Origin of the sequence: Endozoicomonas sp. ALB032 (assembly GCF_049310125.1) — a bacterium.
Taxonomy (GTDB): domain Bacteria; phylum Pseudomonadota; class Gammaproteobacteria; order Pseudomonadales; family Endozoicomonadaceae; genus Endozoicomonas_A.
In genome coordinates this window covers 2,481,373-2,539,043 of sequence record NZ_JBLYNW010000001.1, presented here as the reverse complement: position 1 = coordinate 2,539,043, position 57,671 = coordinate 2,481,373, and the positions used below count along the sequence as shown (strand labels likewise).

Annotated in this window: 47 protein-coding genes, 4 tRNA genes, 1 pseudogene and 2 riboswitches (2 of these 54 only partly in view); of the genes and pseudogenes, 18 read left to right on the top strand and 34 right to left on the bottom strand. The window is 48.0% G+C overall.

Annotated elements, in window-relative coordinates:
* From rpoC to birA, 15 genes are all read right to left on the bottom strand, one after another.
* On the bottom strand, nt 1-375 hold the 5' portion of the coding sequence (gene rpoC, locus ACO6VG_RS09170; RefSeq protein WP_422136666.1) for a DNA-directed RNA polymerase subunit beta'. The gene continues 3,837 nt to the left of window position 1, outside the view; the window shows 375 of its 4,212 coding nt (coding positions 1-375); it begins with the start codon at nt 373-375; the stop codon falls past the left edge of the window.
* A 64-nt stretch (nt 376-439) separates the two neighbouring features.
* Nucleotides 440-4,516, bottom strand: a complete 4,077-nt coding sequence (gene rpoB, locus ACO6VG_RS09165) for a DNA-directed RNA polymerase subunit beta (RefSeq protein WP_422136665.1) — start codon at nt 4,514-4,516, stop codon at nt 440-442.
* A gap of 477 nt (nt 4,517-4,993) precedes the next feature.
* On the bottom strand, nt 4,994-5,371 hold the full coding sequence (rplL, locus tag ACO6VG_RS09160) for a 50S ribosomal protein L7/L12 (RefSeq protein ID WP_422136664.1): 378 nt from the start codon (nt 5,369-5,371) through the stop codon (nt 4,994-4,996).
* Between the two features lie 132 nt (nt 5,372-5,503).
* Nucleotides 5,504-6,034, bottom strand: a complete 531-nt coding sequence (gene rplJ, locus ACO6VG_RS09155) for a 50S ribosomal protein L10 (protein WP_317143700.1) — start codon at nt 6,032-6,034, stop codon at nt 5,504-5,506.
* Between the two features lie 345 nt (nt 6,035-6,379).
* Complete coding sequence (rplA, locus tag ACO6VG_RS09150; RefSeq protein ID WP_422136663.1) at nt 6,380-7,075, bottom strand: 50S ribosomal protein L1; 696 nt, start codon at nt 7,073-7,075, stop codon at nt 6,380-6,382.
* Nucleotides 7,075-7,509, bottom strand: a complete 435-nt coding sequence (gene rplK, locus ACO6VG_RS09145) for a 50S ribosomal protein L11 (protein ID WP_252177357.1) — start codon at nt 7,507-7,509, stop codon at nt 7,075-7,077. The genes rplA and rplK overlap by 1 nt, the downstream gene beginning before the upstream one ends.
* Before the next feature lie 173 nt (nt 7,510-7,682).
* A complete protein-coding gene (gene nusG, locus ACO6VG_RS09140) occupies nt 7,683-8,216 on the bottom strand; it encodes a transcription termination/antitermination protein NusG (RefSeq protein WP_317143703.1) in 534 nt (177 codons plus the stop codon).
* A gap of 9 nt (nt 8,217-8,225) precedes the next feature.
* Nucleotides 8,226-8,597: a preprotein translocase subunit SecE gene (secE, locus tag ACO6VG_RS09135; RefSeq protein ID WP_422473615.1), complete on the bottom strand. Its 372-nt coding sequence runs from the start codon at nt 8,595-8,597 to the stop codon at nt 8,226-8,228.
* Nucleotides 8,598-8,657: 60 nt separating this feature from the next.
* Nucleotides 8,658-8,733 (bottom strand) — tRNA-Trp (locus tag ACO6VG_RS09130).
* 149 nt (nt 8,734-8,882) lie between these two features.
* Nucleotides 8,883-8,958, bottom strand: a tRNA-Thr gene (locus ACO6VG_RS09125).
* A 17-nt stretch (nt 8,959-8,975) separates the two neighbouring features.
* A tRNA-Gly gene (locus ACO6VG_RS09120) sits at nt 8,976-9,049 on the bottom strand.
* Between the two features lie 70 nt (nt 9,050-9,119).
* Nucleotides 9,120-9,203, bottom strand: a tRNA-Tyr gene (locus tag ACO6VG_RS09115).
* A gap of 105 nt (nt 9,204-9,308) precedes the next feature.
* On the bottom strand, nt 9,309-10,007 hold the full coding sequence (locus ACO6VG_RS09110) for an SPOR domain-containing protein (protein ID WP_422473613.1): 699 nt from the start codon (nt 10,005-10,007) through the stop codon (nt 9,309-9,311).
* A 107-nt stretch (nt 10,008-10,114) separates the two neighbouring features.
* Nucleotides 10,115-10,867 carry a type III pantothenate kinase gene (locus ACO6VG_RS09105; RefSeq protein WP_422473611.1) on the bottom strand — a complete coding sequence of 251 codons (753 nt, stop codon included), beginning with the start codon at nt 10,865-10,867 and terminating at the stop codon, nt 10,115-10,117.
* The gene (gene birA, locus ACO6VG_RS09100) at nt 10,864-11,826 is read right to left on the bottom strand and encodes a bifunctional biotin--[acetyl-CoA-carboxylase] ligase/biotin operon repressor BirA (protein WP_422473609.1); all 963 of its coding nucleotides are present in this window, start codon (nt 11,824-11,826) and stop codon (nt 10,864-10,866) included. Before birA ends, ACO6VG_RS09105 begins: the two co-directional genes overlap by 4 nt.
* Nucleotides 11,827-12,296: 470 nt before the next feature.
* On the opposite strand from birA, the gene ACO6VG_RS09095 reads away from it, so the two are divergent.
* Both ACO6VG_RS09095 and ACO6VG_RS09090 read left to right on the top strand, forming a co-directional pair.
* Entirely contained in the window at nt 12,297-13,649 is a 1,353-nt protein-coding gene (locus ACO6VG_RS09095; protein ID WP_422473607.1) for a WD40 repeat domain-containing protein, read from the top strand.
* A gap of 193 nt (nt 13,650-13,842) precedes the next feature.
* Nucleotides 13,843-14,895: a pyridoxal phosphate-dependent aminotransferase gene (locus tag ACO6VG_RS09090; protein ID WP_422473605.1), complete on the top strand. Its 1,053-nt coding sequence runs from the start codon at nt 13,843-13,845 to the stop codon at nt 14,893-14,895.
* On the opposite strand, the gene ACO6VG_RS09085 is transcribed toward ACO6VG_RS09090, so the two are convergent.
* The 5 genes from ACO6VG_RS09085 to ACO6VG_RS09065 form a co-directional block, all read right to left on the bottom strand.
* A complete protein-coding gene (locus ACO6VG_RS09085; protein WP_422473603.1) occupies nt 14,878-19,455 on the bottom strand; it encodes an HAD family hydrolase in 4,578 nt (1,525 codons plus the stop codon). The two genes, ACO6VG_RS09090 and ACO6VG_RS09085, sit on opposite strands and share 18 nt — an antisense overlap.
* A gap of 87 nt (nt 19,456-19,542) precedes the next feature.
* Entirely contained in the window at nt 19,543-21,270 is a 1,728-nt protein-coding gene (gene thiC / locus ACO6VG_RS09080; protein WP_422473601.1) for a phosphomethylpyrimidine synthase ThiC, read from the bottom strand.
* Between the two features lie 50 nt (nt 21,271-21,320).
* Nucleotides 21,321-21,425: riboswitch (TPP riboswitch) on the bottom strand.
* 65 nt (nt 21,426-21,490) lie between these two features.
* Entirely contained in the window at nt 21,491-22,159 is a 669-nt protein-coding gene (locus ACO6VG_RS09075; protein WP_422411806.1) for a phosphohydrolase, read from the bottom strand.
* Complete coding sequence (locus tag ACO6VG_RS09070) at nt 22,156-22,986, bottom strand: phosphodiesterase (protein ID WP_422136652.1); 831 nt, start codon at nt 22,984-22,986, stop codon at nt 22,156-22,158. The genes ACO6VG_RS09075 and ACO6VG_RS09070 overlap by 4 nt, the downstream gene beginning before the upstream one ends.
* A gap of 97 nt (nt 22,987-23,083) precedes the next feature.
* Complete coding sequence (locus ACO6VG_RS09065; protein WP_422136651.1) at nt 23,084-23,599, bottom strand: GNAT family N-acetyltransferase; 516 nt, start codon at nt 23,597-23,599, stop codon at nt 23,084-23,086.
* A gap of 250 nt (nt 23,600-23,849) precedes the next feature.
* Between ACO6VG_RS09065 and ACO6VG_RS09060 the strand changes: the two genes are divergently transcribed.
* A complete protein-coding gene (locus tag ACO6VG_RS09060) occupies nt 23,850-25,196 on the top strand; it encodes a PhoPQ-activated protein PqaA family protein (RefSeq protein WP_422473598.1) in 1,347 nt (448 codons plus the stop codon).
* Nucleotides 25,197-25,291: 95 nt separating this feature from the next.
* Here ACO6VG_RS09060 and ACO6VG_RS09055 read toward each other — a convergent pair whose 3' ends face one another.
* Nucleotides 25,292-25,717, bottom strand: a complete 426-nt coding sequence (locus ACO6VG_RS09055; protein WP_422136649.1) for a hypothetical protein — start codon at nt 25,715-25,717, stop codon at nt 25,292-25,294.
* An 84-nt stretch (nt 25,718-25,801) separates the two neighbouring features.
* On the opposite strand from ACO6VG_RS09055, the gene ACO6VG_RS09050 reads away from it, so the two are divergent.
* Complete coding sequence (locus tag ACO6VG_RS09050; RefSeq protein WP_422136648.1) at nt 25,802-26,221, top strand: hotdog fold thioesterase; 420 nt, start codon at nt 25,802-25,804, stop codon at nt 26,219-26,221.
* Between the two features lie 78 nt (nt 26,222-26,299).
* Here ACO6VG_RS09050 and tal read toward each other — a convergent pair whose 3' ends face one another.
* From tal to ACO6VG_RS09030, 4 genes are all read right to left on the bottom strand, one after another.
* The gene (gene tal / locus ACO6VG_RS09045) at nt 26,300-27,250 is read right to left on the bottom strand and encodes a transaldolase (protein ID WP_422136647.1); all 951 of its coding nucleotides are present in this window, start codon (nt 27,248-27,250) and stop codon (nt 26,300-26,302) included.
* 221 nt (nt 27,251-27,471) lie between these two features.
* Nucleotides 27,472-28,035 (bottom strand): hypothetical protein, encoded by a 564-nt coding sequence (locus tag ACO6VG_RS09040; protein ID WP_422139754.1) that lies wholly within the window; start codon nt 28,033-28,035, stop codon nt 27,472-27,474.
* Between the two features lie 122 nt (nt 28,036-28,157).
* Nucleotides 28,158-28,601: a YbaN family protein gene (locus tag ACO6VG_RS09035; RefSeq protein WP_422136645.1), complete on the bottom strand. Its 444-nt coding sequence runs from the start codon at nt 28,599-28,601 to the stop codon at nt 28,158-28,160.
* Nucleotides 28,594-28,974: a hypothetical protein gene (locus ACO6VG_RS09030; protein ID WP_422136644.1), complete on the bottom strand. Its 381-nt coding sequence runs from the start codon at nt 28,972-28,974 to the stop codon at nt 28,594-28,596. Before ACO6VG_RS09030 ends, ACO6VG_RS09035 begins: the two co-directional genes overlap by 8 nt.
* Nucleotides 28,975-29,146: 172 nt before the next feature.
* Between ACO6VG_RS09030 and ACO6VG_RS09025 the strand changes: the two genes are divergently transcribed.
* The 3 genes from ACO6VG_RS09025 to ACO6VG_RS09015 all read left to right on the top strand — a co-directional run bounded on the left by ACO6VG_RS09025 (nt 29,147) and on the right by ACO6VG_RS09015 (nt 33,086).
* Nucleotides 29,147-30,802 (top strand): hypothetical protein, encoded by a 1,656-nt coding sequence (locus tag ACO6VG_RS09025; RefSeq protein WP_422473596.1) that lies wholly within the window; start codon nt 29,147-29,149, stop codon nt 30,800-30,802.
* A 50-nt stretch (nt 30,803-30,852) separates the two neighbouring features.
* A complete protein-coding gene (locus ACO6VG_RS09020) occupies nt 30,853-31,374 on the top strand; it encodes a hypothetical protein (RefSeq protein ID WP_422411798.1) in 522 nt (173 codons plus the stop codon).
* A gap of 179 nt (nt 31,375-31,553) precedes the next feature.
* Complete coding sequence (locus ACO6VG_RS09015; protein WP_422136642.1) at nt 31,554-33,086, top strand: PhoPQ-activated pathogenicity-related family protein; 1,533 nt, start codon at nt 31,554-31,556, stop codon at nt 33,084-33,086.
* Here the strand turns inward: ACO6VG_RS09015 and ACO6VG_RS09010 are convergent.
* From ACO6VG_RS09010 to ACO6VG_RS08990, 5 genes are all read right to left on the bottom strand, one after another.
* Nucleotides 33,071-33,655 (bottom strand): disulfide bond formation protein B, encoded by a 585-nt coding sequence (locus ACO6VG_RS09010; protein ID WP_422411794.1) that lies wholly within the window; start codon nt 33,653-33,655, stop codon nt 33,071-33,073. The genes ACO6VG_RS09015 and ACO6VG_RS09010 overlap by 16 nt on opposite strands.
* Nucleotides 33,656-33,675: 20 nt before the next feature.
* Nucleotides 33,676-33,834, bottom strand: a complete 159-nt coding sequence (locus ACO6VG_RS09005; RefSeq protein WP_422136640.1) for a DUF5993 family protein — start codon at nt 33,832-33,834, stop codon at nt 33,676-33,678.
* Between the two features lie 211 nt (nt 33,835-34,045).
* Nucleotides 34,046-35,056, bottom strand: a complete 1,011-nt coding sequence (locus ACO6VG_RS09000; RefSeq protein ID WP_422136639.1) for a tryptophan--tRNA ligase — start codon at nt 35,054-35,056, stop codon at nt 34,046-34,048.
* A gap of 181 nt (nt 35,057-35,237) precedes the next feature.
* A complete protein-coding gene (locus ACO6VG_RS08995) occupies nt 35,238-36,047 on the bottom strand; it encodes a hypothetical protein (RefSeq protein WP_422473594.1) in 810 nt (269 codons plus the stop codon).
* 582 nt (nt 36,048-36,629) lie between these two features.
* On the bottom strand, nt 36,630-38,003 hold the full coding sequence (locus ACO6VG_RS08990) for an MATE family efflux transporter (RefSeq protein WP_422136637.1): 1,374 nt from the start codon (nt 38,001-38,003) through the stop codon (nt 36,630-36,632).
* Nucleotides 38,004-38,194: 191 nt separating this feature from the next.
* Here ACO6VG_RS08990 and mutM point away from each other — a divergent pair, with 191 nt between their 5' ends.
* The 5 genes from mutM to ACO6VG_RS08965 all read left to right on the top strand — a co-directional run bounded on the left by mutM (nt 38,195) and on the right by ACO6VG_RS08965 (nt 42,599).
* Entirely contained in the window at nt 38,195-39,010 is an 816-nt protein-coding gene (gene mutM, locus ACO6VG_RS08985; RefSeq protein WP_422136636.1) for a bifunctional DNA-formamidopyrimidine glycosylase/DNA-(apurinic or apyrimidinic site) lyase, read from the top strand.
* A gap of 64 nt (nt 39,011-39,074) precedes the next feature.
* A riboswitch (TPP riboswitch) is annotated at nt 39,075-39,177 on the top strand.
* 80 nt (nt 39,178-39,257) lie between these two features.
* On the top strand, nt 39,258-40,076 hold the full coding sequence (gene thiD / locus ACO6VG_RS08980) for a bifunctional hydroxymethylpyrimidine kinase/phosphomethylpyrimidine kinase (protein ID WP_422473592.1): 819 nt from the start codon (nt 39,258-39,260) through the stop codon (nt 40,074-40,076).
* A gap of 10 nt (nt 40,077-40,086) precedes the next feature.
* Nucleotides 40,087-40,872, top strand: coding sequence for an ABC transporter ATP-binding protein (locus tag ACO6VG_RS08975; RefSeq protein ID WP_422136634.1), 786 nt, complete (start codon nt 40,087-40,089; stop codon nt 40,870-40,872).
* Nucleotides 40,869-41,621 carry an ABC transporter permease gene (locus ACO6VG_RS08970; protein WP_422136633.1) on the top strand — a complete coding sequence of 251 codons (753 nt, stop codon included), beginning with the start codon at nt 40,869-40,871 and terminating at the stop codon, nt 41,619-41,621. Before ACO6VG_RS08975 ends, ACO6VG_RS08970 begins: the two co-directional genes overlap by 4 nt.
* Nucleotides 41,622-41,642: 21 nt before the next feature.
* Nucleotides 41,643-42,599, top strand: a complete 957-nt coding sequence (locus ACO6VG_RS08965) for an ABC transporter substrate-binding protein (RefSeq protein WP_422136632.1) — start codon at nt 41,643-41,645, stop codon at nt 42,597-42,599.
* A 62-nt stretch (nt 42,600-42,661) separates the two neighbouring features.
* Here ACO6VG_RS08965 and ACO6VG_RS08960 read toward each other — a convergent pair whose 3' ends face one another.
* From ACO6VG_RS08960 to xerC, 4 genes are all read right to left on the bottom strand, one after another.
* Nucleotides 42,662-43,258 (bottom strand): hypothetical protein, encoded by a 597-nt coding sequence (locus tag ACO6VG_RS08960; protein ID WP_422136631.1) that lies wholly within the window; start codon nt 43,256-43,258, stop codon nt 42,662-42,664.
* A gap of 102 nt (nt 43,259-43,360) precedes the next feature.
* A complete protein-coding gene (locus ACO6VG_RS08955; RefSeq protein ID WP_422136630.1) occupies nt 43,361-43,978 on the bottom strand; it encodes a hypothetical protein in 618 nt (205 codons plus the stop codon).
* Between the two features lie 155 nt (nt 43,979-44,133).
* On the bottom strand, nt 44,134-44,841 hold the full coding sequence (locus ACO6VG_RS08950; protein ID WP_422136629.1) for an HAD family hydrolase: 708 nt from the start codon (nt 44,839-44,841) through the stop codon (nt 44,134-44,136).
* The gene (gene xerC / locus ACO6VG_RS08945) at nt 44,841-45,854 is read right to left on the bottom strand and encodes a tyrosine recombinase XerC (RefSeq protein ID WP_422136628.1); all 1,014 of its coding nucleotides are present in this window, start codon (nt 45,852-45,854) and stop codon (nt 44,841-44,843) included. The genes ACO6VG_RS08950 and xerC overlap by 1 nt, the downstream gene beginning before the upstream one ends.
* Nucleotides 45,855-46,013: 159 nt before the next feature.
* On the opposite strand from xerC, the pseudogene ACO6VG_RS08940 reads away from it, so the two are divergent.
* From ACO6VG_RS08940 to ACO6VG_RS08915, 6 genes and pseudogenes are all read left to right on the top strand, one after another.
* Nucleotides 46,014-46,151: pseudogene (locus tag ACO6VG_RS08940) on the top strand (RING finger domain-containing protein); the annotation flags it as partial.
* Between the two features lie 3 nt (nt 46,152-46,154).
* Nucleotides 46,155-46,586 carry a hypothetical protein gene (locus tag ACO6VG_RS08935; RefSeq protein WP_422476330.1) on the top strand — a complete coding sequence of 144 codons (432 nt, stop codon included), beginning with the start codon at nt 46,155-46,157 and terminating at the stop codon, nt 46,584-46,586.
* Nucleotides 46,587-46,878: 292 nt separating this feature from the next.
* On the top strand, nt 46,879-48,840 hold the full coding sequence (locus ACO6VG_RS08930; protein WP_422473590.1) for an RING finger and CHY zinc finger domain-containing protein: 1,962 nt from the start codon (nt 46,879-46,881) through the stop codon (nt 48,838-48,840).
* A 239-nt stretch (nt 48,841-49,079) separates the two neighbouring features.
* Nucleotides 49,080-51,944: an RING finger domain-containing protein gene (locus ACO6VG_RS08925; protein ID WP_422473588.1), complete on the top strand. Its 2,865-nt coding sequence runs from the start codon at nt 49,080-49,082 to the stop codon at nt 51,942-51,944.
* A 171-nt stretch (nt 51,945-52,115) separates the two neighbouring features.
* Nucleotides 52,116-55,466, top strand: coding sequence for an RING finger domain-containing protein (locus ACO6VG_RS08920; protein WP_422473586.1), 3,351 nt, complete (start codon nt 52,116-52,118; stop codon nt 55,464-55,466).
* Between the two features lie 358 nt (nt 55,467-55,824).
* On the top strand, nt 55,825-57,671 hold the 5' portion of the coding sequence (locus tag ACO6VG_RS08915; RefSeq protein ID WP_422473584.1) for a hypothetical protein. The gene runs 1,444 nt beyond the window's last position; only the first 1,847 of its 3,291 coding nucleotides appear in the window; its start codon is at nt 55,825-55,827; the stop codon falls past the right edge of the window.

The following is a 57,671-nucleotide window of genomic DNA, read 5'->3' as shown; positions in this document are numbered from 1 at the left end:
ACCGATACGGGATGGCAGAGACTTCAGGAACCAGATGTGAGCAACAGGGCTGGCCAGTTCGATGTGACCCATACGGTCACGACGCACTTTCGCCAGCGCAACTTCTACACCACATTTTTCACAGATGACACCACGGTGCTTAAGACGCTTGTATTTACCGCACAAGCACTCGTAGTCCTTGACCGGACCAAAGATCTTGGCACAGAAAAGGCCGTCACGCTCAGGCTTGAACGTACGGTAGTTGATTGTTTCCGGCTTTTTAACTTCACCGTAAGACCAGGAACGTACCATTTCTGGGGAAGCCAGACCGATACGAATCGAGTCAAACTCTTCGGTCTGACCCTGGGTCTTGAGTAGATTCAGTAGGTCTTTCAAGATCGCATCTCCTCGATCCACCTGCTGGCCAGACTATGCCTGACCGGCGGATTTCACGTATTCGTTATTCGGTGTCCAGCTCAATGTCGATACCCAGAGAGCGAATCTCTTTCAACAGTACGTTGAAGGATTCGGGCATCCCGGCTTCCATTCGATGATCACCATCGACAATGTTTTTATACATCTTGGTACGCCCGGTCACATCATCAGACTTAACAGTCAGCATTTCCTGCAGGGTGTAGGCAGCACCGTAGGCTTCCAGTGCCCATACCTCCATCTCACCGAAACGCTGACCACCGAACTGGGCCTTACCACCCAGCGGTTGCTGGGTAACCAGAGAGTAGGAGCCTGTAGAACGTGCGTGCATTTTATCATCAACCAAGTGGTTGAGCTTCAGCATGTACATGTAGCCCACAGTGACAGGACGGTCAAAGGCATCGCCAGTACGGCCGTCGTGCAATTTTACCTGTCCCGTGTCGCTCAGGTCTGCCAGACGCAGCAGCTCCTTAACTTCAGACTCTTTGGCTCCATCAAATACTGAAGTAGCCATCGGTACACCGCCGCGCAGGTTGTTGGCCAGTTCCATGACTTCTTCGTCAGTGAACTTGTCCAACTCCTCAACACGTCCGCCACCCACTCCGTTATAGACCTGATCCAGGAATTCACGGATTTCAGCGACTTTCTTCTGAGACTCGATCATGCGGTTGATCTTGTGACCCAGACCACGAGCCGCAGCTCCCAAGTGAGTTTCCAGAACCTGCCCTACGTTCATCCGAGACGGTACACCCAGCGGGTTAAGTACGATATCAACCGGATTACCTTCTTCATCATAGGGCATGTCCTCGACAGGCATGATGATGGAGATAACCCCCTTGTTACCGTGACGACCCGCCATTTTGTCACCTGGCTGAATGCGACGCTTGATAGCCAGATAAACCTTGACAATTTTCAGGACGCCAGGCGCCATGTCATCACCGGTCTGCAGCTTTTTCTTCTTGTCTTCGAAGCGCTCGTCGAGCTGTGCACGACGTTCTTTCAGCTGTTCTTTAGCCAGATCCAGCTGTTCGTTCAGGGCCTCGTCAGACATGGACAGACGGAACCACTGTTCGTGTTCCAGATCATTCAGGAATTCGTCAGTGATGGTGTTGCCCTTGCTCAGGCCAGGACCACGGTCGACAGGCTGACCACGCAGAGCTTCACGCAGACGATCGAAGGTATCTTCTTCAACGATACGGAACTCTTCGTTCAAGTCCTTGCGGTATTCGTCCAGAGCCGCCTTTTCGATGCCCTGGGCACGACTGTCTTTTTCAACGCCGTCGCGGGTGAATACCTGTACGTCGATGACGGTACCCTTAACAGAAGTTGGCACACGCAAGGAAGTATCTTTAACGTCGGAAGCCTTCTCACCGAAGATCGCACGCAGCAGTTTTTCTTCCGGAGTCAGCTGGGTTTCGCCTTTAGGAGTTACCTTACCGACCAGAATGTCACCGGCACCCACTTCAGCACCAACATGAACAATACCAGCTTCATCCAGTTTGTTCAGTGCAGACTCACCGACATTAGGAATATCAGAAGTAATTTCTTCCGGTCCCAGCTTGGTGTCACGAGCCACACAGGTCAGTTCCTGAATATGGATCGTGGTGAAGCGGTCTTCCTGTACAACGCGCTCGGAAATAAGGATCGAGTCCTCAAAGTTGTAACCGTTCCATGGCATGAAGGCTACGCGCATGTTCTGACCCAGAGCCAGCTCACCCATGTCTACAGATGGGCCGTCAGCCAGAATATCACCACGAGCGATGGTTTCACCGGCACGAACCAGAGAACGCTGGTTAATACAGGTATTCTGGTTAGAACGGGTATACTTGGTCAGGTTGTAGATATCGACACCGGCCTCACCTGGTTGCAACTCGTCGTTGTTGACACGAACAACGATCTTGGCAGCGTCAACGGTATCAATCACACCGCCACGCTGGGCAACAACGCAAACACCGGAGTCAGAAGCCACGTTACGCTCCATGCCAGTACCTACCAGAGGCTTGTCGGCACGCAGGGTTGGAACGGCCTGACGTTGCATGTTTGATCCCATCAAAGCACGGTTAGCATCGTCGTGCTCGAGGAATGGAATAAGGGATGCCGCAACGGATACCACCTGCTTGGTCGAAACGTCCATGTACTGGACTTTTTCAGGACCCATCAGAGTAAATTCGTTACGGTGACGAACGTTAACCAGCTCTTCAGTCAGGTTATTACTGTCGTCCATTTTCGCAGAAGCCTGAGCGATAACATACTCACCTTCTTCGATGGCAGAGAGGTAATCAATATCATCAGTTACCTTGCCATCTACTACCTTGCGGTAAGGAGACTCCAGGAAACCATAATCGTTAGTACGGGCATAGGTCGCCAGAGAGTTGATCAGACCGATGTTCGGACCTTCAGGCGTTTCAATAGGGCATACACGACCGTAGTGAGTCGGGTGTACGTCCCGAACTTCAAAGCCGGCACGCTCACGGGTCAAACCACCCGGGCCGAGTGCTGATACACGACGCTTGTGAGTCACCTCGGACAGCGGGTTGTTCTGATCCATAAACTGGGACAGCTGGCTGGAGCCGAAGAATTCCTTGATAGCCGCTGCAACAGGCTTGGCGTTAATCAGATCCTGAGGCATCAGGCCTTCAGACTCTGCCAGACTCAGGCGTTCCTTAACGGCACGCTCAACACGAACCAGACCGACACGGAACTGGTTTTCAGCCATTTCACCCACAGAACGGACGCGACGGTTACCCAGATGGTCAATATCGTCACAGATACCCTGACCATTTCGGATGTCTACCAACGTCTTCAGAACATCAACAATATCGGTGTTGTCCAGAACACCGGAACCGATGTCTTCTTCACGACCCAGACGACGATTGAATTTCATACGACCTACAGCTGAGAGGTCATAACGCTCTGCAGAGAAGAACAGGTTACCAAACAGGGTTTCTGCTGCTTCTTGAGTGGGTGGCTCGCCAGGACGCATCATGCGGTAGATTTCTACCAGAGCTTCCAGACGGTTTGTAGTAGTGTCACTGCGCAGCGTATCGGAAATATATGAACCGCAATCCAGTTCATTGATGTACAGGGTTTCAACCTGCTTGATACCAGCTGCCAGCAGCTTTTCGTATACTTCCAGGGTAATTTCAGTGTTGCAATCAACAATGATCTCACCGGTCGCGGAATCTATAACGGTTTTGGCCAGGACTTTTCCGTAAATGTACTCAACGGGAGCTTCCAGCTGTTCAATATTGGCTTTTTTCAGCTGACGGATGTGACGTGCAGTAACACGACGCCCCTGTTCAACCAGAACATTGCCTTCACCGTCTTTAATATCAAAGCTTGCAGCTTCACCACGCAGACGCTCGGCGGCAAACTCGGTACTGACACTTTCAGCACCGATGCTGAAATCTACAGTATCGAAGAAGTAGTTCAGGATCTCTTCATTACTCATGCCCAGAGCACGCAGAAGGATCGTAGCAGGCAGCTTACGACGACGGTCGATACGCACGTAAAGCATGTCCTTGGGATCGAACTCGAAGTCCAGCCATGAGCCACGGTAAGGAATAACACGAGCGGAGTATAGCAGCTTGCCTGAAGAGTGTGTTTTACCACGATCGTGGTCAAAGAATACACCAGGAGAACGATGAAGCTGAGATACGATAACACGCTCAGTACCATTGATTACAAAGGTACCGTTCTCAGTCATGAGCGGAATTTCGCCCATGTAAACTTCCTGTTCCTTGATATCTTTGATTGCCTTGTTGGCAGAGTCTTTGTCATAAATGATAAGGCGCACTTTCACCCGCAGAGGTACTGCGTAAGTTACACCTCGAAGTTGACATTCCTTGACATCAAACGCAGGAGTACCGAGCCTGTAGCTCACGTATTCCAGCGCCGCATTTCCAGAGTAGCTTACGATTGGAAATACGGATTTGAATGCAGCATGAAGACCAATGTCTTCACGTGCGGTCGGCTCTTTTCCGGACTGCAGCAGCTTGTGATAAGAATCAAGCTGAATAGCCAGAAGATAGGGCACATTCATGACATGCGGCAGTTTGCCGAAGTCTTTGCGGATGCGTTTTTTCTCTGTATACGAGTATGCCATCAGCGTTCCCCAGCTTGGTCACCTGGTTCTGGCTTCAGACCGTCTGGCCTGGCCATCTAGGTTTATTGAGGGCGGGTGGCCCCCTTTTGATACCCAATTAAAAAACGGTGATTTCAACCGTTACCGTTGCATGAGCTTTAGCGTCCAGAATGAAAGCAGGGCTTTCATTCTGAGAATCTGACCGGAAATTGCGCTCCAACGGATCATGATCCGAGCTGTCGATTTCCGGTAAGGCTCCCACTCTGCCAATGACACTGCAACTTTCTCAGATTGATGGAGATTTACTTCGGCGGTAACACACAGTTCAGCCTGTGCCAATACCGATCTGAATCCCATCAATTTAATAAGCCATCGAACACTGCCATCCAGCATGGAACGATATAGCTCATACAACGGAAAAAGGCCGGTGCCATAGAGGCACCAGCCACCTGAGTCTATTATGCAATAGGCTCTGGATATTTCAACGCTGTCGTAGAATTACTTAACTTCTACGGAAGCGCCAGCTTCTTCCAGCTGCTTCTTCAGGTCTTCAGCTTCTTCCTTGCTCACGCCTTCTTTCAGAGGAGCAGGAGCGCCATCTACAACAGCTTTAGCTTCTTTCAGACCCAAGCCAGTCGCGCCGCGAACAACCTTAATTACGTTTACTTTCTTGTCGCCAGCAGCAGTCAGAATTACGTCGAATTCAGTCTGTTCGGCAGCCGCAGCGCCAGCGTCGCCAGCAGCAGCAGGGGCAGCAGCAACTGCAGCAGCAGCAGAAACGCCGAACTTCTCTTCCATAGCTTCAACCAGCTCAACAACGTCCATTACGGACATTTCAGCGATTGCATTCAGGATATCTTCTTTAGACAGAGCCATTGTATGTCTCCAAAAATCTTTTTTGGGGTAAAACCCCGGAATTCATTAAATAAGAGAAAAAATCAGCCAGCTGGAGAGCACCCGGATTAAAGGCCTCCCACGCACTAAGGGCTTTAATGCCTGCCAAGAGGCTTAGGCGGCTTTCTTTTTCTCGTCGGCAACAGCTGCCATTACACGTGTAATGCTGCTTGGGAACTCGTTCAGAGTTCTGGCCAGCTTGGTTACAGGTGCAATCATTACACTCATCAGCATCGCGCGAGCCTGATCCAGAGTAGGCATCTTGGCCAGAACATCAATCTGTTCTGCTCCCAGAAGCTGTCCAGAGATGGACAGAGCCTTAACTTCCAGAGCATCGTTCTCTTTAGCGAAGTCCTTAATCAGACGCGCAGCAGCGCCCGGATCTTCCTGAGAGAAGGCCAGCACAGTTGGACCAACCAGAGAGTCTTGCAGGCACTCAAAATCAGTACCTTCAACAGCGCGCCTGGCCAAGGTATTACGTACAACCTTCAGGTATACGTTACCTTCACGAGCCTGCTTACGCAGTTGAGTCATCTGGTCAACCGTGAGACCACGGTAGTCCGCGATTACAGCCGACAGAGCGCTTTGTGCAGCCTCGCTGACTTCGGCGACAATCGCCTTCTTGTCTTCGAGTCCTAACGCCATTGGCTTTACTCCAAATTATGAAGTTAACACCCGGCTATTCAGCCACTGAGTAACCGGGCAGTTACAATACGGTGAAGGGTTAATAACAAAATACTGAAACAGTCTTTTGTATTGCTCACCGTCTACGCAGGAAATTAAGCGTCGATCTTTTTGTCAGGCCTCCTGGCCCAACCCTGATTTAACAGGCACAGATCTTCACACCTACGATCTTTGACGGCCTCCGAAAACCGGAGACCCCAAAGTCTTTCGGATACTGCAGATATCCTGCCTGCAGCTTTCCACTATTCGTTAACCAGCTTAGGGCTGACTCTCAGCTCCGGGCTGTTTTCAGCAAAGCTGTGAATATTAGATATTCAGGGAGCTCATGTCGATAGTCAGACCCGGGCCCATGGTAGAGGACAGAGTGACTTTCTTCATGTAAACACCCTTACTGGAAGAAGGCTTCAGCTTCTTCAATTCAGCCAGCAGTGCTTCAGCGTTCTCTTGAAGGGAGCCCGCTTCAAAATCGATCTTACCGATGCCCGCATGGATAATACCGTTCTTGTCAGTACGGAAACGTACCTGACCGGCCTTGGCGTTTTTAACCGCTTCAGCAACATTTGGAGTAACAGTACCCACTTTCGGGTTAGGCATCAGGCCGCGCGGACCCAGAATCTGGCCAAGCTGACCTACAACGCGCATCGCATCCGGAGAAGCAATAACTACGTCAAAGTTCATTTCGCCCGCTTTGACCTGAGCAGCCAGATCATCCATACCAACGATGTCAGCACCGGCTTCTTTAGCTGCTTCAGCGTTAGCGCCCTGTGTGAATACAGCAACACGAACGTCTTTACCAGTTCCTGCAGGCAGAACGGTAGAACCACGAACTACCTGATCGGATTTACGAGGATCCACACCCAGATTTACAGAAATCTCAACGGATTCTTTGAACTTAACGCTGGATACTTCCTTCAGGACGTTAGCAGCTTCTTCGAAGGAGTATGCCTTTTCAGCTACAACCTTCTCAGCTATCATCTTGGCGCGCTTGGTCATCTTAGCCATTATTCCACACCCTCCACGTTGACACCCATGGAACGAGCAGAACCAGCAATGGTGCGAATTGCCGCGTCCTCGTCTGCTGCAGTCAGATCAGGCTCTTTGATCTTGGCCACTTCCAGAAGCTGCTCACGAGTAGCAGTACCCACTTTTTCAGTGTTAGGGCGACCGGAGCCTTTCTTCAATTTCAGAACTTTCTTCAGCAGAACAGATGCAGGCGGAGTCTTGGTCTCAAAGGTGAAGCTTCGATCGCCGTATACGGTAATTATTACCGGAATCGGCATACCAGCATCCATCTCTTGAGTCTTTGCGTTGAACGCCTTACAAAACTCCATGATGTTCACGCCGTGTTGACCCAGAGCAGGACCTACAGGTGGTGAAGGATTAGCTTTACCTGCAGGCACCTGCAGTTTGATGTAAGCTTCGACTTTTTTAGCCATATCAACCTCAATAGTGGGTCTTCGCTTTAACAGTCACTTTCGGCTTCCACCAGACTGCCTCAGCTACCCGTTCAGGGCTTGCGCCCTTCAGATAAAAACCCTGCACTACTTACGCAGCACAGGGTCTTGAATTTTTTAAAGTCTGTTATGCCTCAAGACCCGCTCAAGACTGATCAAACTTTTTCAACCTGGACAAACTCCAGCTCAACCGGTGTAGAGCGACCGAAGATCATTACCGCAACATGCAGACGGCTCTTCTCGTAGTTCACTTCTTCCACCACACCATTGAAGTCCGCAAACGGCCCATCAATGACTCTAACCATCTCACCAGGTTCAAACAGCGTCTTGGGACGTGGTTTCTCAACACCTTCCTGAACACGCTGCAGTATGGCATCCGCCTCTTTTTCGGTGATTGGTGCAGGCTTGTCCGCCGTACCACCAATAAAACCCATGACCCGAGGGGTATCTTTAATAAGATGCCAGCTATCTTCGTTCATTTCCATCTGGACTAATACATATCCAGGGAAGAATTTACGCTCACTTTTACGCTTCTGACCGTTTCTGATTTCAACCACTTCTTCGGTAGGCACCAAAATCTCACCAAAGAGGTCCTCCATACCGTGAAGCTTTACGCGCTCAATCAGCGAACGCATCACCTGCTTTTCGTAGCCGGAGTAGGCATGAACCACATACCAACGTTTCGCCATTATTTATCCCTATCCAATCAGGCTGCTGATAATCCAGCCTAGCAGAGAATCAAGCGCCCACAAAATGAGCCCCATAATTACAACCACAGCTACAACAATCAGCGTGGTCTGAACAGTTTCCTGACGAGTCGGCCAGACTACTTTGCGAATCTCAACCTTAGCTTCCTTGACCAGCGTCCAAAAAGCATCACCTTTTACGGTTTGAAGCGCAACAAACCCGGCCACTGCAGCCAAGGCCACCAAAGCCAGCGCCCTGTAGAGAACAGAATACTCACCAAAGTAAACATTCCCACCAACACCAGCGGCCACCAGAACCGCAACAAGGGCCCACATGAGGCCATCCAGTCGTCCTTTAGGTGCTACTTCAGGTTTTCCACTCATCGGTTGACTATCTCTATTCGGAAAAGCTTTGCCAGAAATTATACTGACATAATATAGAAATGGCAGGCCAGGAGGGAATCGAACCCCCAACCCCCGGTTTTGGAGACCGGTGCTCTACCAATTGAACTACTGGCCTGTATCTTTGAGCAGTCTTGTGATACCTACCCCGATACAAGGACCGATCAATTATAATCGACCCCAATCAAGCTGAAAAGTCTTATTCTTTTTTAAACCCCATAAACAGAGGCAACCAACAGGAGGAATCCACCCCCCCTTTACACCATATGGAGCTCTTGAGCAGATTTGAACTGCCGACCTCACCCTTACCAAGGGTGCGCTCTACCAACTGAGCTACAAGAGCACTTAAATCAGAATTAATGGAGCGGGTAGCGGGGATCGAACCCGCATCATCAGCTTGGAAGGCTGAGGTTCTACCATTGAACTATACCCGCAAAGCAGGACCTACATCATGCAGTATGCCCACTTATCAAGCCAACTTACAAGAAAGAAGACTTAGAAATCTGGTGGTGGGAGCTGGATTCGAACCAGCGAAGCTTTCGCGTCAGATTTACAGTCTGATCCCTTTGGCCGCTCGGGAACCCCACCAAGTGCTGCGCCATTCTATTCAGGAGCATTTCAATGTCAAGCCCGTTCCCTGCCAACTATGCAGAAAGCTTGTCTTCTCTAGCCGCCCTGAAGCGCAGGCGTATATTAGTGAATCGAATCGTCGGATGCAACGCTTTTGCAGTTTTTTTCCAGCATTTTCAGATCATTGTATTCGTCAGCCTGCCTCTCCCAGAAACCGACGCTTAACTTCTTTGCTTCTGAATCTGTCATCTCCAGCCAGAATGTTTCAGGCTCACGGGGTAGCTTTTTAATAGCGGGTTCATAACCCGCCTCTTGTACACGACGACTGACTTCATTCGCCGAAATTTCCTTGCTGAATAACCCCAGAGATATGCCATTAGCCAGCTCACCCTGGGTAATCACAAAACTGTCTATTCCCTGCCCCTGCAACTCTCTTAACAACCTTATTGCCGACTGCCGATTACTTCGGGGAGGAATATGCACCCAGTAGTCAGCAAGTACTGCCTCGTTGTCAGAACGCTCCCTGCTCGAAATACCCAGAGAAAAGAGTTTCTGCTGCAGATGGTCTGCTTTTGCAGAGGATTCAAAAGGCCCAACTACAAGACACTGGGCTTCAGCGACTTTCTTTGTCCTTTTTTTCTCCCGCGTTTGCACAGGGAGTTCTGATGCTACCTCAGAGAGCAGCATCAATCTTTTACCTGCCTGCACAGAAACTTCGGCACCTACGTTTACAGCCCGGTAGGGCTTATGGGACTGATGATAATAGCCCCAGACAAAATAGCCGGCATTGGCAAAGAGAAGTACCAGGACGATCCAGCGCATACTAAAAACCGAATTTTGGAAGTTAAACTCTATAAATAGCTTCTATAAACAGCTTTTATAAACAGTATGACTTCCCATTAATTTTAAATCTGGGTGATTAAAAAACATTATTGTCTTTCAAAGGCAATCGAGAGTCCATCCAGAACCAGCTCTTCAATCAGCACCTGCTCTATTCCTTCCTTTATGTGAGTTTGCAACAAAGAAGCATCGCCGCCGGTCAGAAACAAACGGGCGCCCGGCCATTTAAGACAGGTCTCATGAATGAAAGATACTGCCATAGCCAGAACACCATGGTTAATACATTCTGAAGTGACGGTTCCCAATGCTGTTGCTTCTGCAGGATGCTCAATGTTATCGAGATTGGCCGTATTGACGGCCAGAGCTTTTTTCATCAAGCGGATACCCGGAACAATGAATCCTCCCTGATGGTTTCCGTGACCATCAATCACATCCACTGTAATAGCTGTACCACAACTGACAACGATTTTAGTATTGTGCAGAGAATGAGCATGTGCCGCCAGCATGGCCAGCCACCGATCTACACCCAACCTTTCTACTTCTTTATAGATAACTGTAAGACCAGCAAAGCTTTTTCGGGTTTTAGCAATAAATGGCTCCACGCCGGTAGCTTCTGACAAAATGCGCACTAACTGCTCTAATCTTGCGTTCCCTGAGACTGTTGAAATAGCAATGGAGTCAAGAGTTCCCAACTCTTCCAGAAGCAGGGACAAGATAATCTGCCAGTCAGCATCATTATGAATGAAGCCCGATTGAGCGGAAGCACCACCGACCATCAGACGCCATTTAAGCCGGGTATTTCCGGCATCCAGCTGCAACTGTCTATCGATGAGCTCGTTCATGATTGACGTAATGACACTTCTCCACCATTAAAAATATGAAGACCAGAAACTGTCTCGAGCAGCAGCCCCCCCTGATCATCCACTCCCATATAACGCCCTGTTACGGATCGGTTAGAAGCCATTAACGTAACTTCCTTGCCACGATAGGCATCGTATTCGCACCATTGCTCCCTGAACAGTCTAAAGCCACCTTGTCCAAATCCATCGAGCAAATGAGTCAGGGTATTGATTAACTGCCCTGCGACCGCATTTCGGCTCACCGTCTTGCCACATACCCGGAAAAGATCAACAGCCGGCTGACTCACGGACTCCAGCTGCCCATCACTTAAACGGACATTAATGCCTATTCCGATCACCACATCACACTCACCCGTGGGATCTCCATGGACTTCCAGTAACACACCACAGAGTTTTTTACCCTGCCAGAGAACGTCATTGGGCCATTTAAGCTTTAATTCTCTGGCTCCCAATGTTTCCAGTGCTTTTACAACGGCCAGACCTACCGCAAGACTGAGCCCTTCCAGCGAAGCCGTTCCCTCACCATTCTGCCAAAGGGCAGACAAGCTTATTGTTGACCCAAAAGGACTGCTCCATACTCGACCCCGTCGCCCCCGCCCTTTTGCTTGATACTCCGCCAGACAAAAACGAGTGACTCCGGCAGGAACCGGCTCCAGGTTACGAACAAGATCATTGGTTGATTCCGTAATAAAGCAGGTATGGACTTCAGATTTATTTCGAACGTCTACATCTATATTGCTCTGAATCTTTTTATTATCAAGAAGCTCAATACCACTGCCGAGGCGGTAACCTTTACCTCGCACAGAATCCACTGCCAGGCCAAGCTCTTCAATCGCTTTCAGTTTTTTCCAGACAGCGGCCCGACTGATCCCAAGCTGCTCACCCAGATCTTCACCGGAATGAAACTGCCCGTCTGCCAACAAGCCCAGTAATTTATCCATCAACCACTCCCAACAACTGAGAGCAAATAATATGCGCTTCATTCCTGCTGCTCAAATCATTCAGACATTCAGTCTGTCTCAACAGATTCCATAAGAAGCGTCATTAAAGATGATGAAAAATTCCCACTCATAAGACGAGCCCCACAAAAGCTGTTACAGAAGTGCATTACGCTACGATTCCCGCAAACCTCTTACCAGTCACATTATTCTCAGCGGTTCTTCAGGAAATGATATTACAGAGATGTTTTTGGTGTTCTTTCATCCAGACGCTTATACTCAATCGTAAACGATCAACCCAGATACTCTTTGTTCCAATCCTGAATGAACAGCAGTTTTTTCTTCCAGAAGCCCGGAAGCGCTGCCCGCTTCTGAAGCAGCCTCGTCTCTCTATTTTCACTGTTTTCTGTCATGGCCACACCGGTTGAGGAAACTGTCCGAATTATTCAAAGCTGGAGTTCTGGAGGAAGGTAATGAACTTTGGGAAGCATCTGGCTATTGCAAGTCTTATTATCTCACTTCCGGTAAGCTGCATACAGGCTCAAAATCCGCGCTCAATTGGGCCAGGAGAAATACCTCCTCAATTATTCTATGTAATTGACATAGGTCCGAACCAGCCACAGGCAATACCCACTTCAACGCCCACTGCCACCCTGCCAACACCTTGTGGACCCCACAGCGCTTTGAGTATTGCATGGAATAAAAACAGTACGCTCATGGCTGTGGGAGTACGTTCCGGCACTAACTCCTGCGGTCTTTCAGGAAGCCTGCAAATCTTTGATATGAGTTCAGGATACCCCAGGCTCCTGCGTTTCGTGCGCGCAACAGACTTTATAGGAAGCGTTACTTTCAGTCCCGACGGCACTCTGCTGGTAACCGGAGGGGATGATGATACGGTCAATGTTTTTGAAGGAGTGAGCCCGTTCAAACACCTGCAAACCCTGATCGAAGGGCAAAGCGATATAGAAACTGTTGCCATTAACTCCAACGGCACACTGCTGGCAGCCGGGGGGAAAGATACAGATGTCAGGCTCTATGTTAAAAACAGGAGAAATCTGTTCACTTACGTGAAAACCCTGACCGATGCAAGAAACTATATACAAACAGTTGACTTCCACCCCATCAACGGCCAGCTGGCAGTCGGCGAGAGTGGCAACAGGGTAAGAATTTACAGCGGGACCAATCCTTATAACCTCCTGAAGAACTTCTTTATTCCAGGCGCCCGGTTATTAACTGTTGCCTACAGCCACGACGGCACCCTGCTGGCATCTGCGGATGATCGAAAAAAAATCAATCTTTATAATGGGACGAACCCGGGCAACCCTCTACAAACCCTTACCGCACCGAGGCGGATATTGAGCATTGCCTTCAACCGAAAAGCTACCCAACTGCTGGTTGGGCATATAAATGGATATGTGAGTATTTATGTGATCACACCGTTATCCAACGTGTTCACGGACACTCTGCCGTTCGTAAAGTCACCGCTCCCGGCACACGCTCTTGCATTCAGCCCCGACGGTAAATGGCTGTCAGTCGGTAGAACAGAGGTCGCGATATACAGGGTCGATGGTGTAAGAGCGCCTACAACTCAAGCCAGCACAACTGAAACGATTACAACAGTTGTCATCACAACAGCAGTCAATACAACAGCAGTCAATACAACAGCAGTCAATACAACAGAGGCCACTACAACAGAATACTGTGAAGAACCCAGCCCGGTAACCAGAATAAAAAGTAACACCGAAATGGGTAATTCTTCGACACTCACAGCCCTTTCGCTAATCGCATTACTAACCGCCGTTCTTCAGGGCATAATACTGCAATGATGTTTTTGGAAAGCCATCTGGCCAATTAAGCCTCTGTCATGGTTGATCTTTTGGCTTGATCCGACCTTCCAGAAAACAAACAGCAAACTCATGTTATTCGGCCTGCATCCAGCTACTCGCATTATTTTCCTTGGCTTGCCAGACACGCTCTGCATATACTTGCGCCCTGAAAGAACAGGCAGGAACCTTCGTCATGAGTATTTTCAAATCCCACATTGTCCAAATGGGAGCCTACACCCCCCCTCTGGAAGGCCGGGACCCTCATGACCATCTGTTGCTGGACTTTAATGAACGTACCCTGCCCGTCTGCCCTTCAGTGAAAGAGGCCATGATTGATTTCATTCGGGCTGATCGCCTGCAGTGCTACCCATCCTATGGGAACATTGCTGCAAAGATTGCCAGATACTGCCATGTTGATACTGATCAGCTGATGATCACCAACGGCTCCGACCAGGGTATCGAACTGATCATCCGCTCAGCCTGCCGTGAAGGTGAAGAAGCCATTATTCCCCGCCCCTCATTCGCCATGTATCAGCAGGTGGCCAGGGTAGAAAACCTCAACATTATTGAGCCCTCATATTCCAGAGACAATGGTTTCCCCAGACAGGCTGTGCTTGATGCTATTTCCGATAAAACCCGGCTTATAGTGATTTCCAATCCCAACAACCCAAGCGGCACTATTGTGGCCAGGGAAGACATTCTTGAAATTGCCGCCGCTGCCCCCAACGCCGCTATTCTTGTGGATGAATGTTATTTTGAATACACGCAGAAAACAGTGGCAGATGTCGTTGAACAATACCCCAATCTGCTGATTACCCGCACCTTCTCAAAAACCTGGGGCTTACCTTCTGTTCGACTTGGTTATGTCATCAGTAATAGTGAGAATATACGAGCACTGCTGAATGTTCGCGGCCCGTACGACGTTAATCAGCTGGCAGTGGTTGCGATAGATGCAGCGCTTTCCAACCCTGGCTATACCGAACAGTATGTTAAAGAAGTGATGGAAGTCTCCAAACCCATGTTTGAAGATTTTCTGAACAGCAAAGGAATTGATTACTGGCCCAGTGTCGCCAACTTTATCTGGACATTCCCGAACAACCCGGATGAGATCGAAAAATACCTCCGGTCTCACCATATACTGGTTCGACCGAAGGCCGATGAAAGTGGTAAAACAGGCTTGAGAATTAATCTGGGCAACAAAGCCCAGACTGAGTCTCTTATCCAAACCTTATCCCGGATAATCTGATTTTCGATACTCAATCACAGGTTTCCCCAAATGCGCAGGAGGCTGATAGCCTCTTGGTAATTTATAGTTTCGCCAATCAAAATCAGGGTTGAACTCTTTCTCCGCATCAATCATATCTCTCATTGAAGGTGATTCGTTGATATAGATCGCTGTCAAATCACCAGAATTCCAACCGTTATCATCAGCTAGCTCCTGCAGCTCGATAAATCGCTCAAAACTGATATCAGGACCTCTTCCATCTCCAGACGTGAACATTTCCCAGTCGGCAGCAAAGTCGACCCTGTAAATCATCGGTTTAGCGCCATAGAAGTGGAATGTCGTATAGGGTATGCCTCGGTCATCAGCGGCTTTTTCAACAGACTTCAGCATGTCCTGCAAGTCGTCCACCATGACGATGTGTTGTGCCGGATGCCCGGATTTGTCGAGGTAGTGATGCAAGCCCTGCTCCTTGGTTTTCAGTGGCCCCGTTTGGATTTTGATCGAGATTGCATCATCAAACAGATTTCTATCGAGTTGTGTTTCCTCAATTTTTTTTCTCAAAGAGTCTTCGTCATTGGCAGTAAGCAGAATAATTCTGGCATTGCCCGGACCCGCCTTTGTTCGGATATCCTGAATGATTTTGGCCGTATCAGGATTGACCAGACGTCTCTCTTGACGACCCTCGGCCACTAAATCTTTGGCGATCAGCGTCTCATCCAAATCGAAACAGACCAGGACCGGTTCACCGGGCTTGATATGTGGCAGCACTTCCCTGATGTCTTGTGATTTCGGCACTCTAACTGACTCACGGACTTTCAGAGCTTCTGGTAAAGCACTCGCTGCTTCAGATACTGTGACCTCCGCAGGTGGAACCGTGACTGCCTGAGCAGCTGGCAGCTCATTCTGCCCCCAGGTCATGACCTGACGTCCCCGGCCCATCAAATTCAGCTTGATATCATCTTTGACTTCTTTGGCCCTCCCCCTGAGCGCGCGGTTTTCTGTTTTCCAGTCATTATCTGGGAATACCTGTTTCAGGTTTCTTTCAATCTCCAGAGGATCAAGACCTAAATCGGGTCGTATCTGAGCCAGTTCCTGCGAAGCAAGCTCTATGTTATTGGCAGCAGGATCAGAAAGCCTCAACATCTCAGGCATCAATGCTTTCATGTCTTCTGCTCTGGAAACTTGCGCCTGGTCCATTCTCACCTGCAGAGAGATCAGCTGGCTGCGTTTGAGGTTCAATCCCCCCCAGAGGAAATCCCAACCCGCTTCAGAGAAACATCTGGATAGATTCGCTTCTACCTCCGCTGGACTCAATTGGAGTTCAGGTCGAATCTGTACCAATTCTCTGGCAGCCTGCTTTCGACTTTGTGATGCTGCGGGAGATAACTTCCATAAGTCGTCCATTAGTTGTTTCATTGCAGTCGACTTACTTATCGGTTGAGCATTAATCACCTGTTGCTCAGCCTTGTCGATATTAGCCTGTAGCCTCATATCGACATCGGGACCACAATACTCATTCCACTCCCGTTCCGTTGGAAAAGCTGCATTAAAGTTGGTTTCCTGAACATCCCTCATTGCCTGATCAATCTGTATATATCTGCCTCTGAGCTGTTGAAATGCCTCATAAGCCATTCGACGACTGCTTCTTTGCTCAGGTGACAGAAGCACCAGATTCTTTATCAGATCACGGCACGACTCTCGCCCTTTGTTTGGATCGAAGGCATCAAAACGATGCTTCAAAGGTTCGACTTCAGCGGGTCTTCTCAGCTGGTAGGTGCCATCCCACAAAGAAGGCCACAGCTCACGTCCCGGAGCTCTCTCCAGACCTTTGATAATTTCAACCCTGGCAGGCGCCCCATTGACATGGCTGGATAACCAGTCAGCAGCTGCTTCAATACTGACCTGCCACTGTTCAGGTACCTTATCCAGCTGCTCAAACACGCCTATCAGATGGCCATAATTTCGATCACTGGCCAGACAGAGGTTGGTGCTGTCAATCTCCCTGTCATATTGCTCATCAGTGACAAACTCTGGAGAGTACGCCTGGACGGAGACAGTGTTGAAGTAATCTCTGGCTTCATCCGTCGGTGTTCCATCGGGATTAAGCACAGGGAACATCTGTCGGTTTTGCGCGTCCACTACGATAAATCGCCCGGATGACTTCAGTCTTTGCAGAAAGGTGTAATGACCGGCACCACCGCTTTCGCCTGATTTCAGGACAACATACCGGTCACTATCAAACGCCTCGGCTAATGGCCTTTTGGCGGCACCGGGCTGTCTCTGCTGACCTTTTTTGATGGCTTCGAAAAACTCACCGACATGATTCTGAAATTGATGGTGATGCTGTTTTTCTTCAATACCGTCGATCTGGGCCCAACCCACAATAGGCGTCGTCTCACTGTTATCAAAAGGAATCTCTATTGGCGTTGAAATGGCATGGACCTGGTTATACCCCTTGCCTCTGGCAAAATGCTCCAGAGAGTTGGCAAAGCCCTGACAATTTGAATTACCCGCTGCCTGTCTCTTATAGAGTTCGGATACAACGTTATTGAGGAGTTCAAATTCAACTTCTTCATCGGCTGAAATCAGGGTCTGCCTGTGGATTGTCAATTTATCCAGATCGGCGAGGCGATTGACTCTATCAGCGCCAAAAGTTCCAGCCGTTATCTGTCGTGTGGCTTCATCCTTATCAATCCGTCCGTACTGGTATTCAAGATCAATTTTGGAACGGTTATAACCACGGTCAATATCTTCCTTAATCTGGTTAAATGCTTCTGCCTCCGTATTCGGTTGGACATTAATGAGCATCTGTCGACGCTCTTTTTCCAGATCACGCACAGCATCCTCAAAAGAAACTGCATGAACCCTATGCTGATTAAACCGGCCACTGACAACCCGGTCGGGTTGCTGGCCGGATGGCTGTATACGATCCCACTGAGCTTTCATGGTCAGGAATTGTTGTTGAGCGTCGTCCATTTCCGGCAACTGCCATGAAGACTGCTCAGAGGGCATAGTATTCGCAGCAGAAGCTTCTGGCTGTTTTTCAGAAACAGGAGGCGGTATCGTGACTGTCTGCGGAACAACAGACGCTCCATCCGTTGTTGCAATCACCTTTTTGGCTGTTACCACAATTTTCCCGGAAAACTCACGGATGTAGTCCTGCTGACGAGGGCTTCTGTTCAAAACTCCCCGGGCCAGCCTCTCATCGGTATTTAAAAGATGAATAGCCACTGCAAGGTCTGCATCCTTTATATCCGGGTTGAATGCCCTGGCTTTTTTAAAGGCTTCCAGCTGTTCCCTAGTTGCTGGTTGCTGAGGGCCAACAAACTCCTCGCCCAATGGGCTAAAACCCATTTGCCTATAATCGTCGTCCAGCTCGTCACTGATGTCATGGGGCTTTGCAGAAGACTGTCTCAGGTAGCTATAGAATTTCTCAAGGCTGGTAAACACAGGTATTGCGTTGTCGTCCTCTACGGTCTTTGAAGCAGCCTCTGAAGCTGCCTGAACATCTTCTGCGGGGAGAACGCCGTACAGGAACTTACCCTCATTAACCGTGCGCCCCAATTCGTTGAGCAGAGGATCATTAAATTTCATATTATCCAGGCAGGCATTGACCATTTCATCGGTCATCACTTTATCCCGATAAGCCTGTTTCATATCCTGAACGGTCAAACTGTATTGTCTGTCTCCGAGAATATCCACAAATATCTGACATGCCCTGTGAACCAGCTTCTCTCTGATTTGCGGCGGAGTAATCGCAGACAGGCGCTGAGTATCAAGTGCATCACTACGGCGGGCATTCGCCCGCTCCCGTCTGGTACATCGAAGCTCTCTGGGAGGGTTTGTCTTGAAATAATCAATAGCCTGATCCATGACGTAAAAATATTGGTCCAGATCGCCAGTATGCCGGGAAGTGAACACATTTTTGCGAGTTGTATCCGTTGTTGATTGAAGTAATGTAACCCTATAAGGCTTCTCTTCATCAGGAGCCCGATGTTTCGCACATTGAATCCGGATATCGACTTTCTCGGATTCCATAAAGTCCTTTAAATGAGATTCCCAGTCATCTTTGTCTCGGGCTTTAGTGGTCAAACAGAACTTTGAGATCAGGTTTTCGACGGCTGCCACTATTTCATTGTCTGGTGCTTTTTTCAGGAGTAGCTGAACCAGCTCAACCTCAGCCTCATGCAGAACGGTCAGACTGGCCTGGTTTAAGGCTACACATTCATCATTCCAGACACTGGCCTTTCTTGGCGTAGCCGGATCTGTGATGGATACATCTCTTTTTAACAGCGGGGTTCTGGCCCCGGTGGCCGTCCGTACTTCACGACTAACGCCCACCAGCTCCGGCTTATCCATAAGCTCATTGTGTCGCTGGTAATAAATGCTTACGGAGCGACAAAAGGCATTGTACTTATCGGACGGCCCCAGAACCCAGCCGACTTTTTCCGATGACAAGCGACCATTATCAAGAATGGGGTATTTGCCTTGAACGTCTTTATTGGATTTATAGAAATCAAGAAATGATAGGGGAGAAAACGGAACCACTATGACCTCCTTGTCATTGGCATAGCTAAGCATTCCCAAAAGCTTAGCAAGCTGTGGTTACGTCACTTATTCGACAGGCGACAGAGAGTCAGCCAGAGGACTGACTCCCGAAGTTTATTTTCAGGCAGTTTCTTCCAGTTCACGGACGTCCTGGGTCATGCGCATAGGGCAGAAATCGGGTCCGCACATGGAACAGAACTCAGACTCTTTCGCACCTTCCTGAGGTAATGTCTGATCGTGATAGGCTTTGGCCGTATCAGGGTCCAGAGCCAGGTTAAACTGATCCAGCCAGCGGAATTCGAAGCGCGCCTTGGACAGGGCATTATCCCGAACCTGGGCAGCGGGATGACCTTTGGCCAAATCAGCAGCATGAGCGGCAATTTTATAAGCAATCAGACCGGCTTTTACATCATCTCTGTCAGGCAGGCCCAGATGCTCTTTGGGTGTGACATAACAGAGCATGGCGCAGCCATACCAGCCAATCATGGCAGCACCAATGCCCGAAGTAATATGGTCATAGCCGGGTGCCACATCGGTAGTCAGAGGTCCAAGGGTATAGAAAGGCGCTTCATGACAATGCTCCAGTTGCATCTCCATGTTTTCCTCAATGAGGTGCATGGGTACATGACCCGGTCCTTCTATCATGACCTGAACATCGTATTCCCAGGCAATCTTTGTCAGTTCCCCAAGGGTTTTCAGTTCGCCAAATTGCGCTTCATCGTTGGCATCGGCGATAGAGCCGGGACGCAATCCATCCCCCAGAGACAGGCTGATATCATACGCCTGACAGATCTGACACAGCTCCCGAAAATTGTCGTAGAGGAAATTCTCAGCATCATGCATCTCTGCCCACTGGCCCAGAATACCTCCACCCCGGGAAACAATGCCTGTTACCCTGTTTCTGGTTTTAGCAACATGTTCCCTGAGAACACCGGCATGGATCGTCATGTAATCCACACCCTGCTCTGCCTGTTCAATAATGGTGTCTTTCATGACCTCCCAGCTCAGGTCTTTCACCTTGCCCCTGACCTTTTCCAGAGCCTGATAGATAGGCACAGTACCGATAGGCACAGGCGAGTTCCTGATAATCCATTCACGGGTTTCATGGATGTTCTTGCCTGTGGATAGGTCCATCACCGTATCGCCACCCCAGCGAACCGACCAGAGCATCTTTTCAACTTCTTCTTCAATGGAAGAGGTCACCGCAGAATTGCCAATATTGGCATTGATCTTCACCAGAAAGTTACGCCCGATGATCATGGGCTCGGACTCAGGGTGATTAATGTTGGCCGGGATAATGGCACGCCCTTCAGCGACTTCTTTTCTGACAAACTCCGGGGTGATATGGGAGCCATCAGTGCGCCCCATACTCTCGCGAATCGCAATAAACTCCATTTCCGGAGTAATTATCCCCTTTCTGGCGTAATGCAGCTGGGAGACATTTTGGCCAGCCCTGGCCCTGCGTGGCGTTCTCAGTGCTTTGAAGCGAATATCTTGCAAGCGCAGGTCGAACTGACGGGAGCGGGCAAATTCCGAGGAGCGATCGTCGAGCAGCTCAGTATCCGCTCTCTCTTCAATCCACTGTGAGCGCAAACCAGACAGGCCCTGATTCAAATCATGAGGAACGCCGGTCTCTGTGTAACTGCCCGAAGTGTCATAAATACGCACCGGTTCATTCTTGCCGCCACCAAAACGTTCGGGGGTATCGTGCAGGCGAACTTCCCTCATACCCACACGAATGTCTTCGCGACTGCCTGTTACATAGGTTTTTTGAGAGTTGGGAAAAGGGCGACAGGCGTCCATTAGCAACTGCCGGTCAAACCCGGACGCATTTTTCTCGCAAGCCATCGTTTCTGTATCCTTCACGTTGAGTTCATGACGGTTTCGATATAGCTTGCCGGATAGGCCATCTTGTTCCCTTCGCAGGTGTTAACCTGAGCAGGTTCTACGGATTCCGAAAAACAGCAATTCGGTCTCAGCCTGTGGCGCTCCGACAAGATTGCCGGAAAGTATAAGTAGATTTCTAAAAGGTTAATAGTATAAAGACACAAAAAAACCAAGGGTTTATTCAGCTGTAGTCGCCTGAAAGCTCCTTACACAGCTGGGTTCTGAAGGTCTGCAAAAAATCACTGTGACGTGCCGCCATTTTACGCCCGGGCTCTGTTTTCATGGTCTTTTGAATCTGTAAAAGCTTGATTTCAAAATGGTCCAGCGAGTATTGACGATCGTTCAGCGCCCTGTTTTTCCCCATGGGATCTTCGGGATCGAACAGTTTCTGGCCCAGCTTGCCGCCCGTATAAAAACAGCGGGCAATACCAATCGCGCCCAAAGCTTCCATCCTGTCAGCATCCTGAACCACTTCAGCTTCCAGAGTTTCAGGAGTGATATTAGCGGAATAACTGTGAGTTTTTACTGCATGACACACGGCAGCCGTCAGCTCTTCTGGAAAGGCCAGAGATTTCAGGCAGACTTGGGTCTTTTCAGCCGCCAGGGTGGAAGCCCTGGAGCGCTCCGGATGGTTTTTTGGCAACACCACAATGTCGTGAAAATAACAGGCAGCAAGAACCACCAGCCGGTTAATGTCAAAACGCCCCTCATCCATCAATTGTTGAGCGGTTTTCCAGACCCGCTGAAAATGGGAAATGTCGTGCGAGGCATCATCGCAGTCCCTGTCTTGCAGGTATTCGACAAAACGTTCTTCCCAGCTTTTCAGCAGTGCAGGTTCATTAAAGTTCATGATTCGGGATCCACAGGCCTTTGGTAACGTTGACAGGTTCTGCTGTTAATAGCCGGAAAATCATGCAAAAAATTGTGAGTGTGGACAACCACTCTGTCCGGGTGAATATCCACCAGATTATAAACCGGAGGCTCCGGCGAAACAGAGTCTGGCCTGGGGTTATCAAAATCAAAAGGTGTCTGGTGTACCAGTGAAGGTGGGCATGAAAAGCTGATCCCCTGCCAACTGCCTGAAACAGAGCGGTGCAAATGCCCCAGGAACAAATGCCTGATCCGTTCCTTATGGGGCTTGATCGCTGACCAGAGTGCTGCTGAGTTGATCAGATTGTCCCTGTCCATACTCGCCAACCCCGTTTCAAAAGGAGGATGGTGCATAAACAGGCAAACCGGTTTGTCTGATGCCTTCAGTTCATCTCTAAGCCATGCCAGTCTTTGCTCACAAAGAATCCCGCTGCGCTTTCTGTCATCCAGAGTATCCAAACAGATCAGGTTGACCCCTTCTGTTTCGAGCTTAAACTGGATAAAACCTTCCTGCTGCCTTGGGTGACTCGAAAAAACATCCAGAAAATTCTGCCTGTGATCATGATTGCCCATCAGGCAGTAAACCGGAAAAGGCAACCTGTCCAACTCTTCTTTCAGGGCTCTATAAGCCTCTTTCTCGCCCCAGTGTGTCAGGTCACCGGTAATAATGCAGGCGCTGGATTCCGGCACTTGCTGCACAAGTGTATCGACACAGTTTTTCAACCTTGCCTGTGGGTCAATGTCGTAATTCAACATGCCCGCCGGAACCAACTGGGGATCAGAAAAGTGTACAAATCGATAGACCATAAAATGCAATCCCGTCATTATTCTCAAGCTAAATGATCGCACGGAAAAGGTATCGCTTTAGAGGAAGTTTGTTTACTTTTTTGATGGTCTATCCAGACTAATGAGAGTGACTGAGAGCTTCTGCCGAACTCAGAGAAAACCGGGCAACCGTTAAATTACACCATCCCTCATAACCGGCCAGACTCATACCCAGTGACTCGATCACATCAAGGGCAAACTCGTTTTGGGGTGAAGCAAAAGAGATGATTTCCTTGAAGCCCAATCTTTTGAACCCCAGATCGGTCACAGCTTCAGCCGCTTCGATGACCAGCCCACGACCGCGATACTCCTGACTGAACCGCCAGCTCATCTCTATGGTATCGCCATAGGCCGAAAATCCACAGTTGCCAATCAGCCTGTTACTCTCTTTTAGAACAACTGCCCAACGAGACCAGCCTTTATGGTCAAGTTCGATCTGAAAACGCCAGAGATCGGTTTCTGCTTCGCTGGCGGGGGAGTGAATACTGTAATGCAGTTCTTGGTGAACTGCTCCAATGATATCGGCATACGGCTTTAAGTCAGCTTCTTGCCAGGTTCGCAGGATCAGTCGGGGTGTTTCGGCAACAATCAGCACATGAGACTCCAGAAACTTCATGACCAGGCAAGATAAGGTTTAGTCGATTTTTTCGCTTTAACCAGAATCTGTACCCAATTAATAAAAAGAGTACTGCTCTCTTCGACCCTGAACCGATAAAAAAAGTTCGCCAGATCGAACGTTTTTTTCCCAGACACGATAGACTGACTGCAAAGTGACTCCCGGCTGTTATTCACTCCAGAACCGCCGATGAAACTTAAAGGAACTTGAGTAACTATGAGGTCTGGCATTGAACCCTATATTTCTGGACTACCTGAATAGAAAAGACGAAAGCTTCAGCTGGCGCTGCCTTGAAACTTCTCATTGCGAAGAGTTTCCGGTCGTCTCCGTTAGCCATTTAGAACTGATTTCCCAGACTTGGCAGGAAGGCTCAGGGTTTGGCCTCCGTCAGCCGGAATGGCAACACCGCCTCACACTTTACTGGCCTGAAGGAGGTTCAGAGAGTCCCTGTCTGTTAATGATTAATGGTGGATCAAGGCACGATCCATCCCTTGAACTCACTCCCTCGCATAATGTCGATGGCGCACATTTATGCCATCTCACCAAAGCCCCGGTAGCCGTTCTCAAAGATGTTCCCAACCAGCCTTTGACCTTTCGGGATGGTGTTCCCAGGTCGGAAGATGATCTTGTTGCTTTTTCCTGGCAAGCCTTTCTGGAAGATCCTGAACACAATGGTCTTATGCCCATTCAATGGCCCATGGTGAAAAGTGTTATCCGGGCCATGGATGCTTTGTGCGAGTTCAGTGAAGAGATCAGTGAAAAAAAATGCTCCCGAATAAATGACTTCATTATCGCCGGGGCTTCCAAACGGGGCTGGATTTCATGGTTAACGGCAGCCGCTGACCAAAGGGTCATGGCTCTTATTCCAATGGTGATCGATACATTGAACGTACAAGCCTGCATGAATCATCATCTGAATGTTTATGGCGGCTTTGCCAGCGCTATCAGCGATTATGCAGACAGTGATCATGACATTCTGTCAAGCCTGGAATCCAAGGGTATGCAGCAATTGCTCAATGATATTGACCCCTTTGTCTACAGAAGTCAGCTTCATCTGCCTGCATTTATTGTCAACGCCAGTTGCGACGAGTTCTTTCCACCAGACTCTGCCCGTTTCTATTACCCGAAGTTATCCGAATTAACCTGGCTGAGGTATTTACCGAATGCCAGCCATTACCTGGGCCGGGACAGTGACGTAAACACCGATGAGATCATGGCTTCTGTCTTTGGTGCGCTGATCTCGGAGCAGGATATGCCCGCCATGAACTGGCAACTGCTGGATGAAGGTGGTTTGGAAATCAGAACCAGCCTTGAACCTAAATTAGCCCGTGCCTGGGTTTGCCATAACCCTGAGGCCAGAGACTTCCGAAAAGATGTACTGCAACAGGCAGGTATCCGCTATCAGGCAACCCGTATAGAACCTGTCGTCTCAATGCCCTGGACTTATCAGTTTTACCCTGCAACGCCCGAGAATGGGTGGACTGCCTTCTTTATCGAGCTGGTCTTCAACAATGCGCCTTATCCGGATCTGATCCTGACATCAGGCGTTCGGGTGACTCCTGACGTTTATCCTTAGAGCAGCCCTGACTGTTTATCCACTCGACAAAAAAGGATAACCGGACAGCCCATCAGAGATCATATATCGCAATAGCACTGAGCGATATCAGGGGGCTACTCAGACTTTTTCATATCCCGATATTCTTTCAGTTTATCCCGTAGTTCCTTGCGTGACTCTCGATAGGTTTGCATCTGCTGATCGTTGAGTACCGTCGCCAGTCTCTTATTGGTTTCATCCCTGTTTGCCTTGAGAGCCCTGGCTTTTGCAAGCCGGTCCTGATCGGTGGCCTGAATCTTTTTCACATTCTCCCTACTCTCCTTCAGGATGGCCTTTACATTGGGCTTTTGTTCATCCGTGAGATTGAGTTTTTGCTCCAGCTGACTGTATGCTTCTTCCATATTCACGGGCGCTTTGCTCGGAGCCGCTTCTACTTCGACAGAGCAAAACACCAGCAGAATGGAAACCACCGATAGACAGAAGATTATGCTTCCTGGTATCGAATGATTGTCCAGAGAATAAAAAGATGCCCCGGTTTTCATAGCAATTCCTCCAGTGAAATTGACTGCTCATACACCTTGAAGAGTAAAAAAGGTGTGTGATACATAACATGAAAGGTGCCTGCCATGTCGATATGGAAGACCCAAGCTACTCCAGAAAGCCTGAATCAGAGATGTGAAGGCAGTATGTGCAGTCATGTGGGTATCAATATAGTAGAAATAGGCGACGACTTTCTTCGTGGCACCATGCCGGTAGACGAGAGAACCAAACAGCCCCTTGGATTTTTACACGGTGGCGCATCGATGGTTCTGGCTGAGACCCTTGGCAGCATTGCAGCCAACCTCTGCTGCGCAAAAGATCAATACTGTGTCGGCCTTGAGATCAATGCCAATCATCTTAAGTCAGTCACTTCCGGACGGGTGACTGGTACCGCCAGAGCCGTTCACATTGGCAAAAGCACACAGGTCTGGGAAATCAGGATCGAAAATGAACAGGGGCGGCTCACCTGTATTTCGAGAATTACCATGGCCGCAGTCGGCAGATAAAAGTTCTGATGAAAAGCAGATACCGGGCGTTTCTGTATCTGCTTCAGGGTCTGATGTCGTGTTGTTTTGGGAAAAAAATCACAGTCTGGATTCGATCAGGCTCTCCAACTTCACCTGATCTCTGGCAAAATTACGAATGCCTTCGGCGAGTTTTTCTGTGGCCATCGCATCTTCATTCATTGCCCAGCGGAAAGCCTGTTCGTTCAGTACCACTTTTTCATGACTGGATGTGGCACTCTCCGGAGACAGCTTCCGAACAACCGTCGCTTCTGTCTTCTCCAGATCATCCAGCAGACCCGGGCCGATCGTCAGACAATCACAACCCGCCAACTCAATAATCTCAGCTGTGTTACGGAAGCTGGCACCCATGACCACAGTATTGTAGCCATGCTGCTTGTAGTAGTTGTATATGCGGGTCACAGAAACCACACCCGGATCCTCAGCCGCTTCAAAGTCACGACCTTCAGCTTTTTTGTACCAGTCAAGAATACGGCCAACGAATGGAGAAATCAGGAATACACCAGCTTCAGCACAAGCCTGAGCCTGGGCAAAATTGAACAACAGGGTCAAATTGCAACGGATGCCTTCCTGCTCCAGAACCTTCGCAGCTTCAATGCCTTCCCAGGTAGAAGCAATCTTGATGAGCAGACGTTCAGGGTCCGCGCCCTGCTCGCGGTAAAGGGCAACCAGCTCCCGAGCCTTGCCAATGGTGGCATCCTTATCAAATGATAAACGAGCATCGACTTCTGTTGAGACAACACCCGGTACGACCTGCTGGACTTCCTTACCAATCGCTACGGCCAGCCAATCACAGGCATGCCTGACCTGCGCCACTCCATCATCAGTTTTGGATTTGCCATACTCCAGAGCACTATTGAAAAGTGGCTCATAAGCAGGAAGTTCAGCCGCTTTCAGAATGAGGGATGGATTGGTTGTAGCATCTACAGGCTGATATCGACGAATGGCTTCGATATCGCCGGTGTCTGCCACTACTTTCGTCATTCCCTTGAGTTGCTCTAACTGATTCATTGGACTCTCAATCCTCACTTTTTTTTATGGCAATCGATTTCGTCAAAATAGTCAAGAACTACTCAGGGCCGTGTCTACATTCAAGAAAAGTTCATAACAATAACGATAGGCACTCTAACAAAGCCCAATGGCCAGAGCTGATAACGCAGCCTTTCGGGCTTCCACAACTTCCTCATTGCATCCTGCGAGATGAAATGAATCCGGCACCCGGAATTTATAAATCAATTATTCTGTGAGGTGTTCTGGTGCATCATCTGGTTAACCCTGAGCTCCTGCAGCAACAGTTCAATTTGAAACTGTTCCGCTTCAATCAGAGTTTTATAACGGGCTACCACCGCATTCATCTGATCAGACAAGGTTCCTTTGGTCTTCTGATCAACACTGTTTGCAATAGACTTCGATTGAGTATTGATGTCTTTTTCCTTAACACTGTTTCGGGGCTGGCTTTTATTCTGAGGGGTCTTTTTATTGATTTTGGCCTGCAGCTGTTTCAGCTCGCTCTGCATGCGATCACGGTAGGTCCGAATGCGCTTTTGTCTCAGAGCAATACGATCTTCGATCATCCGGGCGCGGACCTTTTCGTCCATTCCCCGCAGTTTATCCATATCAAATGGCTCAAGGGGTGCCGCCAACCCCTTAAGTTCAATAGGTTTGGCATTGCTATCGCACTTTTCTTCTGTAAAAACCACAGCGCCATTTACCTGACATTTGTAAATTGGCTTCGCGTACCCTGTAACCGGAATCAATAAAATGCCGACGCCCAGCAAAAGTTTTCTCAAATCCATGATGATGCCCTGACTTAATACCTTTTCTTCACTATAGTCAGAGCCTGGAAAATGAATATCAAAACGACCTGCTCCCTTATTCTTGCCCGTGGCATGATTACAAAGATCAGTGTGCTATTGACTCACTGTTTTTGGTATCTGCGCATTAGTACCCACAGATAACTGCTCACCGCCAGTGCAATCAGTCCCAGCAATATTTTCAGAACAACCTGGGGAACCAGCCAGACTGAAATCCCTATGCCCAGCCATAATAATGCCAGAGCCCGATACCCTATTTTGGGTGAGAGTGCCCTGTCATGCAGATATTCTTTCAGGACCGGACCGAACCTTGGGTGCCCCAGCAGCCACTGATTCAATTTTGGTGAAGAGCGAACGCTGAGCCACAATGCCATCAACAGAAACACCGTCGTTGGCATCAGAGGCAACACAGCACCTATAATGCCGAGCACAATGCAAAGTACTGCCAACCCCTGATACAAGAGTCGCAACAATGGATTTCTGACCAGAAGGTTGCCTTTTTCTGTTGCTACCTGATCAGCCAAACGGGGCTCTTTACACTTACTCAAATGTCGCTTCCTGAATACGCTTAACGTACTCCAGCTCTGTGAGTTTTTTCAGAACTTCATAGTAATCCTGCTGATGGGTGTCACCGACGGCCAGATACTCGCCTGAGCGGCACTGTATTTTTCCCGGCGAAACCCGGTAAACAACCAGCGTTGGATCAATCGCCATAACCTGATCAACATACTCGATATTGTCAGGAATACAGAATTCATAGGACACTGCCGTCAAGCTGTCATCTTTACCACGCAGACCCTCCCTGTTGAGTTCATTGAGATCAAACTGGATCTTGGCCATATCCCCCGCTTTCCAGCCCAGCGTGGAGCAACCACTCATAAACAGAGCCAGCAGGAGTAAAGCAGGAGTTTTCAATGACATAAGCAAAACCTTTAAAGATTAACTGCTTGACTATAGTAACTCTTTTCTCTGCTTCATGGTGGTTAATCACGAAAAGGATGCACATACGACTAACAACAGAAATAATCCACATTAGAATGATCACACAAAATATATCTATACTGATATCCTCTGCACTCAGCATCGTTAAATTATGCATTCCAATATTCTTGTTCGAGCCGCTCTGGTGATACTGATCCTGACGGCCAACAGCAGTTTTTCAGCCTCTGACTTTGAGATTTCCGAGTTAACCAGAGGGCATCAGCGGACCAGTGACTATCTGGACAGTATTCGTGACAATCGTCCACTACTCGAGACGTTCATGAATCAATTGCCAAAAGGCGGCAATCTCCATCATCGCTTCATGGGGGCCATTGAACCCAAAGAGGTCATTGATATTGCGATAGAACGAGGGTTCTGCATGTATAACAACCAGTACATGGCCCCGTGTGACTGCTGCGCACAGTCCGTGAAGGATTATGTCAGTAATGAAGAAAACCATGCAGCTCTGATCAAGCAACTTATGCTTCCAGACGGTCATGATCCCGACGAGGTGCGCAACTACTTTCTTATGGTTAAAGCCTTGTTCGATGGGATAGATGCCCGTTTCATTTCATATGTGCGAAAAAAGGCCGCTGTTGATGGACTTTCCTACATTGAATCAACTGTCTACTTCGATGAAGCAAACGGGCCAGACAAGTTATTTTCTCTTATCACTCATCTTCCCACACCGAACCCTGACAGCACCCAAAGTCTGGAAGACTTTCGTGCCAGACTGAGTTCCCAGTCAGATTTTCAAACCCAGTTAAAGACCGCTGCCGGAAAGATAGCCAACGCCTTGAAAGCTTCTGACGATCATTTGAACTGCTCTCATAGTCACTCTCACCCTGCGTGTTCTGTTAGCGTCCGGTTTCTACACGAAGTACACCGGGCTGATCCCCTGCCCCAGGTTTACGCCCAGATGATCTTTGCCTTTGAACTGGCTCAATTGAGTCTCTCCGGCAACGACCATCAGGTGCTGGGCATCAACATAGCCGGATCTGAAAATAGTGATAGGGCACTGAATGATTACCTCAGTCACATGAAAATGCTGAGTTTTCTGAAAAACCACAAACAATACCCTCTGGTGAAAGAGCGTATCAGTCTTAATGCAGGAGAACTGGCCAAGGCCACGGTTGAAGATTTTTACTATCGAACCGCCATGGCAGATGCTGTTCAGATCGTTCAGCCCAAACGTGTAGGTCACGGATTAAGCTTTATGGCACAGAACTGTCTGAAGCAATCTGACTCCGGTAATGAAGAATACGCCAACTGCAGTGCCGAACTGCTCAAAACCATGCTGGATAATGACATTGCTGTTGAAATTCCACTCACCAGTAACCGGCGATTGAGCGGTATCGGGGCCAACAGCGGTCACCCCTTTCCTGTTTATGTCAGCAGTAATATTGCAGTGACGCTGGCTACTGACTATCCGGGTATTCTGAAAGTCGATTTGACCAGTCAGTTTGTTGAGGCCGTCTCCAGTTTCAGTCCTGATCAGACCGGCAACAGTATTCACCTGTCCCTTGACCAGATTATTGATTTTGCACGCAACAGCCTGGAGTACAGTTTTCTGCCCGGTCAGAGCCTTTGGCTGAAGAGTGAAAGCCACGTCAGATATCAAAAAAGGGTTCCGGCCTGCCTGGATCTTGAATCAGAAGCCTGCAAGAAATTTGTTAGTGGTAATACCAAGGCGAGATTCCAGAGAGATCATGAATCAAGGCTGAAAGACTTCATGTTAACAGTACCTGTTTTGAGTAAGAAACCATAATTTAACACCCTTGAGAACTACCAGGAAACTTGCAAAACGAGAGTAACAAAATGGCAAAAGAATTCGCCTCCAGATCTCGGTTCGGCTTACTGACGCAACTGAAATTAATAACGACATTAGTGATCCTGCTGTTCAACGCAAACGCAGTAGCAAAACGTAGCTGGATAGCTTTTGTGACACCTGAAGACGGCGATCACAGACAAATCTACAGCGTTTCTTATGATAGGAATGGTGAAACTCGATGTATGCTTTATCCTCCTATGATTGACGACGGTTTCACCTTCACATGGCAAGAAGGTCAGAATCCATCATCATCACAACCCCTGGCAATCATGAACCTAAACGCCTCACCATTCAGTAAATGCGGTTGGTCGCAATCTTATCAAGACATCATCATACAGGATTCCCACAATCGCGTGGTAAAAGCCCGGTGGTACAAACAGGTAGATAAAGCTCCTTATCTATGGGTACGAGAAGACTTGGGTGATTTAATATCCAGCACTAAGTGGAGAGAGTTTGATGAAGATCATACTGACATCTACCCCGCGATAGTTGTTCAACTCCGTCATTGAAACACTACACGATCCTGTTGTTAACAGTTTTCGTCCCCCCATTCCCTTTGTCGCTAATGCTCGGCGACAAATGGAACGTTTACATTTCTGAAGATATAAACATTATTCAGAAAATAAAATGAGATTCGATCGACCCCCCTTGCGGACGACCAGGAAACTTGCAAAACAAGAGTAACAAAATGGCAAAAGAATTCATCCCCAGATCTCGGTTCGGCTTACTGACATTGCTCTGCTTCTGTCTTCTGATTCTGAGGCATCAGGTTCATGCCAGAGATCACCTGAAAGTCTCTCCCGGAAACTGTACCCCTTCTTACCTGGGTAAGCACTTTCATGACGTGCTGCCCTGCTACCTGAAGCAGAAAGATAAGAATTATCAGTGGAGTGTTTCACCAGCAACTGAAGAGCGCGTTGAGCTGGATGGAAAAGTGCTGAAGGTCAAAGTATACCCTGTCAATATGAAGTCTCTGCGCTGGACTGTTGGCGAGCAGGACAAAGTCTCTGACCCCGTCTGGGAGCACCGGGTCATGGTTTATGTACCGGAAAAGGTCAGCGCCGACACAGCGCTGCTCAATATCAACGGCGGCATCATCCACTGGCCTGAAGGTCAGCCCGATAACAACAAGAGGTTCACCGATGCCCTGCATTTTTCCCATATAGCTGCCAGAACACGGTCAGTCGTCGTTGACCTGAAAGATATTCCAAACCAGTTCCTGCAATTTGGAGACAAAAAACCACTGAAGGAGGATGCTCTGATTGCCTATACCTGGCAAAAATTCCTCGATAACCCGAAGAAAAACTATAACTGGCCACTCCGACTGCCCATGGTCAAGGCTTCCGTCAGAGCCATGGATACAGTTCAGGCACTGATGAAAGAAAAACATATAAAAATTGACCGTTTTGTATTAGCCGGGGGGTCAAAACGAGGCTGGACAGTCTGGCTGACTGCAGCAATGGACAAAAGGGTCTCCGCCATTATACCCATGGTCATTGATGTGCTTAACCTGCAAGACAGTATGCGCCACCATTTCAATAGCTACCAGGGCTGGGCTCCGGCTATCAAAGACTATTATTCTCTGATGCACACACTCGGTACCCAACCTCTGACTCAGTTAATGGAAGTGATCGACCCCTATTCCTACCTTCCTCAGCTGGCCATGCCAAAATACATCATCAATGCCACGGGCGATGATTTTTTCTTACCCGATTCCAGCCGCTATTACTTTAATGATCTGAAAGGCGAAAAATGGTTGAGATTTCTTCCTGACCTGCGGCATTACATTCTCAGAATGGATCAAACACTGGTCAGTGAAACCATCGAATCCTTTTACGGAGCCACCATTGAAGATCGTCCCATGCCCAGGATCAACTGGGATGTCTCTAAGCAAAACCTGAAAGTGGAAGCCTCAATGCCCCCCAAAGCCATGAAACTCTGGACTGCAGAAAATCCTGAAACCAAAGATTTCCGAACCAGCCCTGACAACCCCACAGTCACCCGGTTTAAATCCGAAACACTCAAATTCCATTGCCATAAAAGCTGTCGGGCCGATGTTGCGTTAAAAGCTCCCGAAAAAGGTTGGAAAGCCAGCTTTGTAGAACTGATCTATCCCAATCCACCTTATCGTGACCTGTCATTTACTACCCGGGTGTTTGTCACTCCGGATGTTTATCCTGAGCACGGCAGCAATGCGTCTCATGGTCAGAGCCATCCATAAAACATATAACGCAGCGGATTGTCCGGGCACTGCTCAAGGCCACACTCAAAGAAGACTGAAACGATATTGGCAACAACCAGAAACACTAGAAACGCAAAGGCCAAATGGGAAAACCTTCGAATTCTTGGGTCTCTCGCTTCTGAAACCTCGTTCCTGTATGCATACAATTCAAATTGTCTGGAGTAGCCTATGACCAGTGCGATGTACACGATTAAAGCAGAGCACAGAATATACAACCAGGTATACATATGCAGCCCCAGGATAGCTTCACCATATCCTTGAGGTGTTGTCAGATGCAGTGCAATTTGCCTAAGAGAAATAAAGCTCGTCAAGACGGCTGCCAGCAGCGACAGACTGTAATGACCAGGTCGAATATGATACCTCATATTGAGCAGAAACCCTGAGGCAATGATTAGTATTCCCTGCCGCTGCAATATACAGAGAGGGCAGGGTAACTCCCCCATCACAAATTGAAACCAGAAAGCGACAACCAGAAGAAGGCAGGTGATTGTCAATTCAAAAACACTGGCAAATTTCACAAAATCATTGATCTCACTGCGAGAGTTCATGACCGATCTCCGACAGGTGTCTATAGATAAATTTCCAGGTGCTCAGAAATATGATGCATAAAAATCAATGCAATCAGAACGAGAGAAATGCTGAACAAAACGATGCCCCATCTTCGATTGAACCAGGCGACAAGCATCGCAAATAATATGAAGATAAAAGACAACAAAGCGTAAGGCATTAACCGTGCTCCCCGGCCCGACGAGACTGTTTCAGCAATGCCGCGCTGCACTGATAAGACGTTAAAAAGTGTCTTCGGGCACCAATCTCGGGCAGGCTCCTGAACATGAAAGTTTCATAAGAGCATAGCTTTGTCATTCTTTATTGTCAGATAAGAAGCGTCTGTTGAAAGGACGCTCTTAAGAAAGCAAATGTCTGGCGTGGGAAAAAAATCAGGCAAAAGGACGGATACCCACCTTATTGCGAATATCCTGCAGGAACGGCACTGCTTCAGCACGGGCTTTTTCTGCACCTTTTTGCAACTCAGCTTCAATAAATGCCGGGTCAGCCATCAACGCGTTATAGCGTTCACGAGGCTCCCTGAGTACATTGTTGATGTATTCAAAGAGTTCATTTTTCAGGTCACCCCAGCCAGCACCGGCTTCGTACTGCTGCCGTTTTTCAGCCACCTCCTGTTCCGTCGCAAAGGCTGAAAAGATCTGAAACAGAGTGCAGGTTTGCGGGTCTTTAGGTTCACCGGGCTCCAGAGAGTTGGTTTTGATCTTGCGGATCAGCTTGAGCAGCTTTTTCTCTGGCACAAACAACGGGATGGTGTTGTCGTAGCTCTTGCTCATCTTGCGACCGTCAAGACCATTGAGAACCGCAGTGTTTTCACCCACCACGGCTTCTGGCAGCACAAACCTGGTTTTGTAGTGGTGGTTCATTCGACCGGCAATATCCCTGGCCATTTCCAGATGCTGAACCTGATCACGACCCACTGGAACACGGTTGGCATTGAACATCAGGATATCCGCCGCCATCAGGATCGGGTAATTGAACAACCCCATCAGCACGCCCTTGTCCGGGTCAGACTCGCCCGCTTCCTGATTGCTCTGGGTAGCTGCTTTATAGGCATGAGCACGATTCATCAGACCTTTGGCGGTCATGCAACCGACAATCCAGTTCAGTTCCATAATTTCCGGAATATCAGACTGACGATAAAAAGTGACACGATCGGTATCCAGACCCAAAGCCAGCCATGTCGCGGCAATTTCCAGCCCGGACTGGTGAATACGCTTGGGGTCACGCCCCTTGATCAGGGCATGGTAATCCGCCAGAAAAAGGTAGGACTGAATGTTTTCGTCACGGCTTTCTTCAATCGCAGGACGGATAGCACCCACATAATTGCCCAGATGCGGCGTGCCTGTGGTGGTAATACCGGTTAATACTTTGGTCTTTGTCATGGGGTCACTCATAGGCCTCACGAAGTGGCAATGGGCACTTTACTGGAAACGGGAAGGCGGCATTATAGAAGAGGCAAGGCAGGCATCTCAACCACAGGCGGCACTGCTGTCCGGTTAAACACATTCAAGCTCCATAATCAGGGGCGTCTGAAGCTTGAATATTTTTAACCGGACGAGAAGACTATTCTGATTTCTTGTGACAGCGCTTCCTACTACAAACAGGTTTTTTTGGGCAGCTCAAACCGAAGCAGAGGATATTTTCATAGAAGGTGGAACCTGAAGGGCAAGAATCCCAGGTTGTAAAAATAGAGCAACGAAAAGGATTGCAGCCATCACCATTACATAAATGGCAAGCAGGAGAAAACTGTTCAACAGTGCATGTACATCTGGGGCAGTCACCATGGAACGATGGGCTCTCGCATTTGGAGCAAAAATCGTCTTCATCGTTAGCTGCATAGCTAACTTCATTGCTACCCTCATTGCTACCTTCATCACTCTCGCTCTGGTCGTTCAAAGCTGGTCGGAAGAAGGGCGAGAAATACAAGGCACCAACAAATAACCCACATGAGTTCTCACCATTATCCGATACCGTTTCATATCCAAATTCAAATCCTTTGCCAACGGTAGACTGCACACAGATGTCCAGGTGACCTGCGTTCTGATTTCTGTTTTTGAATACGTAATAGCTCCTGGATACGTAATAATAACCATTGTCGTTTTTTTCAATATGGGCAAATGAAGTAAGCCAGGTGGCAAGCTGCTCATAGTTTGCATCGAGCCAATCGAAGTTAGCGGTGTACTGTGTGTCCTGGACGACAACACCAAGTAGTCGCGGGTATGCACAGACAAACGAATCAGGTTCAGTTCCGGGGATGACCTTACCAATCAAATCGCCAGCATCGGCTCGAGTGTCGGAAGGCATGCACATCAGGACATCGGGATGAGCAGCCTCAAAGATATCTGTCGTTAATTCGCCAGCACCTTTCATCATGCCAGAGCTGAAATCAGCTTGCGTGTTCCTGGGACAGGTATCGGCACGAACATTGAGGGTAATTGTGGACAATAAAAGCAGCGTGAAAAAAAGCCTATGCATGAGGGGTTTCATAAATAACTCTTTTTTCATTGTTCAGTGAAACGGATGCAGGGAAAGAGTAAAAAACGTCAAGCGACTTTTTTATAGAATCAAAGTACAAGTGAACAACAAAAGTCACTTTAACCATGCACTGAAAGTCTGGGGAGTAAGAGCCTTGCTCTCGTGTTTTCGATTGGATCAGAATTCGTCAGCTTGATTCTGAGCAGCCAAGACTACGCATGCACCGACTGATAATAGCAAACCCCTGATAAGTCTGCCCAAATAGAGACATTCTCATGATGTGTCGTACTTATTCTTATTGGTTTTATCTCATCCGGCATCACACTGCCAACCCTGACAGAACAGGTGTGCACTGATTGGTAAAATTGAGACATTGTCCATATAGCTCTCAAGGCACCGGATACTGACAAGAGCCGACATTCGTCGGCCCTTTCTGACACTCAGATTGCACATTTTTCAATCAATATTCATGGCAAACGATTACGTCACAATGGCTCTCTTGCTCAGCGATCTGAAACGCAGCAGCAGGAATACAGCAGAAAGCGTCAGTGCCAGCACTAATCCGATCCAGAGACCATGGGGACCCATAGGTTCATCGGCGATAAAATCCGTCAGTCCCAGCGTATAACCCAGTGGCAGAGCTATACCCCAGCAGGCAATCAGAATAATGATCATAGGTACCCGGGTGTCTTTGTAACCCCTTAATGCACCATTGGAAGCGACCTGAATACCATCGGCGTACTGGAACAGTGCAGCAAAGATCAACAGCTGGGCAGCCAAAGCTTTAACCGCAGTATCCCGGGTATAAAGCGATGTCAGAGCATCGGCAAACGCCCACATAACAGCAGCAATCAGGGTGGCTGTCAGCAGGGTCGCTACGATACCCGAATACCCCGAGAACCTCGCGGCCTGAGGATCACCAGCCCCAAGAGCCTGACCGACCCGTATGGTGATTCCCATGGATAGACTCAACGGCACCATAAAGGCCATGCTGGCGAGATTCAATGCAATCTGGTGACCCGCGACGGTCACTGCGCCCAGTTTGCCAATAACCAGAGCGACCGCCGAAAAGATACTGGCTTCAAAAAAGATGGCCAGACCGATGGGAACGCCGAGTTTCAGGTGAGCAGCTATTCGCCCCATGTCGGGCGATTCAAAACGGTCGAACAGATTCACTTCTGTATGCTTTTGATTGAACCGGGTGTAGCAGAACATCAACAGGCACATCACCCAGAAACAGATGGCTGTTGCATAGCCACAACCTACGCTACCCATTTCCGGAAAGCCGAACTTGCCATAAATCAACACATAATTAAGCGGAATATTGATCAGCAAACCGACAAAGCTGATAAGCATGGCCGGCTTGGTAATGGAGCGCCCTTCGCAATAGCTGACCATGGTTTGATATAAACAGATCCCGGGCACACCCCAGGCCAATGCATCCAGATAAGCATCCGTCCTGGCAGCCATTTCGGCATTGACTTCCAGAACATTGAGCAATGGCATGGCATTGATCATCAACACCATACCGACCACACTTAACACCAGAGACAGCCACATGGCCTGACGAACCGGTGAAGCAATCTGGTCAATTTTTAGGGCACCAAACAGATGGGCGACAGTCGGTGTTGTCGCCATCAGGATACCTCTGATTAACAGATAAATCGGAACCCAGATACTGGAGCCAATAGCCACCGCTGCCAGATCTTCTGCAGAGTATTGACCCGCCATACTGGTATCCACAAAGCCCATACCGGTAGTTGCCAGCTGCGCACCCAGAATCGGGGCAGATAAATAAATAAGCTCTTTAAGTTCCTTGGAATATCGTTGGTATAACGTTGGGCTGGCTGTCATTTTTACTCACTGTTCTGATGTGCTTTTACCAATACTGAATCGGGGTAAAAGTTAAACCATCTTACCAGTCACATAACAACATTTGATATGGCTAATTTGCCGTGACTTTTTGGGGCCCTGCGCGGGATTTTTACCTATTTCCTTTAGCCGGTTACATCGCCTTTTGATGACATATTTGCTACTGTCGGCGGATGCCTGAATTACCTGAAGTTGAAACGACCCGAAGAGGTATTGCACCTCATATTATTGGTCACACCGTATCGGATGTTATTGTTCGCAATCCACAACTGCGCTGGCCGGTTCCGGAACATTTGCAACAGCATTTGTCCGGGCAGGTTATCCGTGCAGTCACCCGACGGGCGAAGTATCTCCTGATCAAAACCGACGCCGGAACCTTATTGGTTCACCTGGGGATGTCCGGAAGCCTGCGCATACTGAAAGAACCGCAGGAAGCCCGAAAGCATGATCATGTCGATCTGGTTTTCAGTCACGGGATAAGGCTGAGATACACCGACCCAAGAAGGTTCGGAGCGGTTCTGTGGATCGACGACGATGTTATGAAACATGACTTGTTAAGCAAACTCGGCCCGGAGCCACTCGGTGATGAATTTACAGCCCAGAGGCTTTATCTCAAATCCAGGGGGAAAAAACAGCCGGTAAAAACGTTCATCATGGACAGCCATGTTGTTGTTGGGGTCGGGAATATTTACGCCAATGAAGCCCTGTTCAAAGCAGGCATCCGGCCTGACAGGCCCTGCGGAAAAATTTCCAAAGCCCGTTACGAGCGACTGACCGAAAGCATCAAAGAGACTCTGGCAAAAGCCGTTAAACAGGGTGGAACAACACTGAGGGATTTTGTCGGAGGCGACGGCAAGCCCGGTTACTTCAAGCAGGAACTAGCCGTCTATGGACGCAAGGGAGAAGCCTGCGTGCACTGTTCAACACCTATAGTAGAGATCCGGCTGGGTAATCGCAGTACCTGTTACTGTAAAAAATGCCAGCGTTAATCTGAACCGGGATTTAACCGACCTTTTGAGGATTAGACATAGTTACAGAAACAAAATAGACTCGCACCGTTGGTTGGGGTGTTCGGAATGAATGTTTTCCGGACTGAGAGAGACCCATTGAACCTGAACCGGATTATACTGGCGTAGGAAACCGACGATTGAACGGGCTCGCTATCCCCGACAGGATTTCCCCGGCACCGTTCTTCAGATACCTTTTCTACGTCAGTTCGAAGAAGTAAACCGAACGATGACTAATGAAACACCAATTGCCCTTACCATTGCCGGATCGGACAGTGGTGGTGGCGCCGGTATACAGGCAGACCTGAAAGCCTTTTCAGCATTGGGTGCCTACGGCTGCAGTGTTATTACCGCTCTGACCGCCCAGAATACTCAGGGCGTGCAGGGTATTTTTGACGTTGAGCCTACCTTTATCCGTCAACAACTGGATTCAGTCTTTTCCGACCTGGCTATCAAGGCCGTAAAAGTGGGCATGTTGAGCCAACCAGACGTTATCACAACGGTAGCGGATAGTCTGGCTCACTACCGCCCGGCCTATCTTGTGCTTGACCCTGTGATGGTGGCTACCAGTGGTGACGTTCTGCTGCACCAGAGTGCTATTGAGACTCTCAGGCAATCACTGATTCCCAAAGCCAGTCTGATCACCCCTAATCTGCATGAAGCTGCGGTGCTTCTTGACTGCCCGGTGCCCAGAAATCCGGACCAGATGATCGATATGATTGAGCCTCTGCTGGCGCTTGGCTCCCGGGCAGTTCTTCTTAAAGGTGGTCACCTGAGTGCTAGTAATAGTGATGATAAAGCCACTGATTTTTATCACGACGGGAGCTCTTTGCACCGACTGGAATCCGACTGGATACAAACCGGTAACACCCACGGCACAGGCTGCACACTCTCCTCAGCGATCACCGCATTGCTGGCTCGTGGCTACTCCATGAGTGAAGCCATTCCGGAGGCCAAAAAGTACATTGCCCAGGCCATTGCCCATGCCGATCAGCTGAACATCGGTCAGGGTAGCGGACCTGTTCACCACTTTTACAACATCTGGTGATCCGGTCTGAATGTTTGATGTTTTAGTAAAAAATGCTGCTCTGGCTTATGGTGAAAAGGTTATTTTTAATGGTCTTGACCTGACTCTCGCAGGAGGCGAGTGGACCTGTCTGCTCGGTGGCAGCGGGGTTGGCAAGACCAGCCTGTTGCGGTTGATTGCCGGTTTATCCACAGGCCAGCCCTCTACCCCCCAAAAAAATGTCTTAACCACAGCCGGCACAGTGCTCTGCCAGGATGGCTTTTCCCTTGAAGGTCGCATTGCCTGGATGGCCCAGCAGGATCTGCTGCTGCCCTGGTTCTCAGTCATTGACAATATTACGCTGGGTGAACGGCTCAGAGGCTCTTTCTTTAGACGAACAAAAGTCCCTGCCGAAGAAATGGCAAGAGCCAGACATATTCTCGAGCAGGTTGGCCTTGTGGATAAGTCTGACGAATTACCCCAGAACCTTTCCGGTGGACAGCGACAGCGCGTTGCCCTGGCCAGAACCCTGATGGAAAATCGCCCCCTGGTATTAATGGACGAGCCCTTCGGCGCCCTGGACGCCATCACCCGACTGAATCTTCAGGACCTTGCCTGTGAGCTACTGGCTCATCGAACGGTACTTTTGATCACCCATGACCCTCTGGAAGCCCTGAGGCTGGGCCATCGTATTTATCACCTTCAGGGACACCCCGCAAAATTAACCGAAGCCATTATGCCACCCGGTACCCCACCCAGATCATTGGCAAACAGAACCTTGCTGAGCCTGCAGGGTGAACTGCTGGAACGACTGAGACATGAGGAAGAGCATAAATGAAATTCTGGATGCCGCTGCTCAAGCCTTTTCTGGTAGTTCTCGGCCTGTTAGTCATTTGGGAAGCCATTGTCGTACTGTTTTCTATGCCGAACTATATATTACCGGGTCCGCTGGCAGTGCTGAGCAGTATGTACGACAATGCCTCTTTGCTGTGGGAACACACACTCGTCACCCTGACAGAGATGCTGCTGGGTCTGGTTCTGGGGGTTCTGTCGGGCATCCTGCTGGCTATGATTCTGGTTTATTTCGTAACACTTCGACCATGGCTTCTACCACTGCTGCTCATTACCCAGGCGGTTCCGGTCTTTGCACTGGCTCCCATACTGATGCTCTGGTTTGGCTACGGCCTGGCTTCCAAAGTAGTCATGACCATTCTGGTGATTTTCTTCCCGGTAGCCACCTGCTGCTATGACGGCTTGCGCCACACTCATCAGGGCTGGCTGGACATGGCAAAGACCATGGGCGGGAACCGTTTTTCCACACTGCGTCATATCCGCTGGCCGGCAGCCCTTCCTGCCCTCGCCTCCGGCTTGAGGGTTGCGGTTGTCGTGGCTCCCATAGGAGCTGTAGTCGGTGAATGGGTTGGCTCCAGCGCCGGGTTGGGCTACCTCATGTTGCAAGCCAATGCGCGCCTGTGGGTAGACCAGATGTTCGCAGCGCTGACGGTACTGGCTATCTGCTCTGTCGGTCTTTACTTCATGACCGATCTGGCTCTGAAAAAACTTATCCCCTGGCAACCTGCCACCTGACTCTGCTGAGGACTCATAATTTTGCTCGCACAAAAACTATTCAGAAAAGTGTCTGTTCTGCTGTCGCTTCTGTTGGCCAGCTCACTTTCATTTGCCCAACCTGTTAAAGAGCTGAACCTGATGCTGGAGTGGTTCGTCAATCCAGATCATGGGCCTATCGTGATTGCCCGGCAAAACGGCTACTTCAGGGATCAGGGGTTGAAAGTAAATATACAGGAGCCTGCTGATCCTAACCTGCCTCCCAAGCTGGTTGCCGCCGGTGATGTTGACCTCGCCGTCTATTATCAACCCAGCCTGACTCGCGGCGTCGCCAACGGCCTGCCTCTGGCCTGGGCGGGCACCCTGGTTGCGACACCTCTGGATGGACTGATTGTTCTGGAAGATGGGCCGATCCAATCCCTGAAAGACATGAAAGGGAAAACCATTGGCCTGAATATTGGCGGCAATGAGAACGCTTTTCTGGATACGCTGTTCAAACCTTACGGGTTTTCTTCAAAAGACATCAAGATGGTGAATGTTGGCTGGAACCTCTCTTCTTCCCTGATGTCAGGCCGTGTTGATGCAATTATGGGTGCTTACCGGAACTTTGAGCTGAACCAGCTGGCCATCGAAGGTCGACAGGGCAAGATGTTCTATTACGAAGAAAATGGTATCCCTCCCTACGACGAGCTGATTTTTATTGCCAACAGCAAGAAGCATGACAAGCAGGTGATCAGGAAATTCCTGCGAGCCATCGAACTGGGCACCCAGTTTATTGTCAACAATCCGCAAGCCTCCTGGGAAATTTTCAGGGATTACAGTCCCAAAAAGCTGGATAACGAGCTTAACCAACGGGCATGGTTTGATACGGTGTCACGCTTTGCTCTCAGACCCTCGGCCAGAGACACAGGGCGCTATGACCGTTTTGCCCGATTTCTCGAGGCCCATGGCGATCTGAAAAACATTCCAGAAGCTAAAGACTACATGCTGAATCTCTGATGAGCAGAGGGCAAAGCAGCTTCAGGTCAGCTGCCCTGCCTGACAGGCATCAGATAAAACAATCAAAATTCATCGTAATACCGTAATTTCCCTATCTGTTCCGGTGACTGCACCGGAACTTTAACGGCGTTGAATCTGTCGAATGCATTATTTTCTGGATTGAATACTTCATAGACAAATTCGTTACCATCAACTTTAATAACTTTGGTAATATCCAAACCACCTTTCGGGTTAATAATATTGGCTTTCGATTTAAAGTCATTTAGATCAACGTCTTTATATTTAAAATCGAATTCCAATCTTTCCCAGGTGTCTTTGGGGGAAATATGTCTAAGATCGAAGATCAACCTTTCCCCCGTGTCTTCAGGGGAAAACCATACACCAGAATAAGCTATTAATTTAAGATTCTGTTCCGGGATTTCTATAACCGTATCATATCTACCGTACAATATATCCTCACTGTAGTGTTCACCATACCCTGTAATAATGAACTTTACCGGACCTTTATAGCGCTGAGGTGGGTGGTAAGTAATATATTCGTTAAAAGGTAAATCATCTTCAGAAAGCCAAGTACCTATTATCTCGTTTTCCACTTCATCGGCGTGTAAATAAGTAAAAGACAGAAGTAGTATTATGCAAGCTGCATAGTTAATTTTCATTATCAGGTTTCTCCTATCCAAAAACATATAGACCAACGGAATATGGATTAAGTTCCAGAGATGCCTGAAAAACATTCCATCCACCAGAAACTGCATGCTGAATCACCGATGGGCAGAGGACGAACCGTTCTGAGGCCAACCGCTCTGCCTGTCAGGCCTCAAAAAAGTCAGTCGGATATCTTCGAGATGCGGTAGTTGCTTTATCTGCTCCATTGACTGACCCGGAAGTTTAACAGTTTTGAATTTGTCAAATCCCTTGCTATCTGGATTGTATTCTTCGTAGATAAATTCGTTAGCATCGACTTGTACAACTCTGGTAAGAGATAAACCTTGAGCTGGGTCTAAAATTTCTTTTCTGACTCTATGACGATCTAAATCAACGTTTTTGCTCTTAATATCAAGAATCATTTTTTCCTGTGAGTCTCTGGGAAAGAACCATAAACCACTGAAAGCTATTGCTTTACTACTGAGCATTGGCATTTCTACAACCACATCATATCTGCCGTATAATACATCCTCGCTAAAGCATTCACCACATCCTCTAATATTGAACAATGCCGACCCTCCAAACTGACAAGGTGGATGATAAGTTATATATCTATTAAAGGGTAAATTATCTCTGATAAGCCAAGTGCCTATTATCTGCTTTTCCACTTCATCGGCGTGTAAATAAGTAAAAGACAGAAGTAGTATTATGCAAGCTGCATAGTTAAGTTTCATTATCAGGTTCCTGGTATCCAAAAAAAATACAGTTCAGTGAAATATATATTAGGAATCCATAGATACCTGACAAAAAATTCCGAAGGACAGCACTGTCGTGCTGTCCATGAATTTGTGATAGATGGAATTAATTACCCGGTCAGTCAGGCGAAGACTTAATATTCTGGCTGAAGATCCTTGTCCAAAACCCTGAGCAGACCGGTTAGCGATCGTATCTCGTAATCAGGTCTGCGGTCGCCATTGAACGCCTTGTCAGCAGGATTAAACCAGACGGTTCCAATTCCCAGTGCTCCGGCACCAGCAACATCGGCTTTCAGGCAATCTCCCACATGAAGGGTCTCATCGGGAGTCACACCGGCACGCTCCATGGCTTTCAGGAACAGAGTCGGCTCTGGTTTCAGACTGTTGTAATCCTCTGCCTTGAGAGCAAAGTCAAAAAACTCACTGACCGACAATTTCCCAACATCGACATTGCCATTGGTGACCGCAGCCAGCGTATAGTCTGCTGACAGATGAGAAAGGACTGGCTGAACTTCGGGAAAACACTTCACATCATGACGCCACTCCATAAACTCCCGCATCAAGTCACCGGCAATTTCTTCCGCTCTTGATTCCGGGCAATCGCAGTCTTGCAGAATCTTCTGCAGAGAAAACCGGCGCAGTTCCGTAATCTGATATTTGAGCTGCGGATGATCCTCCAGGAGTTTGACCCGATACTCAAACACTTGCTTGGGGTTCATTCTATCGTGGGTTGCTGGCCAGTACTCACAGAGTTTTTTCCAGGCTTTCTGTTCTGCCCGAATCAGTACCGGCATGTTTTCCCAGAGCGTGTCATCCAGATCGAAAGTGATCAGCTTTATCATTATTTTTTCCTTTTGGGTTCTTTTATTGCTGAAGGCTCCTGATCTTCGGTAACTCTCTCTTCCCTATCAGACGGTTCATTAACAGAGGACGTCTTACTGACTCTCTGTGCTCTCGGATGAGCCTTATCATATACGTCGGCCAGATGTTGAAAATCAAGATGGGTATATATCTGGGTAGTGGCAATATCACTGTGCCCCAACAGCTCCTGAACCGCCCTGAGATCGCCACTGGACTCCAGCAGATGACTGGCGAAAGAGTGTCTCAGCAGGTGAGGATGCATACGCCCTGAGAGACCCCTGTCTCTGGATAGCTGACTCACACGGTTTTGCACCTGACGGGCACTGATACGATTACCCTGCTTTGAGAGAAACAGGGCCTGTGCATTTTTTTCCGGAAAAATAACTCTGACGGACAGCCATTTTTTTATAGCTTCACGCGCCTTTCGACCCACCGGCAGCCAGCGTTCTTTTTTGCCCTTCCCCAATACGATCACCTGCCTGTAATCATCCTGGAAACTATTGAGATTCAAGCCAACCAGTTCCGAGAGGCGCAGCCCCGAAGAATAGAACAGTTCCAGGATAGCCAGATCCCTGATCACTAATGGGTCATCATCCTCCTGATCAAGCAGCCTGGTGAGTTGATCGGCATCCATGGTGACAGGTAACTTTCTGCCCACCTTGGGTGCAGTGACTCTCTGGGCAGGGTTATCCGCAACCTTTCCCTGCCGGTTAAGGTAACGATAAAAACTGCGAACGGATGAAAGCAGGCGATGCAGACTCTTCTGCCCAAGGCCCTGGCCATGCAACTCTGCCAGCCATGTCCGGAGCTGACGTTCTTCAAGCTTTTGCCACTGAGTGATTCCAAGCACTTCGGCCTGCTTCAGTAATTTACCCAGATCTCTCTGATAGGCCGAGCAGGTGTGAACAGAGCTATTTTTTTCAAACTTCAGATAATCGAGAAAAGCATCAATATCCTGTTGCAGGAAACCCATGACAGAACCTTTGGTAAGCACATCTGTTCATCATTCACCAAGCCCTCTGTCCATGCAATATCGATAACGATGGTTCTTTTGCATTTTTGCGGGAAATATAGCTCGCGACCAACCTCCCGTTACCCGCAGGGAACCAAAACCAGATACAGGTGTCAAATGTTAAAACAGTGAGGTTTTCATATGAATGCTACCGAAGGTGTTAGATGTGCAATATGCCACGATTCAGTAGATTGCAGTCCCTTCAAACTAACATGCGGACATGCTTTTGGTAAATCGTGCGTACGGGTATGGATGGAAAGTTCTGACCAAAAGAACTGCCCGATGTGTAGAAAAGAATTAACTGATGACGAAATAACACAGATAAACGATCTCCCGTTATATGATCGAACTGTAAATGTTTTGAAAAAAGCTACCCCAATCTTTACCAAAACTGCTTCGTTTTATCTCAGGTTTTGCTGCATTTACGTTGCTGTTTCCGCAATTAAGTTAAAGTCTGAAGCTTTCTCAGTTTCATATATTACCAGTATTTTGAATCCTGCCGTGTCTATTCCAACAGGTGTTATCGGGGCTCTCGGGGCTGCTACTGGTGTCCCCAGAGTTTATTCAACTGCTGCTGGGGCTGCATTCGGGGCTAGTGTCATGGCTGTGGCTGTGTCTAATAATTCTTTCGTTAAAGCTTTCCCTGAACGGGTTATAGTAGGGGTCATTTCGGGGGCTTCAATAGCTTTTACATCATATAACAGTAGGAGGTGAGTTTCACTTTCATCCGCTTCGACCTTGCAGTGACTCGTGATTAAGGCAATGAACCGTACAATTATCCTGATTCGAGCGAGTGAGTGCGTTTAAGGCTCTGCGATTCACGGAAAGTACCCCGTCTGGCAATTCTGAAGTTCTTGTCTATTCTCTGTCTGTTCTACCAACATCAGTCAATAGCGTCCCTTTCTTTTTCCAGAGCAGAAAGTCAGCACAGATTGTTCCGGCGTTTTCCGTCAGACAAGAAGGGCCGGGTTGGTATTATTAACACCCGTTGTTTAGAAAGATTTGAATGCGTTTTTACCGTTTCTTCCTGGCATTTGTTCTTTTACTACTGGCTCTGGCGGTCCTGCCGTTGTGCTATTGTGCAACCATTATTGACCAAAACAATCACGATGGACACAGGGTTCGGATTGAAATCAATGATGATACAGATCTGCAGCGGGCGAGTCTGTGGCAAGTCAGTTTGCTGCTTCCGGAAGGCTTCAATAACCGAAAAAGCAGCCTTTGTTTTATGGCACCTGTGGTGCCAGCAGGTTCGAACAGTATCCCGCTATTGACCACGAACGACCCGGTTGACTATTGCTACCAGCTGACAGAGAAGCAAACACATGTCTTTCAGGATGTCTCAAAACATGCCTCTGAAAACGGCACACTGGTTCGTTTAAAACTCACGACGGAAGACAGACCAGAGTCGGCTTTTATCACCACCAATCAATCGCTGAAACCCCATACTACTTCTCATAGAGAGGGCTTAAAGGCAGGTAATGGTGGTGGAGAACCATCAGGCAAGGTATCAGATAAAGCTCCAAAGGACGAAAGTAACGACCACCAAAAAGAAAAAAAAGGTGAACCTGGAGATAAGGGGAGCGACTCACCGGGAGAAAGCAATTATGGCAGCGAAGAGGGTAATAACAGAAAAGACGGCAATGGAAAAGAAAGTGCAAAAAACACCAGGACTCAAGACCTTCAGGTAATCGCCAACCAACTCGTAGCCCTCATTGGAAGCGACGATCCCGATGCTGTTTTTATGCTAAGGCAAATACTGGATGAGCTGAACATGCCTCAGCGTTTGCAGGTTCTCGAAACAAAAAGCACAAACACCAGTGGCAATACTGTCACGCCTCTTGAGGCAATATTGAAACTGCAGCGTTCTTTCTATGAGAACTCAACGCGCAACCGGTTTATCGAGCAGTTGATAGAAGCTACGAGCGACCAAACAAGGACTCTGGATGATTTTAACATTCTGTCTGAACTCCAACCGATCATTGCAACTGACCGGTCAATGCCCGAAGCAAACGACAATAACCTGATGATTTTGTATAAGATTGTTCAGGACTTCATCAACAGATTCAATCAATCTGACCAACAGCCATCAATAGGTCACTTTGAAAAATCTTGCTTTACTGAGTACTTCGTTCAATTACTCCTGCTTTATTCAAACCCAGTTGAATCCATTCGTGAGCTGTTAGGGAAAATGTCAGATTCAGTTATCAGACATGATATTATGAATTCTGCACAATCATTAACATTCTCCACTCCTTTTCACGCTATCCTTATACAACTTGAACAGCACCCATCGTTCCATGAATTAGAAGGCCTCTCAAATGAACTGATAAGGCAGGCGCCTGGTTCCCACTTACATAATGAGGAGGCAACCCCGTCGGGTGCAGAATTAACGACACGGGTTCAAAAAACCCGAGAGCGATTGTGCGAACATTACAACAGGCTCTGCCGTGTGAATTTTAAGTGCTGTGGTTTGTATTTCCCCTGCCACAAATGTCATAACGAGAGCGATAAATGCAAAGTGACAGATTGCAGGGCTGTTGATGCAACATGGCTTCTATGTTCTGTATGTGGATATGAAGGGACGATTACGGAGAACTCCCAGACATGTCCAAACTGTAACGAGCAAATGTCGCAATATTTCTGTGCAATATGCAAACACTTTACCGATACGGAAAAAGAACCATACCACTGCGATAAATGCGGCATTTGCCGAGTAGAAAAGGATGGAAGCTATCACTGTGATGTTTGCAATACCTGTTTACAAGACGTTCACAAATGCCGGGAAAACGCAGGCCACGATGACTGCGGCATCTGCATGGAAGATGTCTTCCGCGGTGGCAAAGTACTCCCCTGCTCCCACATAGTTCATCATGAGTGCGCCATTGCAATGATTCAAAACGAGATAAGAACCTGCCCTGTTTGCAGATACCCTCTATACAGTCCGTTGGATGAAAACAATAATTAACCGTCTGACCGGATTTAATAATCACCGTCGTGATCGCTTCATGTTTATAAGCAAGTAACCCATTTAGCAATTCAGAAATTCTTGTCTATTCTCTATTTGTTCTGCGAATAATAAGACCGGTCAATAATGTTCCTCTATTTTTCAATTGCAGAAAGTCAGCACAGATTGTCCTGACTTTTTCTATCAGACCAGAAAGTTGGTGCTGGTGTTATTAACACAAGTTATTTGGAAAGGTTTGAATGCATTTTTACCGTTTTTTCATGGCATTTGCACTTTTCTTAATGACTATGATGACTGTGCAGTTGTGCCATTCCTCCACCATCATTGAACGACACTATCCCGATGGGCGCAGAGCTCGGATTGAAATCAATAATGGCACAGATCCTCAGGGTATGAGTCAGTGGCGAATGAGTTTGCTGCTTCCGGAAGATTTCGATGACCAAAACAGCACCCTTTGCTTTAAGGCACCCGTGGTGTCAGCAGATTGGAACAGTATCGCACTATTGGTCAACAACCACTTGAGTAACTATTGCTATCAGCTGGTAATAGCCGCAAAGGAGCAAACATCCGTCTTCCAGGATGTCTCAAAACGTGCCTCTGAAAACAGCCTGCTTGTACGCTTGAAATCCAGGACGGCAGACAAACCGGAGTTGGCTTCTGTCGCCATCCACCAACTCCTGAGCGGCAAATCCCATGCTAACCCACTAACCCTTCTGGTTTACCCCGACAGGATGACTGACCCTGGGCTGGAAGTCGGCCAAACCCGAAATAGCACACTGACAATGACGGGAGACAGACTGGCTGGCAACGCAGATTTTTCCGGTGGCGGCAATGGAGGCTTCTTTTACTCGCCCCCTCCACCATGGGGAGGAGGTGGGAGACCATCAGGATTATTCGACATAGATCTGGTTGTCCTGAAACCCGTCAGCAACTGGCTAATGTCTAAGGGCAAGGACTCCAGCTCTTTTGAGAAACAGCCATACCCGGCGCGTTTGAAAATGACACGCGTTAACGCAGATGGCTCCTCCAGTGAAGCCGTTATACCCGTTGGCTGGCTTGACTTCCTGAGCACTGATCAACTGACCGATGTTAATTTCTGGAACACCCTCTTCCAGCGTGCCACCACTTCTTGCCCGGCCAGCGAAAGCCTTCAGTCGCAGCTTGGCTGTTTGAAGCGATTTCTTGAGTTCACTGTCTTGAAGACAGATCATGCTGGCGGCTTAAAGGCAGGTAATGGAGATGGAGAACCATCAGGCAAGGCAAATGATAAAGCACCAAAGGACGAAAATAACGACCATCAAAAAGAAAAAAAAGGTGAACCTGAAGATGAGAAGAGCCATTCAACCAAAGAAGGCAATGATGGCAGTGAAGAGGGTAATAACAGAAAAGACGACAACGGTAAAAAAAGTGCAAAAAACACCAGGACTCAAGACCTTCAGATAATTGCCAACCAACTCATAGCCCTCATTGCAAGCAACGATCCCGATGCCGTTTTTAAGCTGAGGCAAATACTGGATGAGCTGGACATGCCTCAGCGTTTGCAGGTGCTGGAAACAAAAGGCACAAACACCGAAGGCAACACTGCCACGCCTCTTGAGGCGATATTGGAACTGCAGCGTTCTTTCTATGAGAACTCAACGCGCAATCGGTTTATTGAGCAACTGATAGAAGCTACCAGCGAGCAAACAAGGACTTTGGATGATTTTAACATTCTGTCTGAACTCCAACCGATCATTTCACCTCACCAGACATTGCCCGAAGCTGTCAACAACAACCTGACGATTTTGTACAAGATTGTTCTGGATATAATCCACAGGGTCAATCAATCTGGCCAGCAGCCGCCCTTAGGACAATTTGAAAAATGTTGCTTTACCGAGTACCTGGTTCATTTGTTACTGTTCTATTCAAACCCAATTCAATCGATTCGTGACCTGTTAGAGAAAATACCAGACTCAGTCATGATCTGTGATATTATGTTTTTTGCAAAATCACTGACATTCTCCATCTCTTTTCGCAACGCTTTTTTACGACTTAAACAGCACCCATCGCGCGATGAATTAGAACGCCTTTCAAATGGGTTGATGTGGCGGGCGCTTACTGCTAACTCGCAACAAGTGCTTTCTATAAAGCCTGTAATCAATCACAGTGGTAATGGCTACTTACAGCAAGGAGCCAGCCCAAAACATCCCGCCCTTGCTGATGAGCAAAATCCCTCTTGCCAAAAGCGATTACAGACAAGACGTGCACATGATAATCATCAGACCAATGGGGCACAGGAACGATCCGATTTGGAAGTGTCGAGGAGAAATCAAAACGTCTTAAGTCCATATCCGATCAATGATTCCCATCTCGTCGAGCTGAAAAGACACGCTGATGAAAAAAGAGAGAAAAAAAGACAATGGATAAGACAGATAGAAAGACAACAGAAGGCAGCGGCCAGCCCGGCGATGCAGAGTAATGGCAAAGAGTGTTCTGCTTCTAACCAGCAGTCGAGCAACCATAATGAGGAGACAAACCCACCGAACGGGCAGCTAAAGACATCTGTGCAAGAAAACCGAAAGCCTTTGTGCGGTCATTACCATAGGTTATGCCGTGTAAACTTTGGTTGCTGTGCCGGGTATTTCCCCTGCCACACCTGCCATAACATGAGTGATTATTGCGAGGTTAAAGATTGCCGGGCTGATAAAGCAATAAAGCTAAAGTGTTCTATCTGTAACTACGAGGGGGACATTACGGAAGACTCCCAGACGTGCCCGGGATGCGACCAGCTGATGTCGGACTATTTCTGTGCAAAATGCAAACACTTCACCAATTTAGAAAAAAAACCGTTCCACTGTGATAAATGCGGCATTTGCCGAAAATTCAAGGATAAGTGCTTTCACTGTGATGTTTGTAATGTCTGCCTGGATAAAAGGTATCAAGACAATCACAAATGCCGGAAAAACTCAGGCCACGACGAGTGCTGCATCTGCCTGGAAGATGCCTTCTCCGGCTGCGTGATACTGCATTGCTCCCACAAAGTACATCGTGATTGCGGCGATGCAATGATTAAAAGTGGGATAACAACCTGCCCTCTTTGCAGACGCTCTCTGTACAAACCGTAATCCATATAGCAATTCTGACACACTTGACTATTCTCTGTTTCTACTACAAATAACGGGATTGACCAATGATGTTCCTTTATTTTTCAGAGCAGAACTGTTTTTGCCCATTCTGTCTATCAGATAAAGAGAACAAGTCGCAATTATTGACACAAGTTCTGTAGTGCAATTTGTATGCATTTTTACCGCCTGTTCACAGCATTTGTTCTTTCACTGCTGGCTATGGCGGTCGTGCCTTTATGCTATTGCTTAACCATCATTGACCGACACAATCCCAATGACAGGGTTCGGATTGAGATCAATGAGGGAACAGATTCTCAGGGTGTGAGTCAGTGGCAATTGAGTTTGCTGCTTCCGAAAGGCTTCAATGACCGAAAAAGCATCCTCTGCTTTAAAGCACCTGTGGTGCCAGCAGATTCGAGCAGTATCGCACTATTGGTCACGACCGACTTGAGTGACTATTGCTATCAGATAGTCATAGTGACAGGGGAGCAAACACGCGTCTTCCATGGTATCTCAAAACGGGCCTCTGAAAGCGGCACACGGGTTCGCTTAAAATCAACGACAGCAAACAGACCAGAGTTGACTTCTGTCACCAGCAATCAACCCGTCAAACCCCATACAGCTCCTCTTACCCTTCTAATCTATTCCGACAACATCACGGAAAGTGTGCTGGAAACAAGACAAACCCGAAATAACACACTGGCAATGACAGGTGACAAGCTCGCTGGCAACACAGATTTTTCCGCTGGCGGTGATGAAGGCTTCTCCTATTCACCGCCTCCACCATGGGGAGGAGATGGGAGGCCATCGGGATTATTCGACATAGACCTGGTTATCCTGAAACCCGTCATCAACTGGCTGATGTCCATGGGAAAGGATTCCAGCTCATTTGAGGAACAGCCATCTCCGGCGCGTCTGAAAATGACACGCATCAATGCAGATGGTTCTTCCAGTGATGCCGTTATAACCTTGGGTTGGCTTGACTTTCTGGACATTGAACAACTGACCGATGTTAATTTCTGGAACACCCTCTTCCAGCGTGCCGCCACTTCTTGCCCGGACAGCGAAAGCCTTCAGTGGCAGCTTGGCTGTTTGAAGCGATTTCTTGAGTACACTGCCTTGAAGACAGATCATGCTGGTGGCTTAAAGGCAGGTAATGGGGATGGAAAACCATCAGGTAAGGCATCCGATAAAGCATCAAAGGAAGAAAATAACGACCATCAAAAAGAGAAAAAAGGTGAACCTGAAGATCAGCAGAACAATTCACCGGGAGAAAGCAATCATGGCAGTGAAGAGGGTGATAACAGAAAAGACGACAATGGAAAAGAAAGTGCAAGAAACGCCAGGATTCAAGACCTTCAGGTAATTGCGAACCAACTCGTTGCCCTCATTGAAAGCGACGATCCCGATGCCGTTTTTAAGCTGAGGCAAATACTGGATGAGCTGGACATGCCTCAGCGTTTGCAGGTTATCGAAACAAAAAGCACAAACACCAGTGGTAATACTGCCACGCCTCTTGAGGCAATATTGAAACTACAGCGTTCTTTCTATGAAAACTCAACGCGCAACCGGTTTATCGAGCAGCTAATCGAAGCTACGAGCATTCAAACAAGGACTTTGGATACTGTCAGAATTCCGTCTGAACGCCAACCAATGATTCCACCTGACCGGTCAATGCCCGAAGCTGGTGACAATAACCTGATGATTTTGTATAAGATTGTTCAGGACATCATCAACAGGTTCAATCAATCTGTCCAACAGCCATCATTAGGACACTTTGAAAAATCTTGCTTGACTGAGTACTTCGTTCAATTACTCCTGCTCTATTCAAACCCACTTGAATCCATTCGTGAACTGTTGGAGAAAATATCAGATTCAGTGATAAGACGCGATATTATGATTTTTGCACAATCATTTACATTCTCCATCCCTTTTCGAGAAACCCTGATACAACTTGAACAGCACCCATCGTTCCATGAGTTAGAACGCCTCTCAAATGAACTGATGAGGCAGGCGCCCGCTTCCCGCATACTGCAAGAGCCCCCACTACTGGTGTCTTCAGTAGAGCCTGTAATCAGTAACCATGATAATACCAATGGCAGAGCCACAAACAACTCAAACAGATTCGCACACTACACCCAGCAAGTTAACAGCTACCGAAGTGACTCCGGGTCTACCGGCAGTTCCCCCGTCGTCTTGCCAGCCGATAGATACATACAGCAAGGGGCCAGGCCAAAGCTGTCTGACCCTGGTGATCAGGAAAATCCCTCTTCCCAAAAGCGATTTCAGACAGGGCCTTCTCATGGTAATCATCTCACCAACGGAGCACACAACCGATCCGATTTGGAGGCGTCTGGAATAAATCAAAACTTCTCAACTAAACATTCGACCGATGACTCCCTTCTCGTTGAGCTGAAAGGCCGCGCTCAGGAAAAAAAAGAGAAAAAAAGACAACAGACTAAAGAGTTAACTGAACAGGCTCAAGAATTACCAATAGAGAAGCAGTCTTTAACTGCAGAAGTTCAAGCGTTAAAAACAGTGATTCAGGAGCTAACTAAGTTAAAAACAATGATTCAGGAGCTAACTAAGGAGACTCAAGGATTAAGACTAGAGAATCAGGTGTTGGTTGCGATGAATGAAAACCTGATTACAAAAAATCAGGAGCTATACAAGTCTATGGACAAATCAAATACTGAAGCGCTGCATTTGAAGGAACAAATCAAAAAGTTGCACGTTGATCTCAGAAGACAACAAGAATTAGTAGACCATTTGATCCATCGATCAGATTATCAGACGGCATCGGCCAATCAGAGGGTACAAACCAATAATCTTGCGATGAACAGCAATGGCACAGTGTTTTTAGCTCCTTTCCATCCGTTGAACACCTACAATGAGAAAGCAAGCCCGCCGAAAGAGCAGTTAAAGACATCTGCACAAGAACAACGAAAGCCATTGTGCAAAGATTACCGCAGGCTCTGCTATGTAAAATTTGAGTGCTGTCAATGGTACTTCCCTTGCCATAAATGTCATAACAAAAGTGATCGATGCGAAGTTACCTCTCGAAAAGCTCTTCACACGACACTGCTTTTATGCTCTGTGTGTGGATTCAATGGGGATATTACGGAAGACTCCCAGACATGCCCGGGATGCAACGAACTAATGTCGGAGTATTTCTGTGCACAATGCAAACACTTCACCGATTTAGAAAAAAAACCATACCACTGCGATAAATGCGGAATTTGTCGAACATCTAAGGATAATGCCTTTCACTGTGATGTTTGTAATGTCTGCATGAATACAAGACTTCAAGACAGTCACAAATGCCGGGAAAACTCGAGCCACGATGAGTGCTGCATCTGCCTGGAAGATACCTTCTCCGGCGGCAGGATAATGCCTTGCAGTCACAAAGTACATCGTGAGTGCGGCGCTGCAATGTTTATAAACGGGATAAGAACCTGTCCTATTTGCAGACACCCTTTAGACGCCTGGTTTGATGAAACAATCATTAAACCATCTGACTGAATTTAATAGTCGCTACCAGCGACCGCGTCTGACTTGCATAGGGAGTTAGAACGTTCGATTGGTATAAAATGAGTTTTTAAAAATAGCAGCACCGTACTGCTACCACAGCCCGGTATCAGGCCCTGCAAGACACTTTCAGGTTGATAATGCCGAAGACTCTGATGCACATAACGAGTCACTCAAATAGCAATTCAGGAATTCTTGTCTACTCTCTGTACGTCTTACGGATAATAAAGCCGGTCAATAATGTTTCTTTATTTTTCCAGGGCAGAAAGTCAGCCCGGATTGTCCTGGCGTTTTCTGTCAGACAGGAAGGGCGGGTTGATATTAATCACACACTTAGTGCAGAAAGATTTGAATGCATTCTTACCGTTTATTCATAACATTTGTTCTTTTCCTGACGACTATGTTGGTTGTCACCTTGTGCTATTCCTCAACCATCATTGACCGACATAACCCCGGTGGGCAAAAGGTTCGGATTGAAATCAATGACGCCACAGACCCTCAGGCTGTCAATGAGTGGCAAGTGAGTTTGCTGCTTCCGGACAGTTTCAACAATCGAAACAGCACCCTCTGCTTTAAGACACCTGTCGTGTCAGCAAATCCGAACAATATTGCTATATTGATGACAAACGACCAGAGCAACTATTGCTACCAACTGTTGATACTGACAAAAGAGCAAACACCCGACTTCCAACATCTCTCTCAACAGGCCTCTAAAAATGGCACACTTATTCGCTTGAAATCCACGACGGCAGACAGACCAGAATTAACTTCTGTCACCACCAATCAACTCCTTAACGGCAAACCCCATACGACCCCATTAACCCTTTTGGTTTATTCCGACAACACGACCGGCAGTGAACTGGAAACCGGCCAAATCCGGAATAACACAGTGACATTGACAGGCGGCAAGCTCACTGGCATCGCTGATTTTCCCGGTGGCGGCAACGGTGGTTTCTTCTATTCACTCCCACCCCCACCTTGGGGAGGTGGCGGGGGGAGACCATCGGGATTATTTGAAATAGATCTGGTTATCCTGAAACCCGTCATCACCTGGCTGATGTCCATAGGCAAGGATTCTATTTCGTTTGAGGAGCAACCCACCCCGGCACATCTGAAAATGACACGGGTTAATGCCGATGGCTCTTCCAGCGAAGCCGCTATACCTGTTGGCTGGCTTGACTTCCTCAATATTGAACAACTGAACGATGTTGATTTCTGGAACACCCTCCTCCAACAGGCCGCCACTTCCTGCCCCGCCAGCGAAAGTCTCCAACGACAGCTTGGCTGTTTCAAACGATTTCTTGAGCGTAGTGCCTTGCAGACAAATCATGGCGGTGGCCTGATGGCAGCTAATGAGGAGGGGCAACCCTCTGGTAGCGCACCCAATTCGGGGCCAAAGGACGAAAATAACGATCACCAAAAAGAGAAAAAAGAAGAACCTGAAAATCAGGACAACCAGTCACCGGGAGAAGGCCATGATGGCAGCGGGAATGGCAATAACAGAAAAGACGACGATGGCGAAGAGAGTGGAAAAAATGCTACCGCTGAAGACCTTCAGGTACTTGCGAACCGGCTTGTTGCCATCATTGAAAGTAAATACCCCGGAGCAGTTTTTAGACTGAGACAAATACTGAATGAGCTGGACATGCCTCAGCGTTTGCGGGTTCTGGAAACAAAAAGTACCAACACCGCAGATACTGTCACTCCTCTTGAAGCGATACTGAAACTGCAACGTTCTTGCAACGAGAATTCATCGCGCAACCTGTTTATCGAACAGCTGATAAAGGCCACTTGCAATACAAAAAAGAATTTGAGTAAATTCAACATTCTATCTACACTCCGACCGGCCATTCCACCTGATCAGGCAGTGCTCGCAGCAGGCGACAACAACCTGTTGATTTTGAATAAAATTGTTCTGGACATAATCCACAAAGCCAATCAATCTGACCAACAGCCACCTGTGGGACAATTTGAAAAGTGTTGCTTTGTTGAGTTCTTCGCTCAATTGTTCCTGATTTATTCAAACCCGGTTGAACTGATTCGTAATCTGTTGGGGAAAATATCAGATTTAGCTTTAAGGTATGATGTTATGATTAATCCACAATCATTGACATTTCCCGCCTGTTTTTTATATAACTTCACGCAATTTCACCAACACCCATCCTTTCCTGAATTAAAGCGCCTCTTAAATGAGCTGAT

Excerpts from the sequence above, each read along its gene's own strand:
- ACO6VG_RS08955 (WP_422136630.1), bottom strand. The coding sequence starts at position 43,978 with ATGAAACTTAACTATGCAGCTTGCATAATACTACTTCTGTCTTTTACT.
- ACO6VG_RS09000 (WP_422136639.1), bottom strand. The coding sequence starts at position 35,056 with ATGACAAAGACCAAAGTATTAACCGGTATTACCACCACAGGCACGCCG.
- ACO6VG_RS09005 (WP_422136640.1), bottom strand. The coding sequence starts at position 33,834 with ATGCCTTACGCTTTGTTGTCTTTTATCTTCATATTATTTGCGATGCTT.
- ACO6VG_RS08925 (WP_422473588.1), top strand. The coding sequence starts at position 49,080 with ATGCATTTTTACCGTTTTTTCATGGCATTTGCACTTTTCTTAATGACT.
- ACO6VG_RS08995 (WP_422473594.1), bottom strand. The coding sequence starts at position 36,047 with ATGATGAAAGGTGCTGGCGAATTAACGACAGATATCTTTGAGGCTGCT.
- ACO6VG_RS09110 (WP_422473613.1), bottom strand. The coding sequence starts at position 10,007 with ATGCGCTGGATCGTCCTGGTACTTCTCTTTGCCAATGCCGGCTATTTT.
- rplL (WP_422136664.1), bottom strand. The coding sequence starts at position 5,371 with ATGGCTCTGTCTAAAGAAGATATCCTGAATGCAATCGCTGAAATGTCC.
- rplA (WP_422136663.1), bottom strand. The coding sequence starts at position 7,075 with ATGGCTAAGATGACCAAGCGCGCCAAGATGATAGCTGAGAAGGTTGTA.
- ACO6VG_RS09095 (WP_422473607.1), top strand. The coding sequence starts at position 12,297 with ATGAACTTTGGGAAGCATCTGGCTATTGCAAGTCTTATTATCTCACTT.
- ACO6VG_RS09040 (WP_422139754.1), bottom strand. The coding sequence starts at position 28,035 with ATGGATTTGAGAAAACTTTTGCTGGGCGTCGGCATTTTATTGATTCCG.
- mutM (WP_422136636.1), top strand. The coding sequence starts at position 38,195 with ATGCCTGAATTACCTGAAGTTGAAACGACCCGAAGAGGTATTGCACCT.
- ACO6VG_RS09105 (WP_422473611.1), bottom strand. The coding sequence starts at position 10,867 with ATGAACGAGCTCATCGATAGACAGTTGCAGCTGGATGCCGGAAATACC.
- ACO6VG_RS09070 (WP_422136652.1), bottom strand. The coding sequence starts at position 22,986 with ATGGTCTATCGATTTGTACACTTTTCTGATCCCCAGTTGGTTCCGGCG.
- thiC (WP_422473601.1), bottom strand. The coding sequence starts at position 21,270 with ATGGCTTGCGAGAAAAATGCGTCCGGGTTTGACCGGCAGTTGCTAATG.
- rpoB (WP_422136665.1), bottom strand. The coding sequence starts at position 4,516 with ATGGCATACTCGTATACAGAGAAAAAACGCATCCGCAAAGACTTCGGC.
- ACO6VG_RS09085 (WP_422473603.1), bottom strand. The coding sequence starts at position 19,455 with ATGCTTAGCTATGCCAATGACAAGGAGGTCATAGTGGTTCCGTTTTCT.
- ACO6VG_RS08975 (WP_422136634.1), top strand. The coding sequence starts at position 40,087 with ATGTTTGATGTTTTAGTAAAAAATGCTGCTCTGGCTTATGGTGAAAAG.
- ACO6VG_RS09010 (WP_422411794.1), bottom strand. The coding sequence starts at position 33,655 with ATGAACTCTCGCAGTGAGATCAATGATTTTGTGAAATTTGCCAGTGTT.
- ACO6VG_RS09075 (WP_422411806.1), bottom strand. The coding sequence starts at position 22,159 with ATGAACTTTAATGAACCTGCACTGCTGAAAAGCTGGGAAGAACGTTTT.
- ACO6VG_RS08970 (WP_422136633.1), top strand. The coding sequence starts at position 40,869 with ATGAAATTCTGGATGCCGCTGCTCAAGCCTTTTCTGGTAGTTCTCGGC.
- thiD (WP_422473592.1), top strand. The coding sequence starts at position 39,258 with ATGACTAATGAAACACCAATTGCCCTTACCATTGCCGGATCGGACAGT.
- ACO6VG_RS08960 (WP_422136631.1), bottom strand. The coding sequence starts at position 43,258 with ATGAAAATTAACTATGCAGCTTGCATAATACTACTTCTGTCTTTTACT.
- ACO6VG_RS09015 (WP_422136642.1), top strand. The coding sequence starts at position 31,554 with ATGGCAAAAGAATTCATCCCCAGATCTCGGTTCGGCTTACTGACATTG.
- ACO6VG_RS09020 (WP_422411798.1), top strand. The coding sequence starts at position 30,853 with ATGGCAAAAGAATTCGCCTCCAGATCTCGGTTCGGCTTACTGACGCAA.
- ACO6VG_RS08990 (WP_422136637.1), bottom strand. The coding sequence starts at position 38,003 with ATGACAGCCAGCCCAACGTTATACCAACGATATTCCAAGGAACTTAAA.
- rplJ (WP_317143700.1), bottom strand. The coding sequence starts at position 6,034 with ATGGCGTTAGGACTCGAAGACAAGAAGGCGATTGTCGCCGAAGTCAGC.
- ACO6VG_RS09030 (WP_422136644.1), bottom strand. The coding sequence starts at position 28,974 with ATGTCATTGAAAACTCCTGCTTTACTCCTGCTGGCTCTGTTTATGAGT.
- ACO6VG_RS09050 (WP_422136648.1), top strand. The coding sequence starts at position 25,802 with ATGTCGATATGGAAGACCCAAGCTACTCCAGAAAGCCTGAATCAGAGA.
- nusG (WP_317143703.1), bottom strand. The coding sequence starts at position 8,216 with ATGGCGAAACGTTGGTATGTGGTTCATGCCTACTCCGGCTACGAAAAG.
- ACO6VG_RS08930 (WP_422473590.1), top strand. The coding sequence starts at position 46,879 with ATGCGTTTTTACCGTTTCTTCCTGGCATTTGTTCTTTTACTACTGGCT.
- rplK (WP_252177357.1), bottom strand. The coding sequence starts at position 7,509 with ATGGCTAAAAAAGTCGAAGCTTACATCAAACTGCAGGTGCCTGCAGGT.
- ACO6VG_RS09090 (WP_422473605.1), top strand. The coding sequence starts at position 13,843 with ATGAGTATTTTCAAATCCCACATTGTCCAAATGGGAGCCTACACCCCC.
- secE (WP_422473615.1), bottom strand. The coding sequence starts at position 8,597 with ATGAGTGGAAAACCTGAAGTAGCACCTAAAGGACGACTGGATGGCCTC.
- tal (WP_422136647.1), bottom strand. The coding sequence starts at position 27,250 with ATGAATCAGTTAGAGCAACTCAAGGGAATGACGAAAGTAGTGGCAGAC.
- ACO6VG_RS09025 (WP_422473596.1), top strand. The coding sequence starts at position 29,147 with ATGCATTCCAATATTCTTGTTCGAGCCGCTCTGGTGATACTGATCCTG.
- ACO6VG_RS08935 (WP_422476330.1), top strand. The coding sequence starts at position 46,155 with ATGTGTAGAAAAGAATTAACTGATGACGAAATAACACAGATAAACGAT.
- ACO6VG_RS08950 (WP_422136629.1), bottom strand. The coding sequence starts at position 44,841 with ATGATAAAGCTGATCACTTTCGATCTGGATGACACGCTCTGGGAAAAC.
- birA (WP_422473609.1), bottom strand. The coding sequence starts at position 11,826 with ATGGATAAATTACTGGGCTTGTTGGCAGACGGGCAGTTTCATTCCGGT.
- ACO6VG_RS08920 (WP_422473586.1), top strand. The coding sequence starts at position 52,116 with ATGCATTTTTACCGCCTGTTCACAGCATTTGTTCTTTCACTGCTGGCT.
- ACO6VG_RS09055 (WP_422136649.1), bottom strand. The coding sequence starts at position 25,717 with ATGAAAACCGGGGCATCTTTTTATTCTCTGGACAATCATTCGATACCA.